Annotated in this window: 45 protein-coding genes and 5 tRNA genes (1 of these 50 running past the window's edge); 30 read left to right on the top strand and 20 right to left on the bottom strand. The window is 72.9% G+C overall.

Features of this window, described 5'->3' with window-relative positions:
- The 3 genes from ilvN to serA all read left to right on the top strand — a co-directional run.
- A protein-coding gene (ilvN, locus tag ACIBAI_RS25080) for an acetolactate synthase small subunit (RefSeq protein WP_344605993.1) crosses the window boundary here: on the top strand, positions 1-397 show its 3' portion. It extends 128 nt beyond the left edge of the window; only the last 397 of its 525 coding nucleotides appear in the window; its start codon lies off the left edge, out of view; its stop codon occupies positions 395-397.
- Between the two features lie 116 nt (positions 398-513).
- Complete coding sequence (gene ilvC, locus ACIBAI_RS25075) at positions 514-1,512, top strand: ketol-acid reductoisomerase (protein WP_344605991.1); 999 nt, start codon at positions 514-516, stop codon at positions 1,510-1,512.
- A gap of 265 nt (positions 1,513-1,777) precedes the next feature.
- Positions 1,778-3,379 carry a phosphoglycerate dehydrogenase gene (serA, locus tag ACIBAI_RS25070; protein WP_399037584.1) on the top strand — a complete coding sequence of 534 codons (1,602 nt, stop codon included), beginning with the start codon at positions 1,778-1,780 and terminating at the stop codon, positions 3,377-3,379.
- A gap of 13 nt (positions 3,380-3,392) precedes the next feature.
- Here the strand turns inward: serA and ACIBAI_RS25065 are convergent, their stop codons facing one another.
- Positions 3,393-4,940: an MFS transporter gene (locus ACIBAI_RS25065; RefSeq protein ID WP_399037582.1), complete on the bottom strand. Its 1,548-nt coding sequence runs from the start codon at positions 4,938-4,940 to the stop codon at positions 3,393-3,395.
- Positions 4,941-5,024: 84 nt separating this feature from the next.
- Between ACIBAI_RS25065 and ACIBAI_RS25060 the strand changes: the two genes are divergently transcribed.
- Positions 5,025-5,597 carry a TetR/AcrR family transcriptional regulator gene (locus tag ACIBAI_RS25060; protein WP_399037580.1) on the top strand — a complete coding sequence of 191 codons (573 nt, stop codon included), beginning with the start codon at positions 5,025-5,027 and terminating at the stop codon, positions 5,595-5,597.
- Here the strand turns inward: ACIBAI_RS25060 and ACIBAI_RS25055 are convergent.
- From ACIBAI_RS25055 to ACIBAI_RS25035, 5 genes are all read right to left on the bottom strand, one after another.
- Entirely contained in the window at positions 5,551-6,264 is a 714-nt protein-coding gene (locus ACIBAI_RS25055) for an ATP-binding cassette domain-containing protein (protein ID WP_399037579.1), read from the bottom strand. The two genes, ACIBAI_RS25060 and ACIBAI_RS25055, sit on opposite strands and share 47 nt — an antisense overlap.
- Positions 6,261-7,205 (bottom strand): ABC transporter ATP-binding protein, encoded by a 945-nt coding sequence (locus ACIBAI_RS25050; protein ID WP_399037679.1) that lies wholly within the window; start codon positions 7,203-7,205, stop codon positions 6,261-6,263. The genes ACIBAI_RS25055 and ACIBAI_RS25050 overlap by 4 nt, the downstream gene beginning before the upstream one ends.
- 67 nt (positions 7,206-7,272) lie before the next feature.
- A complete protein-coding gene (locus ACIBAI_RS25045) occupies positions 7,273-9,123 on the bottom strand; it encodes an ABC transporter permease subunit (protein WP_399037577.1) in 1,851 nt (616 codons plus the stop codon).
- The gene (locus tag ACIBAI_RS25040) at positions 9,120-10,607 is read right to left on the bottom strand and encodes an ABC transporter substrate-binding protein (RefSeq protein ID WP_399037575.1); all 1,488 of its coding nucleotides are present in this window, start codon (positions 10,605-10,607) and stop codon (positions 9,120-9,122) included. Before ACIBAI_RS25040 ends, ACIBAI_RS25045 begins: the two co-directional genes overlap by 4 nt.
- A gap of 109 nt (positions 10,608-10,716) precedes the next feature.
- Positions 10,717-12,009: a PucR family transcriptional regulator gene (locus ACIBAI_RS25035; RefSeq protein ID WP_399037573.1), complete on the bottom strand. Its 1,293-nt coding sequence runs from the start codon at positions 12,007-12,009 to the stop codon at positions 10,717-10,719.
- A 164-nt stretch (positions 12,010-12,173) separates the two neighbouring features.
- Between ACIBAI_RS25035 and ACIBAI_RS25030 the strand changes: the two genes are divergently transcribed.
- The 3 genes from ACIBAI_RS25030 to ACIBAI_RS25020 all read left to right on the top strand — a co-directional run bounded on the left by ACIBAI_RS25030 (position 12,174) and on the right by ACIBAI_RS25020 (position 15,227).
- Complete coding sequence (locus ACIBAI_RS25030) at positions 12,174-13,100, top strand: proline dehydrogenase family protein (protein WP_399037572.1); 927 nt, start codon at positions 12,174-12,176, stop codon at positions 13,098-13,100.
- Positions 13,101-13,133: 33 nt separating this feature from the next.
- Entirely contained in the window at positions 13,134-14,765 is a 1,632-nt protein-coding gene (gene pruA / locus ACIBAI_RS25025) for an L-glutamate gamma-semialdehyde dehydrogenase (protein ID WP_399037570.1), read from the top strand.
- Positions 14,766-15,068: 303 nt separating this feature from the next.
- Positions 15,069-15,227: a hypothetical protein gene (locus tag ACIBAI_RS25020; protein WP_399037569.1), complete on the top strand. Its 159-nt coding sequence runs from the start codon at positions 15,069-15,071 to the stop codon at positions 15,225-15,227.
- A 55-nt stretch (positions 15,228-15,282) separates the two neighbouring features.
- Here the strand turns inward: ACIBAI_RS25020 and ACIBAI_RS25015 are convergent, their stop codons facing one another.
- Positions 15,283-16,845 carry a purple acid phosphatase family protein gene (locus ACIBAI_RS25015; protein WP_399037567.1) on the bottom strand — a complete coding sequence of 521 codons (1,563 nt, stop codon included), beginning with the start codon at positions 16,843-16,845 and terminating at the stop codon, positions 15,283-15,285.
- A 142-nt stretch (positions 16,846-16,987) separates the two neighbouring features.
- Between ACIBAI_RS25015 and ACIBAI_RS25010 the strand changes: the two genes are divergently transcribed.
- The 7 genes from ACIBAI_RS25010 (at position 16,988) to cimA (ending at position 25,488) form a co-directional block, all read left to right on the top strand.
- On the top strand, positions 16,988-18,031 hold the full coding sequence (locus tag ACIBAI_RS25010) for a 3-isopropylmalate dehydrogenase (protein WP_399037566.1): 1,044 nt from the start codon (positions 16,988-16,990) through the stop codon (positions 18,029-18,031).
- 261 nt (positions 18,032-18,292) lie between these two features.
- On the top strand, positions 18,293-19,381 hold the full coding sequence (locus ACIBAI_RS25005) for a branched-chain amino acid aminotransferase (RefSeq protein WP_399037564.1): 1,089 nt from the start codon (positions 18,293-18,295) through the stop codon (positions 19,379-19,381).
- 189 nt (positions 19,382-19,570) lie between these two features.
- Positions 19,571-20,245, top strand: coding sequence for an urease subunit gamma (ureA, locus tag ACIBAI_RS25000; protein ID WP_399037562.1), 675 nt, complete (start codon positions 19,571-19,573; stop codon positions 20,243-20,245).
- Between the two features lies 1 nt (position 20,246).
- Positions 20,247-21,917 (top strand): urease subunit alpha, encoded by a 1,671-nt coding sequence (locus ACIBAI_RS24995; protein ID WP_399037560.1) that lies wholly within the window; start codon positions 20,247-20,249, stop codon positions 21,915-21,917.
- A gap of 19 nt (positions 21,918-21,936) precedes the next feature.
- A complete protein-coding gene (locus ACIBAI_RS24990; protein WP_399037558.1) occupies positions 21,937-22,974 on the top strand; it encodes an agmatine/peptidylarginine deiminase in 1,038 nt (345 codons plus the stop codon).
- Positions 22,975-22,982: 8 nt separating this feature from the next.
- On the top strand, positions 22,983-23,582 hold the full coding sequence (locus tag ACIBAI_RS24985; protein ID WP_399037557.1) for a TetR/AcrR family transcriptional regulator: 600 nt from the start codon (positions 22,983-22,985) through the stop codon (positions 23,580-23,582).
- 301 nt (positions 23,583-23,883) lie between these two features.
- Positions 23,884-25,488, top strand: a complete 1,605-nt coding sequence (gene cimA, locus ACIBAI_RS24980) for a citramalate synthase (protein WP_399037555.1) — start codon at positions 23,884-23,886, stop codon at positions 25,486-25,488.
- Between the two features lie 16 nt (positions 25,489-25,504).
- Here cimA and ACIBAI_RS24975 read toward each other — a convergent pair whose 3' ends face one another.
- Positions 25,505-27,373: a lectin gene (locus ACIBAI_RS24975; protein ID WP_399037554.1), complete on the bottom strand. Its 1,869-nt coding sequence runs from the start codon at positions 27,371-27,373 to the stop codon at positions 25,505-25,507.
- Between the two features lie 241 nt (positions 27,374-27,614).
- On the opposite strand from ACIBAI_RS24975, the gene ACIBAI_RS24970 reads away from it, so the two are divergent.
- Both ACIBAI_RS24970 and ACIBAI_RS24965 read left to right on the top strand, forming a co-directional pair.
- Positions 27,615-30,632, top strand: a complete 3,018-nt coding sequence (locus ACIBAI_RS24970) for a glycoside hydrolase family 3 N-terminal domain-containing protein (protein ID WP_399037552.1) — start codon at positions 27,615-27,617, stop codon at positions 30,630-30,632.
- A gap of 89 nt (positions 30,633-30,721) precedes the next feature.
- Positions 30,722-32,086, top strand: a complete 1,365-nt coding sequence (locus ACIBAI_RS24965) for a hypothetical protein (RefSeq protein ID WP_399037550.1) — start codon at positions 30,722-30,724, stop codon at positions 32,084-32,086.
- Positions 32,087-32,234: 148 nt separating this feature from the next.
- On the opposite strand, the gene ACIBAI_RS24960 is transcribed toward ACIBAI_RS24965, so the two are convergent.
- Together ACIBAI_RS24960 and ACIBAI_RS24955 are read right to left on the bottom strand one after the other, a co-directional pair.
- On the bottom strand, positions 32,235-33,077 hold the full coding sequence (locus tag ACIBAI_RS24960; protein ID WP_399037549.1) for a GNAT family N-acetyltransferase: 843 nt from the start codon (positions 33,075-33,077) through the stop codon (positions 32,235-32,237).
- 188 nt (positions 33,078-33,265) lie between these two features.
- The gene (locus ACIBAI_RS24955) at positions 33,266-33,868 is read right to left on the bottom strand and encodes a YceI family protein (protein ID WP_399037547.1); all 603 of its coding nucleotides are present in this window, start codon (positions 33,866-33,868) and stop codon (positions 33,266-33,268) included.
- A gap of 481 nt (positions 33,869-34,349) precedes the next feature.
- On the opposite strand from ACIBAI_RS24955, the gene ACIBAI_RS24950 reads away from it, so the two are divergent.
- Both ACIBAI_RS24950 and ACIBAI_RS24945 read left to right on the top strand, forming a co-directional pair.
- Positions 34,350-35,933: an acyl-CoA carboxylase subunit beta gene (locus ACIBAI_RS24950; RefSeq protein ID WP_399037546.1), complete on the top strand. Its 1,584-nt coding sequence runs from the start codon at positions 34,350-34,352 to the stop codon at positions 35,931-35,933.
- 57 nt (positions 35,934-35,990) lie between these two features.
- Positions 35,991-36,185, top strand: coding sequence for an acyl-CoA carboxylase epsilon subunit (locus tag ACIBAI_RS24945; RefSeq protein WP_399037544.1), 195 nt, complete (start codon positions 35,991-35,993; stop codon positions 36,183-36,185).
- Between the two features lie 169 nt (positions 36,186-36,354).
- On the opposite strand, the gene ACIBAI_RS24940 is transcribed toward ACIBAI_RS24945, so the two are convergent.
- The 8 genes from ACIBAI_RS24940 to ACIBAI_RS24905 all read right to left on the bottom strand — a co-directional run bounded on the left by ACIBAI_RS24940 (position 36,355) and on the right by ACIBAI_RS24905 (position 46,895).
- Positions 36,355-36,936, bottom strand: a complete 582-nt coding sequence (locus ACIBAI_RS24940; RefSeq protein WP_114255509.1) for an ATP/GTP-binding protein — start codon at positions 36,934-36,936, stop codon at positions 36,355-36,357.
- Complete coding sequence (locus ACIBAI_RS24935) at positions 36,917-37,489, bottom strand: DUF742 domain-containing protein (protein WP_399037541.1); 573 nt, start codon at positions 37,487-37,489, stop codon at positions 36,917-36,919. The genes ACIBAI_RS24940 and ACIBAI_RS24935 overlap by 20 nt, the downstream gene beginning before the upstream one ends.
- Before the next feature lie 94 nt (positions 37,490-37,583).
- On the bottom strand, positions 37,584-37,997 hold the full coding sequence (locus tag ACIBAI_RS24930; protein WP_004983065.1) for a roadblock/LC7 domain-containing protein: 414 nt from the start codon (positions 37,995-37,997) through the stop codon (positions 37,584-37,586).
- 10 nt (positions 37,998-38,007) lie between these two features.
- Complete coding sequence (locus tag ACIBAI_RS24925) at positions 38,008-41,322, bottom strand: nitrate- and nitrite sensing domain-containing protein (protein ID WP_399037540.1); 3,315 nt, start codon at positions 41,320-41,322, stop codon at positions 38,008-38,010.
- A 394-nt stretch (positions 41,323-41,716) separates the two neighbouring features.
- Positions 41,717-42,292, bottom strand: coding sequence for a GTP-binding protein (locus ACIBAI_RS24920; protein ID WP_399037537.1), 576 nt, complete (start codon positions 42,290-42,292; stop codon positions 41,717-41,719).
- A complete protein-coding gene (locus tag ACIBAI_RS24915; RefSeq protein WP_309062608.1) occupies positions 42,273-42,668 on the bottom strand; it encodes a DUF742 domain-containing protein in 396 nt (131 codons plus the stop codon). Before ACIBAI_RS24915 ends, ACIBAI_RS24920 begins: the two co-directional genes overlap by 20 nt.
- Before the next feature lie 111 nt (positions 42,669-42,779).
- A complete protein-coding gene (locus ACIBAI_RS24910; RefSeq protein ID WP_344609976.1) occupies positions 42,780-43,193 on the bottom strand; it encodes a roadblock/LC7 domain-containing protein in 414 nt (137 codons plus the stop codon).
- 9 nt (positions 43,194-43,202) lie between these two features.
- Positions 43,203-46,895 carry a nitrate- and nitrite sensing domain-containing protein gene (locus tag ACIBAI_RS24905; protein WP_399037536.1) on the bottom strand — a complete coding sequence of 1,231 codons (3,693 nt, stop codon included), beginning with the start codon at positions 46,893-46,895 and terminating at the stop codon, positions 43,203-43,205.
- Positions 46,896-47,494: 599 nt separating this feature from the next.
- Here ACIBAI_RS24905 and ACIBAI_RS24900 point away from each other — a divergent pair.
- The 10 genes from ACIBAI_RS24900 to ACIBAI_RS24855 all read left to right on the top strand — a co-directional run bounded on the left by ACIBAI_RS24900 (position 47,495) and on the right by ACIBAI_RS24855 (position 53,896).
- Positions 47,495-47,683 carry a hypothetical protein gene (locus ACIBAI_RS24900; protein ID WP_399037535.1) on the top strand — a complete coding sequence of 63 codons (189 nt, stop codon included), beginning with the start codon at positions 47,495-47,497 and terminating at the stop codon, positions 47,681-47,683.
- Between the two features lie 201 nt (positions 47,684-47,884).
- Positions 47,885-48,661 carry a fumarylacetoacetate hydrolase family protein gene (locus ACIBAI_RS24895; protein ID WP_399037533.1) on the top strand — a complete coding sequence of 259 codons (777 nt, stop codon included), beginning with the start codon at positions 47,885-47,887 and terminating at the stop codon, positions 48,659-48,661.
- Complete coding sequence (gene gltX / locus ACIBAI_RS24890; RefSeq protein WP_399037532.1) at positions 48,654-50,138, top strand: glutamate--tRNA ligase; 1,485 nt, start codon at positions 48,654-48,656, stop codon at positions 50,136-50,138. Before ACIBAI_RS24895 ends, gltX begins: the two co-directional genes overlap by 8 nt.
- Positions 50,139-50,315: 177 nt before the next feature.
- Positions 50,316-52,520, top strand: a complete 2,205-nt coding sequence (locus tag ACIBAI_RS24885) for a FlgD immunoglobulin-like domain containing protein (protein WP_399037531.1) — start codon at positions 50,316-50,318, stop codon at positions 52,518-52,520.
- Positions 52,521-52,555: 35 nt separating this feature from the next.
- Entirely contained in the window at positions 52,556-53,287 is a 732-nt protein-coding gene (locus tag ACIBAI_RS24880) for an HAD family hydrolase (protein WP_399037529.1), read from the top strand.
- A 95-nt stretch (positions 53,288-53,382) separates the two neighbouring features.
- Positions 53,383-53,454: transfer RNA gene (locus ACIBAI_RS24875), tRNA-Gln, on the top strand.
- Positions 53,455-53,493: 39 nt separating this feature from the next.
- Positions 53,494-53,566: transfer RNA gene (locus ACIBAI_RS24870), tRNA-Glu, on the top strand.
- Between the two features lie 29 nt (positions 53,567-53,595).
- Positions 53,596-53,668 (top strand) — tRNA-Glu (locus ACIBAI_RS24865).
- Between the two features lie 55 nt (positions 53,669-53,723).
- A tRNA-Gln gene (locus ACIBAI_RS24860) sits at positions 53,724-53,795 on the top strand.
- Positions 53,796-53,823: 28 nt separating this feature from the next.
- A tRNA-Glu gene (locus ACIBAI_RS24855) sits at positions 53,824-53,896 on the top strand.
- A 72-nt stretch (positions 53,897-53,968) separates the two neighbouring features.
- On the opposite strand, the gene ACIBAI_RS24850 is transcribed toward ACIBAI_RS24855, so the two are convergent.
- Positions 53,969-54,616 (bottom strand): MerR family transcriptional regulator, encoded by a 648-nt coding sequence (locus ACIBAI_RS24850; RefSeq protein ID WP_399037528.1) that lies wholly within the window; start codon positions 54,614-54,616, stop codon positions 53,969-53,971.
- Between the two features lie 111 nt (positions 54,617-54,727).
- Between ACIBAI_RS24850 and ACIBAI_RS24845 the strand changes: the two genes are divergently transcribed.
- Positions 54,728-55,210, top strand: coding sequence for a DUF4188 domain-containing protein (locus tag ACIBAI_RS24845; RefSeq protein ID WP_399037526.1), 483 nt, complete (start codon positions 54,728-54,730; stop codon positions 55,208-55,210).
- Positions 55,211-55,325: 115 nt separating this feature from the next.
- Here the strand turns inward: ACIBAI_RS24845 and ndgR are convergent, their stop codons facing one another.
- Positions 55,326-56,042 carry an IclR family transcriptional regulator NdgR gene (gene ndgR / locus ACIBAI_RS24840; RefSeq protein ID WP_023546516.1) on the bottom strand — a complete coding sequence of 239 codons (717 nt, stop codon included), beginning with the start codon at positions 56,040-56,042 and terminating at the stop codon, positions 55,326-55,328.
- Positions 56,043-56,238: 196 nt separating this feature from the next.
- Between ndgR and leuC the strand changes: the two genes are divergently transcribed.
- Entirely contained in the window at positions 56,239-57,669 is a 1,431-nt protein-coding gene (gene leuC / locus ACIBAI_RS24835; protein ID WP_399037524.1) for a 3-isopropylmalate dehydratase large subunit, read from the top strand.
- Positions 57,670-57,671: the final 2 nt, after the last annotated feature.

Below are 57,671 nucleotides of genomic sequence, written 5' to 3'. Positions count from 1 at the left end.
CATCTCCCGCATCACCATCGTGGTGAACGTCGAGGACCTGCCGCTGGAGCAGGTCACCAAGCAGCTCAACAAGCTCGTCAACGTGCTCAAGATCGTCGAGCTGGACCCGGCGCAGGCCGTGCAGCGCGAGCTCGTCCTGGTGAAGGTGCGCGCCGACAACGAGACGCGCTCGCAGATCGTCGAGATTGTCCAGCTGTTCCGCGCCAAGACCGTCGACGTTTCCCCGGAGGCCGTGACCATCGAGGCCACCGGATCCAGCGACAAGCTGTCCGCCATGCTCAAGATGCTGGAACCGTACGGCATCAAGGAGCTGGTCCAGTCCGGCACGATCGCGATCGGCCGTGGTGCCCGTTCGATCACGGACCGGTCGCTGCGCGCCCTGGACCGGTCGGCGTAGCACCCGGGACGGGCGGCCGGCGCACCGGCCGCCCGTATTCCGAGACCCGAAGACTTCCCTTCCGCCCACCGGCATACGGTGGGACGCGACACCTGCACACAAGGAGAGAACCCAAAGTGGCCGAGCTGTTCTACGACGCCGACGCCGACCTGTCCATCATCCAGGGCCGCAAGGTCGCGGTCATCGGGTACGGCAGCCAGGGCCACGCCCACGCCCTGTCGCTGCGCGACTCGGGCGTCGACGTGCGTGTCGGTCTGCACGAGGGCTCCAAGTCCAAGGCGAAGGCCGAGGAGCAGGGCCTGCGCGTGGTGACCCCGTCCGAGGCCGCCGCCGAGGCCGACGTCATCATGATCCTCGTCCCGGACCCGATCCAGGCCCAGGTCTACGAGGAGCACATCGCGCCGAACCTGAAGGACGGCGACGCCCTCTTCTTCGGCCACGGCTTCAACATCCGCTTCGGCTTCATCAAGCCCCCGGCCGGCGTGGACGTCTGCATGGTCGCCCCCAAGGGCCCGGGCCACCTGGTGCGCCGCCAGTACGAGGAGGGCCGCGGCGTCCCCTGCATCGCCGCCGTCGAGCAGGACGCGACGGGAGGCGCCTTCGCGCTGGCCCTGTCGTACGCCAAGGGCATCGGCGGCACCCGCGCCGGCGTCATCAAGACGACCTTCACCGAGGAGACCGAGACCGACCTGTTCGGTGAGCAGGCCGTCCTGTGCGGTGGCACGGCCGCGCTGGTCAAGGCGGGCTTCGAGACGCTGACCGAGGCCGGCTACCAGCCGGAGATCGCCTACTTCGAGTGCCTGCACGAGCTGAAGCTGATCGTGGACCTCATGTACGAGGGCGGCCTGGAGAAGATGCGCTGGTCGATCTCCGAGACCGCCGAGTGGGGCGACTACGTCACCGGCCCGCGGATCATCACCGACGCCACCAAGGCCGAGATGAAGAAGGTCCTCGCCGAGATCCAGGACGGCTCCTTCGCCCGGCAGTGGATGGACGAGTACCACGGCGGCCTGAAGAAGTACGGCGAGTACAAGCAGCAGGACTCCGAGCACCTGCTGGAGACCACCGGCAAGGAGCTGCGCAAGCTCATGAGCTGGGTCGACGAGGAGGCGTGAGCCGACCGCCCGAGGGGCCGGGACATTCCGCTCCGGCCCCTTCGGCGAACCCCGGGTAACGTCGGTGGTACGGCGTTGTCCAATCCGTCCGGCCACGGACGGGTGAACCTTCCGAAGCGGCGTAAGACGACGCCACCGGCGCCACTACACTGCTGCACACATACGCGTCAGGCCCACAGCGTCGTGCGTCTTCCACGCGGCTAGCACCCCTCCACCGCCTGCGGCCGTCGGGACGGCCGTCCGCACTGGACATGTGAGGACCCACGTGAGCTCGTACCCCAGTCGAAAAGCCACGGTACTCATCGCTGAAGAGCTGTCGCCCGCCACCGTCGACGCGCTCGGGCCGGACTTCGAGATCCGCCATTGCAACGGAGCAGACCGAGCCGACCTGCTCCAGGCCATCGCCGACGTGGACGCGATCCTGATCCGCTCGGCCACCAAGGTCGACGCCGAGGCGATCGCCGCGGCGAACAGGCTGAAGGTCGTCGCACGAGCCGGCGTCGGCCTCGACAACGTCGACGTCGCCGCCGCCACCAAGGCCGGCGTGATGGTCGTCAACGCCCCCACCTCCAACATCGTGACCGCCGCCGAGCTCGCCTGCGGCCTGATCATCGCCACCGCCCGCAACATCCCGCAGGCCAACGCCGCGCTGAAGAACGGCGAGTGGAAGCGCAGCAAGTACACGGGCGTCGAGCTGGCCGAGAAGACCCTGGGCGTCGTGGGTCTGGGCCGGATCGGCGCCCTCGTCGCACAGCGCATGTCGGCCTTCGGCATGAAGGTCGTCGCCTACGACCCCTACGTGCAGCCCGCGCGGGCCGCGCAGATGGGCGTCAAGGTGCTGTCGCTGGACGAGCTGCTGGAGGTCTCCGACTTCATCACCGTCCACCTGCCGAAGACCCCCGAGACGCTCGGTCTGATCGGCGAGGAGGCGCTGCGCAAGGTCAAGCCGAGCGTGCGCATCGTCAACGCCGCGCGCGGCGGGATCGTTGACGAGGAGGCGCTGTACTCGGCGCTGAAGGAGGGCCGGGTCGCCGGCGCGGGCCTCGACGTGTACGCCAAGGAGCCCTGCACCGACTCGCCGCTGTTCGAGTTCGACCAGGTCGTGTGCACCCCGCACCTCGGCGCCTCCACCGACGAGGCGCAGGAGAAGGCCGGTATCGCGGTCGCCAAGTCGGTGCGGCTCGCCCTCGCCGGGGAGCTGGTGCCGGACGCGGTCAACGTCCAGGGCGGGGTCATCGCCGAGGACGTCAAGCCGGGTCTGCCGCTCGCCGAGCGCCTGGGCCGGATCTTCACCGCGCTCGCCGGCGAGGTCGCGGTCCGTCTCGACGTCGAGGTGTACGGCGAGATCACCCAGCACGACGTGAAGGTGCTCGAACTGTCCGCGCTCAAGGGCGTGTTCGAGGACGTCGTCGACGAGACGGTGTCCTACGTCAACGCGCCGCTGTTCGCCCAGGAGCGCGGGGTCGAGGTGCGGCTGACCACCAGCTCGGAGTCGGCCGACCACCGCAACGTCGTCACCGTGCGCGGCACGCTCGCGGACGGCGAGGAGATCTCGGTCTCCGGCACGCTGACCGGTCCCAAGCACGTCCAGAAGATCGTCGCGGTCGGCGAGTACGACGTGGACCTGGCGCTCGCCGACCACATGGTGGTGCTGCGGTACGAGGACCGTCCCGGCGTCGTCGGCACGGTCGGCCGGATCCTCGGCGAGGCCGGCATCAACATCGCCGGCATGCAGGTGTCCCGCGCGGTCGCCGGCGGCGAGGCGCTGGCGGTGCTGACCGTCGACGACACGGTGCCGCAGGGCGTGCTGTCCGAGGTCGCGGCCGAGATCGGCGCGACGTCGGCTCGGTCGGTCAACCTGGTCTGACCCAACCTCGTCCTCACACGCCGGACGGGCTGACCGCATCAGCCCGTCCGGCGTTCCGCGTGTCCGGCTCCTCCCGGACCCTCACCCGGCGCAGCGTCACCGCCGCCAGGACCGCCGCCCCGGCGAGTACCGCCGCGCCCGCGATCGCCGCGCCCTGCATGCCCTGGGTGAACGCCTCCCGGGCCGCCGTCGCCAGGGCGTCCCCCGCCCGTCCCGGCAGCCGTTCGGCGGCGGCCAGCGCGCCGCCCAGCGTCTCGCGGGCCTCGGCGGGCGCGGAGTCCGGCATCCGGTGGCGGTAGACGGCCGTGCCGATGGAACCGAGGGCCGCCATGCCGAGCGCGCCGCCGAACTCCGCGCCGGTCTCCATCAGGGAGGACGCGGAGCCCGCCCGCTCCACCGGAGCGGCGCCCAGGGCGAGGTCCATGATCTGGGACACCACCATGGTGACTCCCGAGGCCAGCACCCCGCAGGCCGCCAGCACCAGCGCCGGCGAGTCCGGGCCGGCGAACGCCAGCAGCCCGAAGCCGCCCGCGGCCCAGACGAAACCCGCCGTCACCACATGGGCGCGGTGCACGCCCCTGTGCACCAGCGCGGTCGCGGCCGGCGCCGCGAAGCCGATCGGCACCGAGGGCACCAGCGCCCACAGGGCGGCTTCCATCGCGCTCATGCCCAGCACCGACTGCAGGTACTGGGTGGTGAAGAACGCCGACCCCATCATCGCGAACATGGTGACGAGGTTGAGGGCGACGGCCACGCCGAAGCCGCCGCCCCGGAACAGCGCGGGGGAGATCATCGGTGACGCGGCCGTGCGCTGCCGGCGCACGAACAGGGCCGCGAAGAGCAGACCCGCGATGACCGACACGACGTACCGGAGGTGCCAGCCGTCGGAGGAGATCTCCTTCAGGCCGTAGACGACCGGGAGCACCGCGGCCATCGACAGCGGGATGCCGATCCAGTCGAGGCGGCCCGGGGCGGGGTCCTTCGACTCGGGCAGCAGGACGGGGCCGAGGACCAGCAGCAAGGCCATCGCCGGCAGGTTGACCAGGAAGACCGAGCCCCACCAGAAGAACTCCACCAGCACGCCGCTGAGCACCGAGCCGAGCGCCACGCCCGCCGTCATCACGCCGGACCAGACGGCGATGGCCTGCGCCCGTTGGCGGGAGTCGGCGAACAGCGAGCGGACCAGGGCCAGGGTCGAGGGCATCAGGGTGGCGCCGCCGACGCCGAGCAGCGCGCGGGCCGCGATGAGCATCTCGGCGCTTCGCGCGTAGGCCGCCGCCAGGGACGCGGCGCCGAAGGCGGTGGCGCCGATCAGCAGCAGCCTGCGGCGGCCGATGCGGTCGCCCACCGAGCCCATCGTCATCAGCAGGCCGGCCACGGCGAAGGCGTAGATGTCGAAGATCCACAGCTGTTGGGTGCCGGTGGGTCCGAGGTCGGCGCTGATCGCGGGGACGGCGAAGTAGAGGACGGAGACGTCCATCGAGACCAGGAGCAGCGGAAGCATCAGCACGGCGAGCGCGGTCCATTCGCGGCGCCCGGCGCGGTGCGGGTTCGTCGTCATGCCGGTGACTGTACGCACGTCTTATACGGCTGTCTAGAACGGCTGTATAAGACGCTTGTATGTGCCGCGGGGTAGGGTGGCGCCATGGGACACCGCGAGGATCTGCTCGAAGGCGCCAAGCGCTGCCTGCTCGCCAAGGGGTTCGCGCGTACGACGGCCCGCGACATCGTCAAGGAGTCGGGGACCAACCTGGCGTCGATCGGCTACCACTACGGGTCGAAGGACGCGCTGCTGGCGCAGGCGTACGTGGAGCTGGTGGAGGAGCTGTCCGTCGCCTTCGACGGCGAGGTGCGGGGGGCGCCCGGTTCGCTGGAGCGGTTCGCCGGGATCTGGTCGAACATCATCGCCACCATGCGGGAGCCGGGCTCGCTGTGGCGGCTCAGCATGGAGATCGTGAGCATGGGCGACCAGCTGCCCGAGGTGCGCGACCACCTCGCGCGGGCCCAGCGGGAAGGGGCGCGCGGGTTCGTCGAACTGTTCACGGGCGTGCCCGAGGCCGAGGCGCCGGACGAGGTCGTCGACACCCTCGGCGCCTTCTACACCACCCTGATGATGGGCGTCATGGCCCAGTGGATCTTCGACCCGAGGACCGCGCCCGAGGCCGGTCAGCTCACCGAAGGGCTGCGTCAGGTGATCGAGGCCGCCACTCGGACGTGACGCGTCCCTCGCGCAGTTCGACCACGCGGTCCGCGAAGTGCCGCACGACCGCGCGGTCGTGGCAGATGAACAGGTAGCCGAGGCCCAGCTCGTCCTGGAGGTCGGCGAGCAGGTTCAGCACGCCGGCCCGGACCGACGCGTCCAGCGCCGACACCGGTTCGTCCAGGACCAGCAGCCGCGGCTCACAGGCCAGGGCGCGGGCGATGCCGGCCCGCTGGCACTGGCCGCCGGACAGCTCGTGCGGGCGCCGGTCGCCGTACGCCGGGTCCAGGCCGACGCGTTCGAGGAGTTCCGCGACGCGGGCGGGGCCGTCGTCGGCGTTCCAGCGGCCCCGCACCTTCAGCGGTTCCGCCACGGCGTCCCGGATGCGGTGGCGGGGGCTCAGGGAGCCGTAGGGGTCCTGGAGGACGGGCTGCATACGGGGGCGCAGGGGGCGCAGTTCGCGTTCCGTCAGGCCGGTCAGCTCGCGCCCCTCGAAGCGGACCTCGCCGCCGTCGGGGCGGCGCAGCAGGAGCACCGCCAGCGCGGTGGAGGACTTCCCGCAGCCGGAGGGGCCGTCGAGGGCGAGGGTCTCGCCGGCCTCCAGCGCGAAGGAGACGTGGTCGACGGCCGTCACCGGGCCGTAGCGGACCACCAGGTCACGGACGTCCAGCAGCGGCTCGGTCACAGGAACTCCCGGATCGGGTCGGGGACGTCGGCCGCCCGGTGGCAGGCGACCAGCCGTCCGTCCAGCGGCTGCGGCTCCGGTTCACGCGTCCGGCAGGGATCCGCGGCCAGCGGGCAGCGCGGGGCGAAGGCGCAGCCGGCGCCGAGGGCGCCCGGTGCGGGCGGGGAACCCGGGAGCGCCGGGAGGCGGCGGCGGGGCGGGCCGTCCGGCCGGGGGAGCGAGGCCAGCAGGCCCGCGGTGTAGGGGGCGCGGGGGCGGGCCAGCACCTGGCCGGCGGGGCCGGCCTCGGCCGCCCGGCCGGCGTACACGACCAGCACGCGGTCGGCGTGGCGCCGGACGGCGTCCAGGTCGTGCGTGACGAGGACCAGCGCGGCGCCGACCGCCTCCCGCTGCTCGGCGAGCACCCGCAGCACCTGCTCGCGGCGCTCCTCGTCCAGGGCGGTGGTCGGTTCGTCGGCGACGACGACGTCCGGCTCGTTGACCGTCGCCATGGCGATCACCGCGCGCTGCCGCATGCCGCCGGAGTACTCGTGCGGGTACGCCCGCGCCCGGCGGGCGGCGTCCGGGATGCCGACGCGCTCCAGCGCCGCCACCGCCCGCGCCGCCGCCTCGCGCCGGGACACGCGGCGCACCGACCGCACCGCGGCGGCGATCTGGTCGCCGACCGGGTGGACGGGGGAGAGGGCGGACAGGGCGTCCTGCGGCACCAGGCTGATCCGGCGCCCGCGCCCGGCCGCGAGATCGGCGGAACCGTGCAGCAGGACCGTGCCGCCGACCGCCGCGCCGCGCGGCACCATCCCGAGCAGCGCCCGCGCGGTGAGCGACTTGCCGGCGCCGGACTCCCCGACGATGCCGAACGCTTCGCCGGGGCGGACGTCGAAGGAGAGCCCGCGGACGACTTCGACGCCGTCGAAGGAGACGCGGAGGTCCCGCACGGACAGGAGGGGGGCGGGCGCCTCGGGATCCTCGCCGGGAAAGGGCGCGGGACGCGGCTCGTGGGCCGGGGCGTCAGGCTTCACCGGCGGGCTCCTTCCGGGCCGGGGCGGGTACGGGGCCGGCGCCCGGCCGGGCGCCGGGCGCGGCCGGGGACGGCGGCGGGCAGGGTCCGCCGGCCGCAGCGGGGCGTGCCGGGGAGCGCACCGGGCGTCGGCCGGCCGCTCCCGAGGTGCGGCCGGGGCGGGTGAGCGACGACGCCGAGACCGCGAGGCCAGCCAGGAGGGCCAGGGCGACGGCGGGGGCGAGGGCGGCCCAGGGGGCGCGTTCCACGTAGGCGCGGGACTCGTCGAGGAGCAGGCCCCACTCGGGCGCGGGCGGCTGCGCGCCCAGGCCCAGGAAGCCGAGGGAGGCCAGGGCGAGGGCGATGCCGGGCAGCCGCAGCAGGGCGTGCCGGGCGACCGGCGCGGCCACCGACGGCAGGACGTGCCGGGTCAGGATCCAGGCCGGCGACGCGCCGATGGCCCGCTGCGCGGTGAGGAACGCCGACGCCCGCACCTCCTGCACCAGCGCCGCCGCGTGCGCGGCCAGGGGCGGCCAGGAGATCAGAGCGACGGCGAGGGCGGCCCCGCCGGTGCCGGGCCCGGCCGCCGCGGCGACCAGAATGCCGACGATCACCGGCGGCAGGGCGTTGGCGATGTCCGCCGCGCCCGCCGCGAACCCCGGCAGGAAACCCAGGGCCAGTCCGGCCAGCAGGCTCAGCAGGCAGACCGCCGCCGCCGTGCCGACCGTCGAGGCGGCCCCGTGTCCGAGCCGCGCCAGCACGTCCCGCCCGAGTCCGTCGGTGCCCAGCGGGTACGCCCAGGAGGGCGCCGCCAGCCGGGCGGTGGTGTCGACGGCGTACGGGTCGCGCAGCAGACCCCAGCCGACCGCGGCCAGCAGCACGGCGGCGAGGACCACCGGCACCGCCGGGTGCGCGCGCACCGGCCGGGCCGGGGGCAGCGCGAGCCCGGCGTCGCGCAGGGCCGGCCCCAGCAGCCGGCGCCGTACCAGCGCGGCCAGCGCGCCGGTGACCAGACCGAGGACGAGCAGGGCCAGGACGGCGCCCTGGAGCAGCGGCAGGTCCTGCGACTTGGCCGCCCCCAGCGCCGTCCGCCCGATGCCGGGCACCGCGAACACCGTCTCCACCGCGACCGCGCCGCCCGCCAGCCCCACGGCGACCATGCCGGACTGCGGGACCAGCGGCGGCAGTACGCGGCGCAGCGCGGCGGCCGCGATCCGGGCCCGGCTCACCCCCGCGCCCCGCCACAGCTCCACCCACCGCTCGCCGAGCACGGCGGGCAGCGCGTCCGCGACCAGGCGGCCGAGCAGCCCGCCCGCGGGGACGCCGAGGGCGACGGCGGGCAGCACCATGTGCTCCGGCCCCCGCCAGCCGGACGTCGGCAGCCACCCCAGCCACACCCCGCACACCAGCAGCGCGACCGTGGCCAGCAGGAACTCCGGCACGGCGGCCAGCATGGCGGCGAACGCCCCGCCCGAGGCGCGCCCCCGCACCAGGACGGGCGCCACCAGCGCGCAGGCCAGCAGCACCGCCACGGCGAGCGAGGCGCCCATCAGGGCCAGCGAGACCTGCAGCCCGGACACCACCGACGGCAGCACCTCGGCCCCCGACACCCAGGACGTGCCGAGATCGCCGCGCGCCGTACCGCCGGCCCACCTCCCCAGCAGGGCGAGGGGCCCGGCGTCCAGCCCGAGGTCCCGCCGTACGGCGTCCAGGGCCTCCCGCGTCGGCTCCTGCTCGGCGGAGCGGGCCCGCAGCACGGTCAGCGCCGGGTCCCGGCCGGAGAGCCAGGGCAGCAGGCCGACGGCGGCCAGGACGGCGGCGAGTGCGAGGGCGCGGGTCGACCCCGCCGCGGTGGGCCTCACCTGAGGTGGGTGGCCGCCGTGACGAGCTCCCGCTCGCGCGGGTCGTGGGCGGCGCCGACCACGTCGGCGGCGTCGCCCTGGATCACCCGCTCGTGGAGCATCGGCACCGCCGCGTCGGTGGCCAGCACGGCGGCTTCGGCGGCGACGACCGCCGCGCGGCGGTCGTCGCCGGTCGGCGTCTCACCGGCCTTGCGCAGCGCCTTGTCCACCGACGCGTCGGCGAGCTGGGAGATGTTGAAGGAGCCGTCGGAGGCGAAGTCGCTGTAGAGGTAGGCGGCCGGGTCGCCGGAGTCCAGGACGGTGGCCCGGGACAGGAGGAACGCGTCGAACTCGCCGGCCAGCGCGTCGGACTCGATGGCGGCGTACTCGCGGACGTCCAGCTTCACCCGGAACCCGGCCTTCTGGAGCTGCTGTTGCAGTGCGGCGGCCACCTCGGGCAGCTCGGCCCGGTCGGTGAAGGTGCCGAGGGTGATGGTCCGGCCGGCGGGGCGGCCCGCCTTCGCGCGGGACACCGGCTCGCGCAGCTCGGCCGCCCAGGGGAGCGCCGGGCCGAGCAGCCCCTCGGCCACGTCGGCGCGTCCCTCGTACACCCCCTTCACGATCGACTCCGCGTCGATCGCCTCCCGGGCCGCCGCCCGCAGCGCGGGATCCCGGAAGGCGCCCTTCGCGGTGTTCAGGTAGAGGGTGTTGGTGCGCGGCATCGGCACCTCGGTGATCAGGTCCTCGTCGAGCAGCGCCGCCTGCGACACCGGCACCGCCTCGACGATGTCGGCCTCGCCGCTGCGCAGGGCGGCGGCGCGGGCGGTGCCGTCCGGCACGAACGTCACGTCGATGCCGGGGGCCTCGGCCCGGCCGCCCCAGTAGTCGTCGTAGCGGTCGAGGGAGGCGGAGGAGGTGCCGTCGACCTCGGTCAGCTCGAAGGGGCCGGTGCCCGCGCCGACCGGGTCCACCGTCTTCCCCCGGTACGCCTTCGCCGCGAGGATCGACAGCTGGGGGGAGCTGAGCCGCTGCGGGACGAGGGGGTCCTCGACGGCGGTGGTGACGACGACCCGGTTCCCGTCGGCCCGCGCGGTCAGCTCCACGCCGTCGAGGATGCGGGGCTTGGGGGAGGCGGTGGCGGCCCTGGTGAGGGAGCGCACCACGGCCTCGGCGGTGAGCTTCGAGCCGTCGTGGAAGGTGACGCCGTCGCGGATCGTGAACGTCCAGCTGCGGCCGGACCGGGTCCACCCGGTGGCGAGGGCGGGCCGGGCGTCGCCCTGCGCGTCCAGCTTCACCAGCGTCTCCGCCGTCGACCAGCGGGAGAGTTTGAAGGCGTCGTCGGAGAGCGGGGACAGGCCCGAGCGCGGGGGCTGCATCATCGCGACGCGGATCCGCCCGCCCTCGGCGCCGGCGTCACCGGAACCCGTCGCGGAGAAGCATCCGGTGAGCAGCGCGAGAGCCGCGGCGGACGCGGGCAGGCGGAGGAAGCGGACGGGGACGCGCACGGGACACTCCGGGTAAAGGGCTGGTCAATGGTTGAGCGCGCGATGACCGTAGCACGATGACAATCGTTTTCAGAAGTTGGTGTCGATCACGCGGGGCGGGGGCCGCCCGTCACAGCCGCGCCGCCTTGAGCGCCATGTGCAGCAGCAGCCGGTCCTCGCCGTCGTCCAGGTCCAGGCCGGTGAGCTGCTCGACGCGGGAGAGGCGGTAGTAGAGGGTCTGGCGGTGGATGCCGAGCGCGGCGGCCGTACGGGCGGCCTGGCCCGCGCAGTCGAGGTAGGCCTCGGCGGTGCGGGCCAGCTCGCGGTGGGCGGGGGTCAGCAGGGCCCCCGCGGCCGGATCGCGGGCGGCGCCCGGCGGCAGCGCGGTGAGCAGGCGGTACGGACCGATCGACGCCCACTCGGCGACCGGGCCGAGCCGGGGCTCGGCCAGGGCCGCGCGCGCCGCCGCCGACGCCTCCCGCCAGGCCGCGCCCAGCTCCGCGAGCCCGGCGCGCGGGGCGGCGATCCCGGCGGCCGGGCCGGCGGTGCGGGGGGCGAGGGGGCCGGCGCCCGCCGCGCGGGGCTCGGCGCCCGCGCCCGCTTGCGCCCTCCCGCCGCGCGCCCGCTCCAGCAGCCGCGCGGCCGCCGTCGTGGCCGGGGTCAGGACGTCCGCCGAACGCAGCCGCAGCAGCAGGGCCAGACACCGGCCGGTCCCCCCCGCCGCTCCCGAGGCGTGGGACGGACCCCCGTCCCACGGCACCGTGCACAGCACCGTCGCCCCCGGCACGGTCCGCGCCGAAGGCACGTCGTCGGGGTCGGCCGACGGCCACGGGGCCACGCACACCACCGTGTGCAGGGCGTCCGCGCGCGGGCCGAGGGCGGTGCGCAGCTCGGCGACCGCCATGTCGCGCTGCCAGTCGTGCTCGGCGCTCAGCGCCGTCCGCAGCTCCCGGCCCAGATCCGCGTCGTGCTGCGCCTCGTCCGCGAGCAGCGCGCCGATCCGGGCCGTCACCGACATGGCCGCCGTCAGCTGCCGCTCGTCCGGGCCCGGATCGCCGTCCAGCAGCCAGACGTACCCGAGGACGACTCCCCGGTGGCGCACCGGCAGACAGATGCGGCCCCGGTACACCCCCGCCTGGGGGGACGGCGGGATCCGGACCGGGCCCGTCGCGCGGGTGATGCCGAACCCCTCGAACCAGGCGCGGACCGCGGCCGTCGAGCGGCGGGTCAGGATCGAGCGGGTGCGGACCGGGTCCAGGGCGGACGGGTCGAGGTCGCCCTCGTCGTCGTACGTGCCGAAGGCGATCAGCTCGAAGTCGCGGTTCTCCAGGGTCGCCGGGGCCCCGAGGAGTTCCGAGAGCTCGTCGACCAGATCCTGGTAATCGCGCCTGTGATCCGCCGCCACCCGGGCATTCTGCCGCATTCCAGCGCGGTCTTCATACATCTGTCTGAGATCTGCGGCACGGATGCGTGACAGCTGTCGATGGCCCGCGAACCGAGGGATCCTTAGGTTTCACGGTGGTTCCCCGTGCCGTACCCGGATCGTCGGGTTCCGGCCTTCTACCGCCTGTGCTCTGGAGGTGCCCCGTGCTGGGTCCCGTGATTCTCGCCGCGTCGCGCAGCGACCGGATGCGACGCCTGATCTCGGCGGCCCCGGTGACCAAGCAGGTCGTCGACCGGTTCATCCCCGGCGAGGACGTCGACGAGATCGTCCCGGTCGTCCGGGAACTCGCCGGCCGGGGCCTGGAGCTGACCATGGACGTCGTCGGCGAGGACATCACCACCCCCGAGCAGGCCGCCGCCGCCCGGGACGCCTACCTGGAGCTGATCGACCGGCTGAAGCCGCTGGAGCTGGGCACCCGGGCGGAGATGTCCGTCAAGCTGTCGATGTTCGGGCAGGCGCTGGCGGGCGGGCACGAGCTGGCGCTGGCCAACGTCCGCCCCGTCGTCGAGGCCGCCGCCGGGATCGGCACCACGGTCACGCTGGACGCGGAGGACCACACCACCCTCGACTCGATGTTCGCCATCCACGAGGAGCTGCGGAAGGACTTCCCGCAGACCGGCTGCGTCATCCAGGCCTACCTCTTCCGCACCGAGGCCGACGCCCGCCGCCTCGCCGCGAGCGGCAGCCGCGTGCGGCTGGTGAAGGGCGCGTACAAGGAGCCCGCGTCCGTCGCCCTCCAGGACAAGCACGAGATCGACAAGGCCTACGTCCGCATCCTGAAGGTCCTGATGGAGGGCGAGGGCTACCCGATGATCGGGTCCCACGACCCGCGCCTGATCGCCATCGCCCAGGAGCTGGCCCGGCGCGCCGGGCGCAAGACGGACGAGTACGAGTTCCAGATGCTGTACGGGATCAGGAGCGACGAGCAGCTGCGGCTCGCCGCCGAAGGCCACCGCGTGCGCGTCTACACCGCCTACGGCACCGACTGGTACGGCTACTTCATGCGGCGCCTCGCGGAGAAGCCGGCCAACCTGCGCTTCTTCGCCCGCAGCATGATCACCAAGGGCTGAGACCACCACCGCTCAGTAAGGAGTACGGAACACATGGACGCTGTGACCCAGGTCCCCACCCCCGTCAACGAGCCGGTGCACGGCTACGCCCCCGGCTCACCCGAGCGCGCCCGGCTGGAGGCCAGGCTCAAGGAACTGGCCGACAACCCGGTCGACCTGCCCTGCACCATCGGCGGCGTCAAGCGCATGGGCGGCGGCGAGCGCTTCGACGTGGTCCAGCCGCACAACCACAAGGCCGTGCTCGGCACCTACGCCAACGCCACCCGGCAGGACGCCCAGGACGCCATCGACGCGGCCCTGGCCGCCGCGCCGGCCTGGCGCGCGCTGTCCTTCGACGACCGCGCGGCGATCTTCCTGCGCGCCGCCGAGCTGCTGTCCGGCCCGTGGCGCGAGACGCTGGCCGCCTCCACCATGCTCGGCCAGTCCAAGACCGCCCAGCAGGCCGAGATCGACACGCCCTGCGAGCTGGTCGACTTCTGGCGGTTCAACGTCCACTACGCCCGGCAGATCCTCGCCGAGCAGCCCCCGGCCAACTCCCCGGGCGTGTGGAACCGCCTCGACCACCGCCCGCTGGAGGGCTTCGTCTACGCGATCACGCCCTTCAACTTCACGGCGATCGCGGGCAACCTGCCCACCGCGCCCGCGCTGATGGGCAACGTGGTCGTGTGGAAGCCGTCCCCGACCCAGACCCACGCCGCCGTGCTGCTCATGCGGCTGCTGGAGGAGGCGGGCCTGCCCAAGGGCGTCATCAACCTCCTCACCGGCGACGGCATCGAGGTCTCCGAGGTCGCCCTGAACCACCGCGACCTGGCCGGCATCCACTTCACCGGCTCCACCAAGACCTTCCAGTACCTGTGGAAGACGGTCGGCGCCAACATCGAGAAGTACCGCTCCTACCCGCGCCTGGTCGGCGAGACCGGCGGCAAGGACTTCGTCGTCGCCCACCCGTCGGCCGACCGCGCGGTGCTGAAGACGGCGCTGACCCGCGGCGCCTTCGAGTACCAGGGCCAGAAGTGCTCCGCCACCTCGCGGGCGTACATCCCGGCGTCCATCTGGAACGACGGCTTCAAGGAGGAGTTCGCCGCCGAGGTCGACGGCATCAGGATGGGTGACGTCACCGACCTGTCCAACTTCATCGGCGCCGTCATCGACGAGCGCGCCTTCGCCAAGAACAAGGCCGCCATCGACCGCGCCGAGCAGGACCCGGCCTGCACGATCGTCGCGGGCGGCACCTGTGACGACTCGGTCGGCTGGTTCGTCCGCCCGACCGTCATCGAGTGCACCGACCCGGAGAACGAGGTGTTCCGCACCGAGTACTTCGGCCCGATCCTCGCGGTGTACGTCTACGAGGACGACCGGTACGACGAGATGCTGACGCAGATGGAGTCGGTCTCCGACTACGCCCTGACCGGTTCGGTCATCGCGCGCGACCGCGCGGCCGCCGCCCGCACGGCGGAGAAGCTGCGCTACGCGGCCGGCAACTTCTACATCAACGACAAGTCGACCGGCGCCGTGGTCGGCCAGCAGCCCTTCGGCGGCGGCCGCGCCTCCGGCACCAACGACAAGGCCGGCGCCCCGCAGAACCTGATGCGCTGGACCCTGACCCGGGCCATCAAGGAGACCCTGGTCCCGCCGACCGACTACACCTACCCGCACATGGGCTGATCCCCGCGCGGCGCACGACGGGCCAGGTCGCCGACCTGGCCCGTCGGCGTGTCCGCCGCCCGGCCCGCGGGGGGCCGGGGACCGCGCCGTCTCAGATAGTAGGAAGCCCTAGTAATTGTGGAGACACGGGCGCCGCCGTCGCTTAGCTTTGTAGGAGCCGAACGTCTCGCTCGACCCAGCGAAGGGCGATCGTGAGCCGGGCCCCGTGCAGGCAACCCCTGCGGCACCGCTGCTCCCGCCCCATCCGGCGTCTCGAAACATCCCCGTTCCGCACGTCCCGTGCGCCGAAGGAGCCGATGTCCCATGGCCGAGACGACCGTCCGTCGCCGAGTCCGCCACGTCTCCCGGACGAGCGAGTCCGACCGCAAGAACGCCGCCGCCGCCCTGCAGCGCGCCCTCGACCGCCGCGACAACGGCGGCGACGCCTCCCACGCCTGCTGGGCCGTGGGGGACGGCCGCTGAGCCGTCACCGGACCGCACCGACCGGGAGCCGCACCCGATGAGGTGCGGCGCGGTCTCACCGGCCGCGCCGCACCTCGAAACGGTCGATCCGCTCGCCGCTCGGTGTCAGCGCCGACACCGTCAGCCGCGGCGCCGCACCGGCCCGGGCCTCCACCGAGAGGAACGAGAAGCCCCGGTAGCGCACCCGCGACCACTCCACCGTCTCCGCCCTGGCCAGCCGCGACCTGGTCCAGTGGAAGGTCGCGACGGACTCGCGCTCCCTCTCGTGCCCCTCGTAGCTCTCCGGCACGCCCGCCGGGAAGCCGTACAGGTCCTTGCCGCCCCCGCCCGCGGTGACGTACACGATCCCGTCCCGCGTCGGGTCCGTCGACGCGCCGACCGGCACCGGGCGGCCGACCTCGCCGTCCTTGATCGCGTCGGTCCGCTCGTACACGTGGTTGTGCCCGTTGATCACCAGGTCCACCTGGTGCCGGGCGAACAGCGGCAGCCACTCGGCGCGCACCCCGCCGTCGGAGGCGTGCGAGGAGGTCGAGTAGGCGCAGTGGTGGAAGAAGACGACGACGAAGTCGACCCCCTCGGCCGCCCGCAGCTCACCGAGCCTGGCGTCCAGCCACTTCGTCTGCCGGCCGTCGCTGTAGCCGAGGTTGGCGGGGATCTCGTACGACACGTCGTTCGCGTCCAGCGCCACGATGCCGACGTTGCCGTAGGTGAACGTGTACACGCCCGGCGCCCGGCGCGGGTCGAAGCCGTTGTCCGGCAGGGAGAAGCGGGCGAGCTGGCCGCCGTAGCCGTCCGGCGAGTACCAGGCCTCCATGTCGTGGTTGCCGGTGGTCACCATCCACGGCACCGACCTCGCCACCGGCTCGGTCTGCTTCAGGAAGCGGTCCCAGTGCGTGGCGTCGAACACGTCCGACTCCTTGCCCCGCCCGGTCGGGTTCGCGTAGCAGATGTCGCCCGCGTGCAGATGGAACGCGGGGTCCTGCCGCAGCAGCACGGAGTTGTTGGCGGCCGCGTCCTCGCCGACGCCCTGGTCGCCGAAGGCGGTGAAGACGAACCGCTCCGGGCGCGCCGGCGCGGTGCGGAAGGAGGCGATCGCCGACCGGTGCTCCGGGGCGGCCGGGTCGAAGCCCTCGTGGCCGACGCCGTAGTAGTACGTCGTGCCGGGGCGCAGGCCGTCCAGCGCCGCGTGCACGTAGAACTGCTCGACCGCCGGGCGCACCCCCCGCAGCCCCGGTGTGTGCAGGTCGCGCAGTTCCGCCCCGACCCTGTGCCCGAGGTCGTCGGGCCGCAGTCCCACCCGCACGTAGGGCCCGCGCACCGCGAGCGGCACCTGCCAGGAGATCCGCATCTGCGTCCGCGGGTCGGCGCCGAAGGCCAGGTGGCGGCCGAACGGCGGCACGTACGAGCCGGGGACCTTCGCGGCGGACGGCGACGGACCCGTGGCCGCCGCCCCCGGCCGCCCCGGCCCGGAGCAGCCGGTCAGCAGTCCGCCCGCCGCCGCGCCCGCCGTCACCAGCGCGCGGCGCCGGGACAGCCGGGCCCGCAGGTACGCGTACTGCTCCGCCATGCTCATCCGGCGCGCGAGCTCGGGCGGGATGCCGAAGTCGGGGATCTCCATAGGGGGGAACTTCCCAGCGAAGGCCGACGCCCGCCCCACGCACAGGTGAACGGCGGTCGACGCGCGGACGCCGTCCCCCGCCCGGGTGTCCGTATCGCGGACGGTCCGTGTCATCCCCTGGGACGAGGAGTAGGGTGCCCGCATGTCTCGCAGCATCAATCTCGCAGTGATCCCCGGTGACGGCATCGGCCAGGAGGTCGTGACCGAAGGCCTGAAGGTCCTCTCCGCCGTCCTCGCGCAGGATGTGAAGCTGGAGACGAAGGAGTACGACTTCGGCGCCCGGCGCTACCACGCCACCGGCGAGACCCTCACCGACGCCGACCTCGACGCCCTCAAGCAGCACGACGCCATCCTGCTCGGCGCGATCGGCGACCCGTCCGTGCCGTCCGGCGTCCTGGAGCGCGGCTTCCTGCTCAAGCTCCGCTTCGCCTTCGACCACCACGTCAACCTGCGGCCGAGCAAGCTGCTCCCGGGCGTGGCCACCCCGCTGGCGGGACAGCCCGAGATCGACTTCGTCGTGGTCCGCGAGGGCACCGAGGGCCCGTACACCGGCAACGGCGGCACCATCCGCAAGGGCACGCCGCACGAGGTCGCCACCGAGGTCTCCGTCAACACGGCCTACGGCGTCGAGCGCGTGGTCCGCGACGCCTTCGCCCGCGCCCAGGCACGCCCCCGCAAGAAGCTCACGCTGGTCCACAAGAACAACGTGCTGACCTTCGCGGGCCACCTGTGGACGAGCGTCTTCGACAAGGTGGCCCAGGAGTACCCCGAGGTCACCACCGAGTACATCCACGTCGACGCGGCCACCATCTACCTGGTCACCCAGCCCGAGCGGTTCGACGTGATCGTCACCGACAACCTCTTCGGCGACATCATCACCGACCTCGCCGCGGCCGTCTCCGGCGGCATCGGCGTCGCGGCCTCCGGCAACATCAACCCGAGCCGCGAGTTCCCGTCCATGTTCGAGCCGGTCCACGGCTCGGCCCCGGACATCGCCGGCCAGGGCAAGGCCGACCCCACCGCCACGGTCCTGTCCGTCGCCCTGCTGCTGCGCCACCTCGGCCACGAGGCCGAGGCGGCCCGGATCGAGGAGGCGGTCGCCGCCGACCTCGGGGAGCGGGCCGGGAAGCCCGCCCGCAGCACCTCGGAGATCGGCGACGCGCTCGCCGTACGAGTAGCCGGCTGACCCGCCGCGCTTCTCGAAGTCTGCCGAAGGGCTTTCGAAGCCGCCGGGTCCGCACGACGCCCGGCGGCTTCCCCATGCCTGCGCCGGGTGCCACCATCGATCCCTGGGCCGCCCGCACGCCGATGTGTTCCGTGGACGCCGCTTGCGATAATCGGACACGGAGCCGCGGAATGAGGGAATGCTCGGACGTCCTAACACTGGCCACTGGCAGTACAGGCGTGAGCGCGGCCCGTCACTACAACCGGTGAAGGACAGCTACCCATGACGACGCCCACGATCGAGCTCAAGCCCTCCGCCAGCCCGCTCTCCGCCGCCGAGCGCGAGGCGATCCTGGCCGACCCCGGCTTCGGCCGCCACTTCACCGACCACATGGTGACGATCAAGTGGACGGAGGGGCGCGGCTGGCACGACGGCCAGCTCGTCCCGTACGCGCCGCTCTCCCTGGATCCCGCCACCATGGTCCTGCACTACGCGCAGGAGATCTTCGAGGGGCTGAAGGCCTACCGCCGGCCCGACGGCTCCGTCGCCACCTTCCGCCCGGAGATGAACGCCAGGCGCTTCCAGGCCTCCGCGCGCCGCCTGGCCATGCCCGAGCTGCCGGTCGAGACGTTCGTCGAGGCGTGCCACGCGCTGGTCAAGCAGGACAGCGCGTGGGTGCCGGCGCACGGCGGGGAGGAGTCCCTGTACCTGCGCCCGTTCATGATCGCGACCGAGGTGGGCCTCGGCGTCCGGCCCGCGAGCGAGTACCTGTTCCTGGTCATCGCCTCCCCGGCCGGCGCCTACTTCCCGGGCGGCGTCAAGCCGGTCTCCATCTGGGTCTCCGAGGACCGCGTCCGCGCGGTGCCGGGCGGCATGGGCGACGCCAAGACCGGCGGCAACTACGCCGCGTCCCTCCTCGCCCAGGCCGAGGCCGCCGCCAAGGGCTGCGACCAGGTCTGCTACCTCGACGCCGTCGAGCACAAGTGGGTCGAGGAACTCGGCGGCATGAACCTGTACTTCGTCTACGGCGACAGGATCGTCACGCCGTCGCTGACCGGCTCGATCCTGGAGGGCGTCACCCGCGACTCCCTGCTCACCGTCGCCCGCGACCTCGGCTACCAGGCGGAGGAGGGCCGCGTCTCCGTCGACCAGTGGCAGCGCGACTCCGAGAACGGCACCCTGACCGAGGTCTTCGCCTGCGGTACGGCCGCCGTGATCACCCCGGTCGGCACGGTCAAGCGGGCCGGCGCCGAGTGGCGGCAGTCGGGCGGCGAGCCGGGCGAGGTCACCCTCCGGCTCCGCCGGGCTCTCCTGGACATCCAGCGCGGCACGGCCGAGGACACGCACGGCTGGATGCACACGCTCGCCTGACGCCCGAGCGCACCCGCCGGGGCCGCCGCGGACTCGCCTCCGCGGCGGCCCCGACGCTTTCCCGGACTCCGACGCTTTTCGAGCGCCGCTCAAACAACTGTCGAATCGATCCCTCGCAGGCCTTCCACCGCAAGCATCGTGCATTTAGAGTGGCGATCTAAATCTGGAAGGTGAGGAGGTGCCCGCGCCATGAGGCTGACCCCCACGGAACGGGACCGGCTGCTGCTCTTCGGGGCCGCCGAACTGGCCCGCGCCCGCCGGGCCCGGGGCCTGCGGCTGAACGTGCCGGAGGCGACCGCGCTCGTCGCGGACACGGTCTGCGAGGCGGCCCGGGACGGCGCCCGGCTCGCCGAGGCGATCGAGCGCGCCCGCTCGGTGCTCGGCCCGGACGACGTGCTGCCGGGTGTCGCGGACGTGGTCACCGAGGTGCAGGTCGAGGCCGTCTTCGACGACGGCTCGCGGCTCGCGGTCGTCCCCGACCCGATCGGCGGCGGACTGCGGGACCGGGCGCCGGGCGCCCTGCTGCCGGGACCCGGGCACCGCGAACCGGAGGCGGCGGTGCGGCTGACGGTCACCAACACCGCGGCCGTGCCGGTCTCGGTCACCTCGCACTTCCACTTCTTCGAGGCCAACCCGCGGCTCGACTTCGACCGCGGGGCGGCCTACGGGACGCGGCTCGCGGTGCCCGCCGGATCGTCGGTGCGCTTCGGGCCGGGCGAGCGCGTCGAGGTCGGGCTGGTGCCGATCGGGGGCGACCGGGTCGCCATCGGGTTCGCCGGGCTCGTCGACGGGCCGCTGGACGCGCCGGGGGCGCGGGAGGAGGCCCTGCGCAGGGCCGCGGCGTGCGGATATCTGGGAGCGTGAGATGGACCCGTACGAGTACGCCTCGGTGCACGGCCCGCGGGCCGGCGACCGCCTCCGGCTCGGCGACTCCGGGCTGGTGATCCGGGTCGAGTCCGACTCCCAGCGGTACGGCGACGAGTTCCTGGCCGGCTTCGGCAAGACCGCGCGCGACGGGCTGCACCTGAAGGCGGCGGCCGTCCGGGAGACCTGCGACGTCGTGATCAGCAACGTCGTCGTGATCGACGCCGTGCAGGGCGTCCGGAAGGCGTCCGTCGGCATCCGGGAGGGCCGCATCCACGCGATCGGGCGGGCCGGGAACCCCGACACCCTCGACGGGGTCGACGTCGTGGTCGGCACCGGCACCTCGATCGTGTCCGGCGAGGGCCTCATCGCCACCGCCGGGGCCGTCGACACGCACGTCCACCTGCTGTCGCCGCGCGTCATGGAGGCCTCGCTGGCGTCCGGCGTGACCACGATCATCGGGCAGGAGTTCGGGCCGGTGTGGGGCGTCGGCGTCAACTCGCCCTGGGCGCTGCGGCACGCCTTCGGCGCGTTCGACGCCTGGCCGGTCAACATCGGCTTCCTGGCCCGGGGTTCGTCCTCGGACGAGGCTCCGCTGGTCGAGGCGCTGGCCGAGGGCGGCGCGTCCGGCTTCAAGGTGCACGAGGACATGGGCGCCCACGCCCGCGCCCTGGACACGGCGTTGCGGGTGGCCGAGGAGCACGACGTCCAGGTCGCCCTGCACAGCGACGGGCTGAACGAGTGCCTGTCCGTCGAGGACACCCTGCGCGTGCTGGAGGGCCGCACCGTCCACGCCTTCCACATCGAGGGCTGCGGCGGCGGACACGTGCCCGACGTGCTGAAGATGGCCGGCGTGCCGAACGTCATCGGCTCCTCGACCAACCCCACCCTGCCCTTCGGCCGGGACGCCGTCGCCGAGCACCACGGCATGATCGTCTCCGTCCACGGCCTCAAGCCCCACCTGCCGGGCGACGCCGCCCTGGCCCGCGACCGCATCCGCGCCGGCACCATGGGCGCCGAGGACGTGCTGCACGACCTGGGCGCCATCGGCATCACCTCCTCCGACGCGCAGGGCATGGGCCGCGCGGGCGAGACGGTCCGCCGCACCTTCGCGATGGCCGGGAAGATGAAGGCCGAGTTCGGCGCCCCCGAGGACCACGACAACGAGCGCGTCCTGCGCTACATCGCCAAGCTGACGATCAACCCCGCCCTCGCGCACGGCCTCGCGCACGAGGTCGGCTCCATCGAGGTCGGCAAGCTGGCCGACATCGTGCTGTGGCGGCCGGAGTTCTTCGGCGCCAAGCCGCAGCTCGTGCTCAAGTCCGGCTTCCCGGCGTACGGCGTGACCGGCGACCCGAACGCGGCCACCGACACCTGCCAGCCCCTGGTGCTCGGGCCGCAGTTCGGCGCGCACGGGGCCACCCCGGCCGACCTCTCGGTGGCCTTCGTCGCCCGCGCCGCCCTCGACCGGGGCGGCGACCGGCTGCCGACCCGCCGCCGCCGGGTCGCGGTGCGCGGCACGCGCGGCATCGGGCCGGCCGACCTGTGCCGGAACACCCGTACCGGCAGCGTCGACGTCGACCGGCGCACCGGCCTGGTCACCCTCGACGGCGACCCGGTCCGCTCCGGGCCCGCCGACTCGGTCTCCCTCAACCGCCTGTACTTCCTCTGACCCGCCAAGGACCCGCGACATGACCACACCCGCCGCCGACGGCTTCCGCATGCCCGCCGAGTGGGCCCCGCACGAGCGCACCTGGATGGCGTGGCCGGGACCCAACCCCACCTTCGGCGACGGCGAGGACCTGGCCGCCGCGCGCCGCGCCTGGGCGTCCGTCGCCCGCGCGGTCCGCCGCTTCGAACCGGTCACGGTGGTGTGCGGCCCCGGGCAGTCGGCGCAGGCCCGCGCCCTGCTGGGCGCGGGCGTCGAGACCGTCGAACGGGAGCTGGACGACGCCTGGATGCGCGACATCGGCCCCACGTTCCTCACCGACGGGCGGGAACTGGCCGCCGTGGACTGGACGTTCAACGGCTGGGGCGCCCAGGGATGGGCCCGCTGGGAGCGCGACGCGAGGGCCGCCGCGTGCGTCGCGGACCTCGCGGGAGCGCGCACCTACACCTCGGCGCTGGTCAACGAGGGCGGCGGGTTCCACGTCGACGGCGAGGGGACCGTCCTGCTGACCGAGACCGTGCAGCTCGGCCCCGAACGCAACCCCGGCTGGACGAAGGAGCGGGTGGAGGCGGAGATCCACGCCCACCTCGGCACCCGCAAGGCCGTCTGGCTGCCGCGCGGCCTGACCGCCGACTACCCCCCGCACGGGTACGGCACCCTCGGCCACGTCGACATCGTCGCCGCCTTCGCCCGCCCCGGCGTCGTCGTCGCCCACCACCAGCCCGACCCGGCCCACCCCGACCACGAGGTGACCCGGGAGGCCATCGGGATCCTGCGGGCGCAGACGGACGCGCGGGGCCGCCGCCTGGAGGTCGTCGAGGTGCCCGCCCCGACCGTCCTGGAGGCCGGCGGCCACTGGGCCGACTACTCGTACGTCAACCACTACCTCTGCAACGGCGGCGTCGTCCTGTGCGGCTTCGACGACCCGCGCGACGAGGTCGCGGCGGACCTCTTCCGCCGCCTCTTCCCCGGCCGGACGGTCACCCTGGTGGACGCCCGTACGATCTTTGCCGGTGGCGGAGGCATCCACTGCGTCACCCAGCAGCAGCCCAAGATCTAGGAGTCCGGATGGCCGGTGCGCGCCGCAACGCGCCGCCGCGCGAGCACGTCCTCGCCGCCGCCATGGAGATGATCGCCGAGCGCGGTCTGGAGCGGCTCACCATGGCGGCGCTCGGCCGCGAGGTCGGCATGAGCAGCGGCCACCTGCTGTACTACTTCCACTCCAAGGACGAACTGCTGCTGCAGACCCTGGAGTGGAGCGAGGGCCGCCTCGGCGCCGAGCGCGGTCGGCTGCTCACCCGGCCCGGGACCGCCCGCGAACGCCTCGACGCCTACGTCGGCCTGTACGTCCCCGACGGCCACCGCGACCCGCACTGGACGCTGTGGCTGGAGGTGTGGAACCGTTCGCAGAACGCCGGCGACGACGCCCGCGACCGGCAGGCCGCCATCGAGGGCGCCTGGCACCGCGACCTGGCCGCCCTGCTGGCGGAGGGCGTCTCGCGCGGCGAGTTCCGCCCCGTCGACCCCGACCGCTTCGCCGCCCGGCTGCGGGCCCTCCTGGACGGCTTCTCCCTCCACGTGGCGATCGGCCTGCGCGGCACGGACCGGGCGCGCGTCCTCGGCCACGTACGCGAGTTCCTGGCGGACGCCCTGTACGCGGACACCTGACCCGGAGTTCGCATACTGAGACGCACGGTGAGCACCGGGGCGGGTTGTGCCAGACTGCCACCGTGCTCTCGTTCGCCATCATTATTGGCAGCAGGCGCGCCGGTCCGCAGTGACCGCCACGTACGACCAGGTACGGGCGGCCACCGTCGTCCTCGACCCGCGCGCAGACCTCTCGCACCCGCGAGAGGTTTTTCGTTTTCCTGGCCCACCTGCAGCCGGGAGGAGAGCGCACGGGAGGATGGGGGGACGGTGGAACCGGTCATTCCGGTAGACCGAGATCCAGTACAGGAGCCTTCAGACCATGACGGAAACCAGCGAGCTCGACGACTCGTTCCACGTCTTCGACACCACCCTGCGCGACGGCGCCCAGCGTGAGGGCATCAACCTCACCGTGGCGGACAAGCTGGCCATCGCGCGGCACCTGGACGACTTCGGCGTGGGCTTCATCGAGGGCGGCTGGCCCGGCGCGAACCCGCGGGACACCGAGTTCTTCGCCCGCGCCCGGCAGGAGATCGACTTCCGGCACGCCCGGCTCGTGGCCTTCGGCTCCACCCGCCGCGCCGGCACCACCGCCGCCGAGGACCCGCAGGTCAAGGCGCTCCTGGAATCGGGCGCCCCGGTGATCACCCTGGTCGCCAAGGCGCACGACCGGCACGTCGAACTCGCCCTGCGCACCACTTTGGACGAGAACCTGGAGATGGTCCGCGACACGGTGTCCCACCTGCGCTCCCAGGGCCGCCGGGTGTTCGTCGACTGCGAGCACTTCTTCGACGGCTACCGCGCGAACCCCGAGTACGCCAAGGCCGTCGTACGGACCGCCGCCGAGGCCGGCGCGGACGTGGTCGTGCTGTGCGACACCAACGGCGGCATGCTCCCCGCGCAGATCCAGGCGGTCGTCGCCACCGTCCTCGCGGACACCGGCGCCCGGCTCGGCATCCACGCCCAGGACGACACCGGCTGCGCGGTCGCCAACACCCTCGCCGCCGTCGACGCGGGCGCGACCCATGTGCAGTGCACGGCCAACGGCTACGGCGAGCGCGTCGGCAACGCCAACCTCTTCCCGGTCGTCGCGGCCCTGGAGCTGAAGTACGGCAAGAAGGTCCTCCCGGAGGGCCGGCTGCGCGAGACGACCCGCATCTCGCACGCCATCGCCGAGGTGGTCAACCTCACCCCCTCCACCCACCAGCCCTACGTCGGCGTCTCCGCCTTCGCGCACAAGGCGGGCCTGCACGCCTCCGCGATCAAGGTCGACCCGGACCTGTACCAGCACATCGACCCCGAGCTGGTCGGCAACACCATGCGGATGCTGGTCTCCGACATGGCGGGCCGCGCCTCCGTCGAGCTCAAGGGCAAGGAGCTCGGCATCGACCTCGGCGGCGACCGCGAGCTGGTCGGCCGGGTCGTGGAGCGGGTCAAGGAGCGCGAGCTCAAGGGCTACACCTACGAGGCCGCCGACGCCTCCTTCGAGCTCCTGCTGCGCGCGGAGGTCGCGGGCGGGCCGCTGACGTACTTCCGGGTGGAGTCCTGGCGCGCGATCGTCGAGGACCGCCCCGACGGCACCCACGCCAACGAGGCCACCGTCAAACTGTGGGCCAAGGGCGAGCGCATCGTCGCGACGGCGGAGGGCAACGGCCCGGTCAACGCCCTGGACCGCGCCCTGCGCGTCGCGCTGGAGAAGATCTACCCGCAGCTCGCCAAGCTGGAGCTGGTCGACTACAAGGTCCGCATCCTGGAGGGCAAGCACGGCACCCAGTCCACGACCCGCGTCCTGATCTCCACCTCCGACGGGGCGGGGGAGTGGTCCACGGTGGGCGTCGCGGACAACGTGATCGCGGCCTCCTGGCAGGCCCTGGAGGACGCCTACACCTACGGGCTGCTGCGGGCGGGGGTGGAGCCGGCCGAGTAGGCCGGGCCCGTCGGGCTCACTGCAGCCTCCACTTCTGGTTGGCGGCGCCCGTGCAGCTCCAGATCTGCGCGCGGGCGCCGTTCGCCGCGGAGTTGTCCGTCACGTCCAGGCACTTGTCCGCGGCCGGGTTCACCACGTCGTTCGTCGCCGCGTCGTACGCCCAGGCCTGCGCGCCCGTGCCGTTGCATTCGTACAGCTGGACCTTCGCCCCGTCGGCCGTCGACCCGGAGGTGACGTCCAGGCACTTGCCGAGGGCGCGGATCGAGCCGTCCGCCTGCACGGTCCAGCGCTGGGCGGCCGAGCCGTTGCAGTCGTACAGCTGGACCGGGGTGCCGTCGGCGGCCGAGCCGCCCGCCACGTCCAGGCACTTGCCGGCGAGGCCGACGAAGGAGCCCGACCGGGCGCCGCCGCCCGACTGCGTGCCCGACCAGGTGAAGGTCGCCGACGTCCTGCCCGGCAGCGAGTAGGTGGCGTGCTGGTCGCCCCAGCCGATCGTCACCGTGCGCGCCGCGGCGGAGCCGTTGTACGCGATCAGCGCCTTGGAGCCGTCCGGGTTGCGCCAGGCCACGTTGGGCACCGTCGCCGAGGCCGTGGACGCGATCCGCTGGGCGCCCGGCCGGACGAACTTCGTCAGGTGGCCCATCGTGTAGTACTCGACGGTGTAGTCGACCTGCCCGTGCCGCGCGTCCCCGTTGTGCACGGTGATCAGCCCGCTGCAGGTGCCGCAGCCGCCGTTGTGCGGCCCCCGGTCCTGGTCCACCGCGAGGGACCACTTCGTCACCGACTTCGCCCAGTTGCGGGTGTAGTCGATGATGTTCATCATGTCCTCGCGCTGCTGGTCGGCGATCCAGGTGCCGCCGGAGTGCTCGGTGCCGAAGGCGTCCAGCTGCGGGTACCGGTCGTGCACGGCCGTCTGCTCGGTCACGTCGCCGCCGTAGCCGTGCCAGGCGATCCCCCCGAAGTTCGGGTGCGAGCGGATCGCCGCGTCGTCCACCGTCTGCGCCGCGTAGGCGTCGTAGGTGTCCCAGTTCCAGTCGTGCGCCAGCACCTTGGTGGAAAGGCCCGCCGCCCGCAGTCTGGGCAGCAGCTCGTTCTTGGTGAAGTAGGCGAGCCCGGAGGCGTTCCAGCTCATCGACGGGTAGCCCGCGCAGCACGTCGGCTCGTTCTGCGCGGTGACGTACGCGACGGGGATGCCCTGGTCCCGGTAGCCCTGCAGGTACTTGACGAAGTACGCGGCGTACGTGCCGTAGTGCTCCGCCTTCAGCCAGCCCCCGTTGAGCTGCCCGCTGTCCTTCATCCAGGCCGGCGCGGTCCACGGCGAGGCCATCACGGTCAGCGCCGGGTTGAGCTGCCGGGCCTGCCGGGTCAGCGGCACCACGTCCGCCAGGTCGTGCGCGAGGGAGAACTCCGACAGGTCGGGGTCGGTCTGCCCGGCCGGCACGTCGTCGTACGTGTAGCCGAAGCGGGCGAGGTCGGAGGCGCCCATCGGGTTGCGCAGGAACGACAGGCCGATGCCGTCCGCCGGCGAGAACAGCTTGCGCATGGTCTCGTCCCGGGTGGCCGGGGACAGCGCGCCGCTGCTGTTCATCAGCCAGGCCGCGGTGTCCGTGAAGGACGCGCCGCCGCCGGTGAAGGTCTGGTAGCGGGTGTTCTCGTCGACGGTGATGTTCTCGCCGCCGCCGGCGGCGCCGGCCTGGAAGGCGAACGGCGCCTGCCGCTGCAGGCCGCGCACGACATGGCGGCCGGCGGCGTCGTCGGTGGTGGTCAGCCAGGCGGTCACCGGTTCGCCGGCCGCGTGCGCCGGCGCCGTGCCCAGCGCGCTCAGCCCGGCGGTGGTCAGCAGCCCGGCGAGCAGCAGCCGTACCGCGTGCAGGGGTCTCCTCATGGAGCGCCGCCCTTCGGAGGGGGGTGGGGGGAAGGCGTGCGAGCCGTGAGTAAATGACGACTTCGCACACCCGTCAAGGGTCCGCGCGTTCATTGCTTGAACGAGCAACACCCCACGTCCGAACGGTTGTTGCTGCCGCACCGGTCCTGATGCGGACTCTTGACGACACACCGGAGGCCCAGTTGACTCACGCCGTGAGCTAAGTCGTGAGCGAATTACGAGAGTCAGCGAAGGACGTTCCATGCGAAGAACCGCCCTGCTCGCCTGCGCCACCCTCCTCGCCGGACTGCTCCCGCTGGCCTCGGCCCGCGCGGCCGTGGCCGACGACCCCGCCCCCGTCCCGGTCGACCGCTTCGAGGGCGAGGTGCCCTTCGCCGGCCCGCCCGCCGAGGGCCTGTTCACCTGGGGCTCCGACACCGACGACCCGCCCGCTCTCGCGCTGGCCGCCCGCGACGACGCCCCGGAGGGGGACAAGGTCCTCTCCGGCACCTACGACATCAGCGGCTACGGCGGCTTCAGCCACGAGTTCGCCTCCGCCGAGCCGCCCCGCGACTGGTCCGCCCACCGGGGCGTCCGCTTCTGGTGGCACGGCGAGAACAACGGCAGGAAGATCGCCTTCGAGATCAAGGACGGCGGCGCCGACGGCGGGTCGTCCGAGCTGTGGACCACCTCCTTCACCGACGACTTCACCGGCTGGAAGCGGATCGAGCTCCCCTTCACCGACTTCGCCTACCGCACGGACCACCAGCCCGTCGGCGGCATCGACCACGTCCTCGGCCTGACCGCGATGTGGGGCTACGCGGTCACGCTGCCGGCCGGCGCCGAGGGCGCCTTCGCCATGGACGGCGTGGAGCTGTACGGCCGCGCCGACCCGTCCCTGCGGGCCTTCGTCACCACCGGCTCCGCCGTGTACCCGGTCGACGAGGGCGGCACGGCGTCCGTCGAGGTCACCGTCGGCACCACCGGCTCCGCCCCCCTCGCCGACCCGGTCACCGTCGCCTACGAGACCGCGGGCGGCACCGCCGACGCGGGCCGGGACTACACCCCGGTCCGCGGCGAGGTCGCCTTCCCCGCGGGCACCGCCTCCGGCACCAGCCGCACCCTGCGCGTCCCCACCCTGAAGGACCGCTCCGCCGAGACGGCCGAGACGATCCCGCTGAGGCTCACGGTCACCGGCGCCAGGGCACCGGCCGAGACCCCCCAGGTGGTCGTCGACGCGCACGGCCTGCCGTACCTGGACGGCAGGCTCCCCGTGAAGCGGCGTGTCGCCGACCTCCTGGCCCGGATGTCCCTGGAGGAGAAGGCCGGCCAGATGACCCAGGCCGAGCGGGGCGCGCTCACCGCCCCCGGTGACATCGCGGCCTACGACCTCGGCTCGCTGCTGTCCGGCGGCGGCTCCGCCCCGACGCCCAACACGCCCGAGGCGTGGGCGAGGATGATCGACTCCTTCCAGCTCCGGACCCGGGCGACCCGCCTGCAGATCCCGCTGATCTACGGCGTGGACGCGGTGCACGGCCACAACAACGTGGCCGGCGCGACGATCATGCCGCACAACATCGGCCTCGGAGCCACCCGCGATCCCCGGCTCGCGCAGGAGACGGCGGCGGTGACCGCCGCCGAGGTCCGCGCCACCGGCATCCCCTGGGACTTCGCGCCCTGCCTGTGCGTGGCCCGCGACGACCGCTGGGGCCGCACCTACGAGTCGTTCGGCGAGGACCCGGCCCTCGTCGACGCCATGGCGACCGTCGTCCAGGGCCTCCAGGGCCGGGCCGACGGACGGGACCTGGACCGCGCCGACAAGGTCCTCGCCACCGCCAAGCACTTCGTCGGCGACGGCGGCACCGCGTACGGCTCCTCCACCACCGGCACCTACACCATCGACCAGGGCGTCACCAGGGTCACCCGGCAGGAGCTGGAGGCCGTGCACCTGGCCCCGTACCGGACGGCGGTCGACCGCGGCGTCGGCACGGTCATGCCCTCCTTCTCCTCCCTCGACCTGATCGGCGACGGCCGGGGCCCGGTGAAGATGCACGCCCGCGCCGACATGCTCGACGGCGTGCTCAAGGACCGCATGGGCTTCGACGGCTTCGTCATCAGCGACTGGCAGGCCATCGACCAGCTCCCCGGCGACTACGCCTCCGACGTCCGCACCTCCGTCAACGCGGGCCTCGACATGATCATGGTCCCGTACGCCTACCGGGACTTCCGCACCACGCTCGTCGACGAGGTGCGGGCGGGCCGGATCGACGAGCGGCGGATCGACGACGCCGTCTCCCGCATCCTCACCCAGAAGTTCAGACTGGGCCTCTTCGAGCGGCCGTACGCCGACACCGCCGGCGCCGCGAGGATCGGCTCCGCCGCGCACCGGGCGGTGGCCCGCGAGGCGGCGGCCGAGTCGCAGGTGCTGCTGAAGAACGCCGGCGGGGCGCTGCCGCTGAAGAAGCACCAGAAGGTGTACGTCGCCGGGTCCAACGCCGACGACATCGGCAACCAGAGCGGCGGCTGGACCATCACCTGGCAGGGCTCGTCCGGCGACGTCACCCCGGGCACGACCGTCCTGGAGGCGATGCGCGAGCACTCCCCGGACCTGACGTACTCCGAGGACGCCTCGGCCCCGACCCGGGGCCACGACGTCGGCGTGGTCGTCGTCGGCGAGACCCCGTACGCCGAGGGCGCCGGCGACGTCGGCAACGGCCACGACCTGGAGCTGTCCGCCGCCGACCGGGCGGCCGTGGACAAGGTGTGCGCCGCGATGACGTGCGCGGTGCTGGTCGTCTCCGGACGCCCGCAGCTGATCGGCGACCGGCTCGGCGCGATCGACGCGCTGGTGGCGTCCTGGCTGCCGGGCACCGAGGGCGACGGCGTCGCCGACGTGCTCTACGGGCGGCGGCCGTTCACCGGGCAGCTCCCGGTGACCTGGCCGAAGTCGGAGGCGCAGCTGCCGATCAACGTGGGCGACTCCTCCTACGACCCGCAGTTCCCCTACGGCTGGGGCCTGACCACCTTGACGAAGGTCCCGCGGGGCGGCGCGGCGACCCTGAAGGCGCTCGGCGTCGCGGCGTCGGCCGCCGAACGGGCGGGCGCGGAGGAGACCGGCCGGGCCCTGGTCACCAAGGCGCGGCTGATCGTCCAGCACAAGGCGGCGGACCGGATCACCGAGGCGGTGGCCAAGCCCTTCGCCGACGCGGACCGCCTGCTGCTGACCGGCCGCTACGGCGCGGCGGTGCAGAAGCTGACGCAGGCCTACCGGGCCGCCTGAGCCGCCCGGTACGGACGTCGGCCCCGGCCGGGAAAGTCCCTGCCGGGGCCGATGTCCGTTTCTGTTCCGGTTCAGGTAGCTTCGAACGTATGAAGGTCGCATGGACGCGTACCTGGGTACGCCTGCTGATCGTGCCGGTCGCCGCCGTCCTGGCGGCGCTGACGGCCGGTGTGCCGGGAGCACACGCGGCCACCGACCTCTCCGTGATCGCTCAGGAACTGCGCGAGGATCCCGTCTACGTCGACCCGGCCGCGACCGACATCCTGTCGGAGGCCGACGCCGACGCGCTCTCCGACAAGATCAGGGACGCGGACAAACCCGTCTTCGTGGCCGTCCTGCCGGCCGACTACCCCACGCAGAACCTCTTCCAGAACCTGCGCACCGAAACCGGCGTCACCGGCCTGTACGGCGTCCGCCTGGGCGACGAGTTCGACGCCCGCGCCGACAGCAGCGTGCTCAGCCGCCAGGGCGTGGACAACCTGGTCACGGCCGTCCAGGGCGCGGGCGACCCCAAGGCCCAGCTGAACGACTTCGTCGACGACGCGCTGCGCAGCGTGGGCGGCTCCGCGCCGAACGGCTGGAGCGACGGCGCGGGCGGCGACGTGTCGACCACCGCGCTGATCACCACCGGCGCGGTCCTGGCGGCGGGCGGCGCCGGCGCGTACGCCCTGGTGCGGCGCAACCGGCGCCGGCACGAGCAGGAGCAGCGGGCCGCCCTGGAGAAGCTGCGGGTGGTGGTCGACGAGGACATCACCGCCTTCGGCGAGGAACTGGACCGCCTGGACTTCCACCCGGCGGAACCGGGCGCCGACGACGCGATGCGCGCCGACTACGAACGGGCCCTGGACGCCTACGAGCAGGCCAAGGAGCTGATGGCGGCGACGGCGAAACCGGAGGACGTCCGGGCCGTCACCGAGACCGTGGAGGACGGCCGCTTCGCGCTCGCCCGGCTCGCCGCCCGCCGCGCCGGCGGGCCGCTGCCCGAACGCCGCCCGCCCTGCTTCTTCGACCCGCGCCACGGTCCGTCGGTCGCCGACGCCCTGTGGACGCCGCCGGGCGGCGCGGCGCGGGAGGTCCCGGTCTGCGCCGCCGACCGGACCCGGCTGGCCGAGGGCCGCGACCCGGCGGTCCGCGAGGTGGACACCGAGTACGGCCGCCGTCCGTACTGGGAGGCCGGACCCGCCTACGGCCCCTGGGCCGGCGGCTACTTCGGCGGCGGCCTCCTGCCCGGCCTGCTCGTCGGCACGATGCTCGGCAGCATGATGGCCACCCCCGCCTACGCGGCCGACTACGGCGCCGGTTACGGCGACTTCGGCGGCTCCGAGGGCGGCGACGTCTCCGGTGCCGACTTCAACACCGACGACTTCACGGGCGGCTTCGGCGGCGGTGACTTCGGCGGCGGCGGTGACTTCGGCGGGGGCGGAGGCGGGGGCGACTTCGGCGGCGGGTTCTGACTCCGCTCCCGCGGCCCTCCCCGGCGGGGCGACACGGCCGGGGAGGGCCGCGGGCGGGGACCCCGGCAGGACCGCCTGGTGCGCGTCCGCCCGCCGGGGCCCGGTTCCTCCCCCGCCCTCGGCGGGCGGACGGGGACGGCGTCAGCCGTTACCCGGAGGGCTCGGCGATCAGCGCCGTGGCCACGGAGCGGAAGCCGAGCCGGGCGTAGACCCGGGCGACGTCGTCGTCGCCCGCGGACAGGAAAACCGTCTCGACCCCCCGTGACCGCGCGTCGGCCACCAGCGCGGCGGTCACCGCCCGCGCCAGACCGCGACGGCGCGCGGCCGGCAGGGTTCCCACACCGACGATCTCGCTGACCGCGCCGACCGGCTGGTGCTGGCCGGCGCACAGCGCCGTGCCGTCGGCCACCGCGGCGGCGACCCGCGTCAGGCCGGCCGCCATGCGCGCCGTCACCTGTTCCACCGATCCGTCACCGGCACGGTCGCGCACCGCCTGGTCCAGTTCCGCGGGTCCGGCGGCGCCGATCCCGGTGCCCGGCTCGGCGAAAGCCAGGTGGGGGACGGTCAGCGCGCTCGGCAGCACGGGATCGTCCGGCGCCACGATGCGCACCACCGCGCCCCCGGCCGCCTCGGGCACGGCGGGAGTCGGGGTGTCCGGTCCGAGCACCATCAAGGGGTGCTCGTGCACGGTGAGCCCGGCCTGCTCGGCCGCGGCCCGCAGGGCGGGCGCGGTCTCGGCCACCCACTCGAAGCTCTCCGGAACGCCCAGTTCGCGCTGCCGGGAACGGACCCGGTCCACGTCGTCCGCACGCACGGCGCCGGACCGTCCCGGGGTCGGACGGGCGTAGAGGGGCCAGCCCTCCCCCTCCCGTACGAACAGGGTCAGCGGCCCGAAGTCCTCGGCCCGGGCACCGGAGCGGGGGACCGTGTCGTAGTACCGCTCAAGTCGGTCCAGCAGCTCACGGCGATCGTCAAGGTCCACAGGCGTCACGCCGGGCATCCAACCAGAGGCAGGGGAACCGCAGCCACGGCATTACGCGGGTCCGGAGGGGGCGGACGCCTTCCGCGGGAGCCGTGCGGGACGTGGTGTCCACGGCGGGACACGCCGAGCGCCCGCCTTCCCGGACGGGGGGAGCCGGAAGGCGGGCGCGCTCGTGGGGCGGCGTCGGGGCGGGGCCGTCAGGCCTTCCTGACCGCCGAGACGTCGAAGGTCAGCCTGATCCTGTCGGACACCAGGACGCCGCCGGTCTCCAGGGCCGCGTTCCAGGTCAGGCCCCAGTCCGAGCGCAGGATCTCCGCCTTGCCCTCGAAGCCGACGCGCTCGTTGCCGAAGGGGTCCTTGGCGGCGCCGTTGAACTCCAGGTCGATGGTGACCGGCCGGGTGGTGCCGAGGATGGTCAGGTCGCCGGTGATGCGGTAGTCGTCGCCGCCCAGGGCCTGTGCCGCGGTGGAGCGGAAGGTCATGGTCGGGAACTCGTCCGTCCGGAAGAAGTCTGCGCTCCTGAGGTGGCCGTCGCGGTCGGCGGACCCCGTGTCGATGCTGTCCATCGCGATGTCGAGGGAGGCCGTGGACCGGGACGGGTCGCTGCCGTCGAGGTGCAGCTCGCCGCTGAAGTCGAGGAACTTGCCCTTGACGTTGGTGACCATGGCGTGGCGGGCGGTGAAGCCCAGCGTGGAGTGGGCCGGGTCGATGGTGTAGTCGCCGCTCAGCGCGGCCAGGTCCGGGGCGACCGGGGCGGGGACGGTGGCGGTGGCGGTGTCCTTGCGGCCGAAGATGCCCATGGCGTGCTCCTCTGATCGAAGAAGTTGAACGTTCAATCAGTCCAACGGGCTCGACTGTAGCCCTATTCCGTTCAATGTTCAACCTCTTTGGCCGGGGCGTGGTGCGGCGCGGCCCGCCGGTCCGCCGCCGGGGCCGTACGGCTACGCTCTGCGGGGGCGGACCGCTCCGGGCGGGCGAACCGCCGAAGGGGCGTCCGGGGCCGTCCGGTGCGCGCGGCCGGACGGGAACGGCTCGGCCGGGATCCCCGCGACGGGGCGCCGGCCCGGGATCCGCGTCACTCCGGGGGCGGAACGCACCGGCCGCCGTTGTGAGGCGGCTCTCGTAGCACGGCTTTGTCCGGCCCCTACAAGCCGCATACCTCCGATCAGTCGAAACGACTGCATGTCGTTGTGGTTATGTTCAGGGGTACCAGGAAAACGCGCCGGAGACTGTACGGAGTCGACGGCTCGCTTTCCGCGCGTGACTTCGTAAGGTCGCTACATGACCGTTTTGGATGAGGCGCCGGGTGAGCCGACGGACGCGCGCGGGCGGGTGGCCGAACTGCACGAGATTCGTGCCCAGGCACTCGCGGGTCCCAGCGAGAGGGCGACCGAGGCGCAGCACGCCAAGGGCAAGCTGACCGCGCGGGAGCGTATCGAGCTGCTGCTGGACCCCGGTTCCTTCCGGGAGGTCGAGCAGCTGCGCCGGCACCGGGCCACGGGCTTCGGCCTGGAGGCCAGGAAGCCGTACACCGACGGTGTGATCACCGGCTGGGGCACGGTGGAGGGCCGGACGGTCTTCGTCTACGCCCACGACTTCCGGATCTTCGGCGGCGCGCTGGGCGAGGCCCACGCCGCCAAGATCCACAAGATCATGGACATGGCCATCGCGGCCGGAGCCCCGCTGGTGTCGCTGAACGACGGCGCCGGCGCCCGCATCCAGGAGGGCGTCTCCGCCCTCGCGGGCTACGGCGGCATCTTCCAGCGCAACACCAAGGCCTCCGGCGTCATCCCGCAGATCTCGGTGATGCTGGGCCCGTGCGCGGGCGGCGCGGCCTACAGCCCCGCCCTGACCGACTTCGTGTTCATGGTCCGCGAGACCTCGCAGATGTTCATCACCGGCCCGGACGTCGTCAAGGCGGTCACCGGCGAGGAGATCACCCAGAACGGCCTGGGCGGCGCCGACGTGCACGCCGAGACCTCCGGCGTGTGCCACTTCGCCTACGACGACGAGGAGACGTGCCTGGCGGAGGTGCGCTACCTGCTGTCGCTGCTGCCGCAGAACAACCGGGAGAACCCGCCGCGGGTGGAGTGCGCCGACCCGGCCGGCCGCCGCTCGGACGTCCTGCTGGACCTGGTGCCGGCGGACGGCAACCGGCCGTACGACATGACCAAGGTCATCGAGGAGATCGTCGACGACGGCGAGTACCTGGAGGTCCACGAGCGCTGGGCGCGCAACATCATCTGCGCGCTGGCCCGTCTCGACGGCCAGGTGGTCGGCATCATCGCCAACCAGCCGCAGGTGCTGGCGGGCGTGCTGGACATCGAGGCGTCGGAGAAGGCCGCGCGCTTCGTCCAGATGTGCGACGCCTTCAACATCCCGATCGTCACGTTCCTCGACGTCCCGGGCTTCCTCCCGGGCGTCGACCAGGAACACGGCGGGATCATCCGGCACGGCGCGAAGCTGCTGTACGCGTACTGCAACGCGACCGTGCCGAGGATCTCGCTGATCCTGCGCAAGGCGTACGGCGGCGCGTACATCGTCATGGACAGCCAGTCCATCGGCGCCGACCTGACCTACGCGTGGCCGACCAACGAGATCGCGGTGATGGGCGCCGAGGGCGCGGCCAACGTCATCTTCCGCCGCCAGATCGCCGAGGCCGAGGACCCCGAGGCGATGCGGCAGAAGATGGTCAAGGAGTACAAGGCCGAGCTGATGCACCCGTACTACGCGGCCGAACGCGGCCTGGTCGACGACGTCATCGACCCGGCGGAGACCCGCGAGGTACTGATCAAGTCCCTGGCGATGCTGCAGACCAAGCACGCCGACCTGCCCTCCCGCAAGCACGGCAACCCGCCCCAGTGATCCGGCGGATCCCTCGCGGCAACCCCGCGGACCCCTCAGCCACGGAGACTGACACCCATGGACACTCCTGACATCCGCGTCGAGAAGGGCCACGCCGAGCCCGAGGAGGTCGCCGCCCTCACGGCGCTCCTCCTGGCCCGCGCGGCCGCCCGCCCGGCCGCCACGGCCCCGGCCCACCGCGGCCACCGGCGCGCCGGCTGGCGCCGCCTGGAACGCGAGGGCGGCTTCCGCGCCCCGCACAGCTGGCGCTGAGCCGAGGGAGCTTCCCAGGGGCCCATCCCGGACGGGGTGGGCCCCTTTCCCGTGCCCGGCGGCAGGCCGGGGCGTGCAGGGGCCGCGCGCGGGCGTGAGGAGGCGCGAAAGGGGGCGCCCTCTCCAGACCGGAGAGGGCGCCCCCTGCTGTTCGTTCCGACCGGCCGCGCTAGCGCAGGCGTGCCATCAGGGCGTGCTCCACGAGCGTGATCAGGGTCGACTTGGCGTCCGCGCGGTGGCGGGCGTCGGTGGTGATGATCGGGGTGTCGGGGCCGATCTGGAGGGCTTCGCGCACCTCGTCCGGGGTGTAGGGCTGCTGGCCGTCGAAGCCGTTGAGGGCGATGACGAAGGGCAGGCCGCTGTTCTCGAAGTAGTCGACGGCGGGGAAGCAGTCGGCGAGCCGGCGGGTGTCGACCAGGACCACCGCGCCGATGGCGCCGCGCACCAGGTCGTCCCACATGAACCAGAAGCGGTCCTGGCCCGGTGTGCCGAACAGGTACAGGATCAGGTCCTGGTCGAGGGTGATGCGGCCGAAGTCCATGGCCACCGTGGTGGTGGTCTTGTCCCCGGTGTGGGTGAGGTCGTCGATGCCCGCCGAAGCAGACGTCATGACGGCCTCCGTGCGCAGCGGGTTGATCTCCGAGACGGCGCCGACGAACGTGGTCTTGCCCACGCCGAAGCCGCCCGCCACCACGATCTTCGCGGAGGTGGTGGAGCGGGAAGGACCGCCGCTAGAGCTTGCGAAGTCCACTGAGCACCCTTTCGAGCAGTGTCACGTCTGGCTGGCCGCCGGCGTTCTCGTCGCCGCCGGGCTGATGAATGGCGACCAGTCCCGCCTCCGCCAAATCGGCGACGAGGATCCTGGCCACGCCGAGGGGAATGGTCAGGAGCGCCGAGATTTCGGCGACCGACTTGATCTCTCGGCAGAGGTTGCAGATCCGCTGATGCTCGGGCAGCTGGCCCTGCATCTGGTGCGGCTGCGCGGTGGTGTGCACCAGCGCCTCGATGGCGAGCTGGTACCGCGGCCTGGTACGACCGCCCGTCATGGCGTACGGGCGCACCAGGGGGTTGTTCGACGCCCCTGCGGGCGCCGGCTCGGGGGTACGGCGCTGAGGCTGCACGGGCTGGATGTGCGGCGCCTGCGGCTGGTCGTACGGCAGAGGACCGGGGTCCTGCGGCGCGTACGGCTGCCGGTGGTTCGGTGCGGAGGGGAAGTCGTACCGGTTCTGGGAACCGTCGTTCTGGCCCTGGGCAGGGCCGTACGACCAGTTGCCCGAAGGCGAACCGCCTGGGGGTGTTGCCACTTTCTCCTCCTCCGACTGTGCCTGGCACCCATCACTGTGAGGCCGCGTCCCAAGACCTTACGGCCCCGGGACGCCGATACGCACCGTTCGCCCGTCAGTTGAGAAGGCTCCCTTGGAGTTCCGCGCGAAGGTCCGGTGTCAGGACCGTACCGGCGCGGTCGACCAGAAGGGCCATCTCGTACCCGATGAGGCCGATGTCCGCCTCCGGGTGTGCGAGAACCGCGAGCGACGAACCGTCGGAGATGGACATGATGAAGAGGAATCCTCGCTCCATCTCCACAACCGTCTGGTTCACGCTGCCGCCCTCGAAGATCCGGGAGGCGCCTGCCGTCAGAGACGTCAGACCGGAGGCGACGGCCGCGAGCTGGTCGGCGCGGTCGCGGGGGAAGCCTTCGGACATCGCCAGAAGGAGTCCGTCGGCGGAGACCACCACCGTGTGGGACACCCCCGGGGTGTTGTCCACGAAGTTGGTGATCAACCAGTTCAGGTTCTGTGCCGCCTGGCTCATCGGGCTCACACTAACGCTCCTGGTCGTAGGTGCTGTCAGGACCGAAGCCCTGGCCGTTCGTTTCACTGCCTGCGTTGCGGCCTCGCTGGACGCCGCGCCGCAGGTTGCTCAGCCTGCCCCGGACGTCCTCCGGGGCGCGGGAGACCTGTGGGCCCCCCTGAGGGGTGCTCTCGGCGGAACCCTCGATCAGGTTGGCCTTGGGCACCCGCAGCGGCAGGCCGGAGGAGGTCACCCCGCCCGCCTTGGGTTTCCGGAGCTGCGCGGCCTGCTGCCAGCGCTCGTCGTTCGCCGAGCGCCAGCTGCTGTCGCTGTTGCTCTCCGGCGCGGAGGCCGGCGGCTCCTGGTGCGCGTGCCGCGCGCCGTCCGTGCCGTGCGCGCCGCCCGCGGGGGAACCGCGGCGGGGGAGCCCGGCGTCGGTCAGCTCGTGGCCGGCGGAGGGGGCCGGTCCCGGACGGTCGAAGCCTACGCGGTCCGCCTCGCCCACGTCAGCGGCCTGCGCGGATTCCGCTTCGGGGGCATCCGAAGCGTACTGGGACGCGTAGCCGTTCCGGTAGCCGCCCTGCTGCGGCCAGTCGTCCTGGTGCCGCCGCTGCTCGAAGGCGGGGAACGTCCCCTGCCCGGCCGTGCCCGCCGCCGGGTGCTGCTCCTGGGCCGGCTCCGCGTAGGAGGGCTCGGGGTAGCCGCCGCTGGCCGGGAAGCCCTCGCCCTGCGGCGGTGCGCCGTTCGGCGCGTAGTACTGCTCGTCGTACGCGGCCTGCTGCTGGTTCCCGTACGACGGCTGCTGCTCCTCGTACGCCTGCTGCTGCTCGTACGCCGTCTGCGGGTCGTACGCGGCGGGCTGCTCCGGGTAGGGGGTCTGGCCGGTGTCGTAGCCCTGGGCCCCGTGCTGCGCGGCGAACTGGCCGGTGAACTGGTCGGTGAACTGGTCGGTGAACGCGGACGCCTCCGCGGCCTCCTGGACGTCCTGCGACGCCTGGGCCGCCTGCTGGCCCTGCGCCTGGGCCTCCAGGGCCGCACGGCGCTCCTCGCGCATCAGGGAGCGGCCGACCGGGTCCAGCTCGCGTATGTCGTCGGGGACGTCGGCGTAGCGGCTGTCGTCGAAGCCGAGCTCCGCGGCCGTGCGCAGGGGCTGCTGCTGGTTGAAGTTCTCGCCCGGGAAGTTCTGCTCCGGGATGATCTGCGAGACGGTGAACTCGTCGCGCTCCTGGAGCTGTTCGCCGCCACCGCCGTGCGTGATCGCGTCCGGCAGCATGACCAGCGAGGTGGTGCCGGCCTGCTCGCCCGAGGGGCGCAGCTGGACGCGGATGCCGTGCCGGTCGGCCAGCCGGCCGACCACGAACAGGCCCATGCGCTGCGAGATCGCGGCGTCCACGGTCGGTGGGTTGGCCAGCCTGTGGTTGATGTCCGCGAAGTCCTCGGCGGTCAGGCCGATGCCCTTGTCGTGGATCTCGATCATCACGCGGCCGTCGGGCAGCCGGGTCGCGGTGACGCGGACCTTGGTCTGCGGGGAGGAGAACGTGGTGGCGTTCTCCAGCAGCTCGGCCAGCAGGTGCACGAGGTCGGTCACGGCCCGGCCGTGGATCTCGGCCTCCGGGACGCCCTGCAGCTCGATGCGCTCGTACTGCTCCACCTCGGAGGAGGCGGCGCGCAGCACGTCGATCAGCGGCACCGGCTGGTCCCAGCGGCGGCCGGGCTCCTCGCCGGCGAGGACCAGCAGGTTCTCGCCGTTGCGGCGCATACGGGTCGCCAGGTGGTCCAGCTTGAAGAGGTTCTCCAGCTGGTCCGGGTCGGCCTCGTTGTTCTCCAGGTCGGTGATGAGGGTCAGCTGGCCCTCGATCAGGGACTGGTTGCGGCGCGAGAGGTTGGTGAAGATCGCGTTGATGTTGCCCCGCAGCAGCGCCTGCTCGGCGGCGAGCCGGACGGCCTCGCGGTGGACCTGGTCGAAGGCGCGGGCGACCTCGCCGATCTCGTCGGTGGTGCTGATCGGGATCGGCGCGACCCGGGTGTCGACCCGGCCGGGGTCGGTGCGGGAGAGCTGGTCGACCAGCATCGGCAGGCGCTGCTCGGCGATGCCGAAGGCGGCGTTGCGCAGCTGGCGCATCGAGCGGCTCATCTGGCGGGCCACCATGCCGGCCAGGATGAACGCGGCGAGCAGGGCGATCACGACGGCCGCGCCGGTGACGAGGGCGTCGCGCTGGGCGTCGTCGGCGATCCGGGCGGCCTCGTCCACCGCCGCGCCGGTCATGTCCGACTCGATCTCGCGGTACGCGTCGAACTTGAGGGTGTTGACCGCCCACCAGTTCTCCGGGGTGATGCCCTGCCGGGCCAGCGCGGCGCGGGCGCTGCGGTCCGTGGTGGGCAGCTGGGCCAGCTCGGAGACCATCGTGGTCGGGTTGGCGGGCGGCGCCACGTAGTCCGGGTTCTCGGACCTGGCCTTCTTGGCCATCTCCGCGCCGTCGGCCTTGATCTGCTTCTCGGCCTGCTCCAGCTTGGCCGCGTCCTCCTCGGTGCCGCCGCCGAGGTACTCCTCGCGGGCGATGCCCTCCAGGTAGGCGTAGGAGGACAGGGCGACGCGCTGGCTGGCGAGGTGGGCGGGGTCGGGACCCGGCTTGACCAGCATGTGCATGCCGATGGAACGCTGCAGCGACAGCGCCGACTTGGTCAGGGAGATGGCGTAGACGGTCCGGCCGTAGCTGGTGATGTTGCCGGTGCCCAGACCGAGCTCGTTGGCGAACTCCATCAGGGGGTGGGCGACCTGGACGTAGCCCTCCTCGGTCTTCACGCCGGTCAGCTTGTTGGTGTAGGCGCCGGCGCGCAGCGTCTGGAGCTTGGGCTCCTGCTCGCGGAACTGCTTCAGGCGGCGCTCCAGACCGGCCTTCGCCGGCATGCCCTGCGCCGCCGTGTCGAAGGCGTCGGCGGCCTGGTCGGTGGCCTTGCGGGCCTCGGCGACGGTCTCGTCGTCCTGGCCCGCGCCCCGCAGCAGGGGGGCGGCGGTGACGTCGCGCTCGTTGTAGAGGGCGTTGGCGTAGGCCAGCGAGGCCCGCACCAGGTGGGCGGTGCTCTCCGCGTCCTCGGCCTCCTGCCAGGTGTCGATCGAGCTCTTCACCTGGAAGCCGCCCATGACGAGACCGACCAGCACGGGTATGAGCAGGATCGCGTTGAGCCGGGTGGTCACCCGCCAGTTGCGCGGGGAGAGACGGCCGCCGCTGCGGGCGGGCGCGACCGTCGGCTCCGGACCGGGCACGGGGGCGGGCGCCGCTGTGCGCGGCGGCGGGGTGAAGTTGCCCCGGGCCGACGGCTCGGGACTGTTCTTGCTTCGCCTCACTCGACCAACAACCTCTCGGCGGTCGGCACCTACGTTGTGCCGCAGTGTCTCAGAGCCCGGTACGCCATCGAGTACGCAGTACTGCTGAGTACGTCTTTGACTATGGGGCAGTTCAGGCATTCCAGCACGACGGCCTGCGCTCTTCCAAACATGGGAACGCGGGGATGGCAAGTGACGTGAGCCCTAGATAAAACGGTCATAAAGAGCGAGCTCCGTCAAAAGGCGGGGCTTTTGTGCGCGCAGCGGCATCGGATGATCGCGACGCGTGGCCGCGTCGGCCGATTCTCTGCCGAAACGTTATGAACACCGGAGCCGACCGTGTCAAAGGACACAGCCGGCTCCGCGCCGCCGCGGCAGGCCCCGGCAACTGCCGTGTCGCGCTGTCGACTTGCCGCTAGCGCAGGCGTGCCATCAGGGCGTGCTCCACGAGCGTGATCAGGGTCGACTTGGCGTCCGCGCGGTGGCGGGCGTCGGTGGTGATGATCGGGGTGTCGGGGCCGATCTGGAGGGCTTCGCGCACCTCGTCCGGGGTGTAGGGCTGCTGGCCGTCGAAGCCGTTGAGGGCGATGACGAAGGGCAGGCCGCTGTTCTCGAAGTAGTCGACGGCGGGGAAGCAGTCGGCGAGCCGGCGGGTGTCGACCAGGACCACCGCGCCGATGGCGCCGCGCACCAGGTCGTCCCACATGAACCAGAAGCGGTCCTGGCCCGGTGTGCCGAACAGGTACAGGATCAGGTCCTGGTCGAGGGTGATGCGGCCGAAGTCCATGGCCACCGTGGTGGTGGTCTTGTCCCCGGTGTGGGTGAGGTCGTCGATGCCCGCCGAAGCAGACGTCATGACGGCCTCCGTGCGCAGCGGGTTGATCTCCGAGACGGCGCCGACGAACGTGGTCTTGCCCACGCCGAAGCCGCCCGCCACCACGATCTTCGCGGAGGTGGTCGCCCGGCCTCCGTCAGAGCTTGCGAAGTCCACTGAGCACCCTTTCGAGCAGTGTCACGTCCGGCGCGCCGGTCGTCTCGTCGCCGCCCGGCTGGTGGATCGCGACGAGACCGGCCTCCGCCAGGTCCGCGACGAGGATCCGGGCCACGCCCAGCGGCATGTTCAGGAGCGCGGACACCTCGGCGACCGACTTGACCTCGCGGCACAGGTGGCAGATGCGCTGGTGCTCCGGAAGGAGTCCCATGAGCACGGCCGGGTCGGCCGTCGTGCTGATCAGTGCCTCGATGGCCAGCTGGTACCGGGGCCGCGTCCGGCCGCCGGTCATCGCGTACGGCCGTACCAGCGGCTGGTCGCCCTCGTCCTCGTACGGCTCCGCGTACGGATCATGAGAGGCGGTGGGCGGGGTCATGGATCCTCCGGGCGGGACAGCAAGTCGGTCAGTCAAGCCGTCTGACGGGGCCGGTGGGGGGATTGTGGCGGCCGGACGGTGATTTGGTGAGACGGGTGGTGCCGGAACCGGTCAGTGAAGCAGACTTCCCTGGAGCTCGGCGCGCAGGTCGGGGGTGAGCACCGCGCCCGCGCGGTCCACCAGGAGCGCCATCTCGTAGCCGACCAGACCGATGTCGCACTCGGGGTGCGCGAGCACGGCCAGGGACGAGCCGTCGGAGATGGACATGAGGAAGAGGAAGCCGCGTTCCATCTCGACGACCGTCTGCGCCACGGTGCCGCCCTCGAAGATCCGGGACGCCCCGGCGGTCAGCGAGGTCAGCCCCGAGGCGACGGCCGCGAGCTGGTCGGCGCGGTCGCGCGGAAAGCCCTCGGACATCGCCAGGAGGAGTCCGTCCGCGGACACGACGACGGTGTGGGACACCCCCGGGGTGTTGTCCACGAAGCTGGTGATCAACCAGTTCAGGTTCTGTGCCGCCTGGCTCATCGGGCTCAACTAACGCTCCTGCTGGTGAGTGGGCCGCGGGAAGCCGCCGGTCTGGCCGGATCCCGCCTGACGGCCCTGTGCGATACCCCGACGAAGATTGGTCAGCCGGCCGCGCACGTCGTCGGGCGCGCGGGAGACCTGCGGACCGCTCTGATGCGGTTGCTGCTGAGCCGTGCCCGGGACGAGGTTGGCCCGGGGCACCCGGCGCGGCAGGCCGGAGGTGGTGATTCCGCCCGCGGCCGGCTGCCGGACGCGTTCTGCCTGCCGGACGAGTTCGTCGTTCGGCGAGCTGCGCCAGGCGGTGGCGGCGGGACGCTGCGGGCTGGAGGGGGCCGCCTGCGGCCGCTGCGGGGCGGGAGCGGAGGCGGCGTCCTCCTGCTGCTCCTGCCGGTCGCCGCGGAACCAGTTGGTCTCCAGCGTGTCGTACAGCGGCGTACCCCCGTCGCCGGGACCGGTCGCCGGAGGCAGAGCCTCCGGTTCCTGGCGGACGGGGCGCTGCCGCGGGGCCGGCGGACGCGGGGCGCCGAAGTCGCCGTCGGCCCGGGCGGGGCCCGGCCGGTCCGGCAGGGCGTGCCGGCCCGTGGAACCGTTGTCGTACGCCTGCGGGGCGGCGAACTGGTCCGCGGCCGGCGTGGCCGACGGCGTGGCCGGACCACCCGGCCCGGCCGACGTGCCGAAGACGTCGGGGCGCACGAACTGGCCGGTGCCCTGCGCGGAGTTCGCGCCGGGACGGTCGAACCGGTCCGCGGACGGGCGGCCGTCCGCGCCGGGCTGGGCGTACTGGCCCGTGCCGTGCGGATCGGCGTCCGGGCGGGGGGACTCGGAGGCGGCGCCGGGACCCCGGCGCTCGTCGCCGCGCGCGATCGCCGGTATCTCCGCGGTGGACCCGGGGCCCTGCCGGTCGTCGACACGCGGCATCCGGGCGGTCTGCGCGACGTCCGGCTCCTCGTGGCCGCGCGGGACGTCCAGTTCGGCGCGCTCCACCGCCGGCCGCGCGTCGCCGTCGCTCCAGCCGGGCGTGCGGGGCTGCGGCCGGCCGCCCGGCAGCTCGGCCCGCGCACCGCCGCGCGGCGGCAGCTGCGGCTGCTCGGAACGCTGCGCACGACGGCCCCGCCCGGCGGCGTTGCGGCCGGGGCCGAAGGCGTCCTGGTCCTGCGGCCCGCCGGGGTGCGCGGCCTGCAGCCCCTGCGGGGCGCCCGGCGCCTGGCCGAAGCCGGCGCCCGCGCCCGCCGGGGCCGGGCGGCCGCCCCGCGGGGGCGTGGCGGGCGCACCCTGCTCGAAGGACCTGGACGGCCCCGCGGACGGGCCCTGCGGACCGCGCGCCCCGCCCGGCGCACCGGGACGGCCGTTCGCGTCCTGCCCGGGCAGCGCGGTCCGCGGTCCCTGGCCGGCACCGAGCCGGCCACCGCCTGCCGGGGCGCCGGCGCCGCGGGCGCCGCCGTTCTGGCCGCCGGCGGCACGCCGGGCCGCGGCGGCGCCGGCGGCGGCCTGCGCGGCGGCCGGACCGCCGCCCGCGATCGGCTGGCCCGGCTTGGGCTGGGGCTTCTTGCCGCCCTGGGCGACGTCGACGGGCAGCATGACCAGCGCGGTCGTACCACCGGAGTCCGACGGGCGCAGCTGGATGCGGATGCCGTGGCGCTGCGACAGCCGGCCGACCACGAACAGACCCATGCGGCGGGAGACGGAGACGTCCACCGTCGGGGGAGAGGCGAGCCGCTCGTTGATCGCGGCGAGGTCCTCCGGCGACAGGCCGATACCGGTGTCGTGGATCTCGATCAGCACCCGGCCGTCGGGCAGCGCATGGCCGGTGACCTTGACCTTGGTCTGCGGCGAGGAGAACGAGGTGGCGTTCTCCAGCAGCTCGGCCAGCAGGTGCACGAGGTCGTTGACGACCCGGCCGGCCACCTCGGTGGTCGGCACGGACGCCAGCTCGATGCGCTCGTACTGCTCCACCTCGGAGGCGGCGGCACGCAGCACGTCGACCAGCGGGACCGGACGGGTCCACCGGCGGCCGGGCTCCTCGCCCGCGAGGACCAGCAGGTTCTCGCCGTTACGGCGCATACGGGTGGCGAGGTGGTCCAGCTTGAACAGCGAGGACAGCTGGTCCGGGTCGGCCTCGCGGGACTCCAGCTCGGAGATCAGCGACAGCTGGCGCTGGATCAGACCCTGGGAACGGCGCGAGAGGTTGGTGAACATCGCGTTGACGTTGCCCCGCAGCAGCGCCTGCTCGGCGGCGAGGCGGACCGCCTCGCGGTGCACGTCGTCGAAGGCCGCGGCCACCCGGCCGATCTCGTCCCGGGAGTGCACGCCGACCGACTCCACGGAGGTGTCGACGTCCTGCGGGTCGGCCTCGGAGAGCTGCTTGACCAGCTCGGGCAGACGCTCGGAGGCGACCTTGGTCGCGGTCTCCTCCAGGCGGCGCAGCGAGCGGATCATGCCGCGGGCGACGACGAAGGCGCCGACCAGCGACACACCGAGCACGAGCAGGATCAGCGCACCGGAGATGATCGCCTCGCGCTCGGAGGCGTTGCGCAGCTCGCGGGCCTGCTGCTCCATGTCCTCCAGCAGCCGGTGCTCGATGTTCTTCATCTGCTGGATCTTGGTGGAGCTGTCGTCCAGCCAGTCCTGGTAGGAGCGCCTGTCCAGGCCCTCCAGGCCGTCCTCGCTGGCCAGGGCGCGGCTCGCGTAGGTGTCGGTGGCCTCGATGATCGGGTTGCCCTGGTCGATGGGCTTGAGCAGCTCCTCGGCGCCGTCGCCGTAGATGCTGGCGAAGCTGCGCAGCTCGGAGGTCTGGCTCTGCAGCGCGGACTCGGCGTACAGCCGGTCGTTCTCGGAGATGTCGCCGTACGTGGTGTTGCTGGCCGGCAGCGCCGCCGCGAGGACCGCGCGCTGGATGGAGGCGTACTCCTTGGCGGAGGAGAAGGCCGCCAGGGCGCGCGTCCGCTGGATCATCTCGGGGTTGCTGGTGGCCTCCGCCATGTCCTGCGAGAGGTCCAGCAGGTGGGTGATCAGCCGGTGGTAGGCCTCGACCGTCTGCGTCGAGTTCTTCTTGGACTGGTACGCCGTGTTGCGGATCTTGTTGAGGTCGTTCAGGTCGCTCGCGAGGCCGACGAGGCTGTCGCGGACGCCCTGGAGGTTGCCGTCCTTGCTGGCGCTGTCGATCTCCTCGGAGCTGGCGAGGAAGTTGGCCAGGGCCCGGTCGGTCTTCTCCCGGTCGCCCTTGACGGTGATCGCGCTGGCCTTCGAGCCGTGCGCCAGCGGGCCGGCCGACTGGTCGCGCTCCTCCTGGAGCGCGGCGGCCAGTTCGGTGGCCTGCTTGGTCATGTCCGTCAGCAGCTTCATGTTGTCGAGCTGCTGGATGTCGTCCATGGACTGGCTGATGCGCATCGCGCCCAGCGAGGTGGCCGCGACCACGGGCAGCGCGAGCAGCGACACCAGACGGGTGGAGATCCGCCAGTTGCGCAGCGCCATGCGGGAGCCGGGGCCGACGGGGGCCTTCGGCGGCTTCACCGCCGGGGGCGTGCCCGGCGCACCGGGAGCGGCCGCGCCGGGGCGTCCGGGGCGCTCACCGCCGTCGCCGGTCGGGGCCGGGCCCGGGTTCTGGGCGTGCTGGGGCGAGGAGCTGACGGCCATGGGGCCAGTCCCGCCGTGCGGCTCCGGCTCCGCCGAAGCGCTGCCATCCCTCTTGAAACGTCCCTGCACTAGCGTCGCAACCTCTGGACCAGGCGCCTCTCCGGGTGAGCGGAGAGGCGGTGTCGGCGTCGTGGGGGCGTCCTGAACACGTCCCCGTGGTGGTCGTGAGTGACCGGCGCTGGTTCCCCCTTCTCGCCGCCACTCGGCGCTTCTGTGCGCCCCCTGCGCGCCGGCTCGATCCTGCGGCGGTCCGTGGAATTCCAGCACAGTGCCGGATCTCCAACAAGGGCCGTGGGTCATGCCGTGACATACATGACACGACGTGAGGGGCGGACTACCGGACGTAGAAACTGATCTCCCGCAAAGCGGTCATACCGCTGCAAGCCGTCGCGGCGGGGAGGGTGTCCCAGTCGGCATGATCAGGAGCGGAATGGCGGCTTCAGGGGGTTTATATCCGTTTTGCGATGTGGGGGTGTGAGCCTGAATTGCCCTGTTTACCCCTGGATAAGTGAGCAAACTCACATACGAATCGCAGGTCCTGGTGCCCTTCGGCAGGGAATCGCATGTTTAGCCTGACGATTTACAGAGATGGCAAAACAGACAACCCGCGCTCGTGCGGGGGTCCCAGGACCCTCCCGGCGCCCGCACAGGACAGGGTCTCCGTCACCGTGAAGACGACGATGATGTTCCGCAGGATCGCCAACCCGCGACGCACGACACTGGCGCATCTGAAGGACGCCGGCGAACTGCAGACGCCGGAGCAGCCGGAGCACCGCGTCGAGCTCCCCGCCCGGACCGCCAACCCCAGGCGCACCATCCTCAAGGAGATCCCCGCCCAGGCCTCCCCCGCGGAGTAGCGCGGATCGGGGCCGCCGGCGGCGGCCGAAGAGCCCATGAGGGCCGGATCAGGGGCGTCCCCGCAGGCCGCGGGGGCGCCCCTGAGGCGTGTCCGCGGCCGGGACGGGCCGTGACGAGCAAGGCGCGGACCCTTCGTCGCGTTAGCCTGGAGCGTCAGACTCCAGCCGGACCGTTTCTCAGTTAAGGGGCGCAAGGATCCCGTGCGCATCGCCAGATTCTCCATCGACGGGAACGTCGCCTTCGGCGCGATCGAGGGCGACAAGCCGGACGAACTCGTCCTCGACATCATCAAGGGGATCCCCTTCACGGACTTCGAGCTCTCCGGCACGAAGGTCCCGCTGAGCAAGGTCAGGCTGCTGCCGCCGGTGCTCCCCAACAAGGTCGTGGCCTTCGGCCGCAACTACGCCGAACACGCCCGGGAGCTGGGCAACGAGGTGCCGGACGCCCCGTTCGCCTTCTTCAAGCCGTCCACCTCGGTCATCGGCCCGGGCGACGAGATCCAGTACCCGCCCTTCTCCCAGGAGCTGCACCACGAGGCGGAACTGGCCGTCGTCATCGGACGCATGTGCCGCGAGGTCCCGCGCGAACGCGTCAAGGACGTGATCTTCGGCTACACCTGCGCCAACGACATCACCGCCCGGGACGTGCAGAAGCGCGAGAAGCAGTGGGCGCGGGCCAAGGGCTTCGACACCTCCTGCCCGCTGGGCCCCTGGGTGGAGACGGACCTCGACCCCTCGGACCTCATCGTCCAGCTCACGGTCAACGGGCAGCAGCGCCAGCTCGGCCGCACCAGCGAGATGATCCACTCCATCGAGGACCTGATCGTCAACATCACCGAGGCCATGACGCTGCTCCCCGGCGACGTGATCCTCACCGGCACCCCGGCAGGGGTCGGCCCCCTCAACGTCGGCGACGAGGTCGCCGTCACCATCGAAGGCATCGGCACTCTCACCAACAAGGTTGTCAAGCGTGGCTAGCGCACCCGGCACTCCCGTACGCGTCCGTTTCTGCCCCTCGCCCACCGGTAACCCCCACGTGGGCCTGGTCCGCACCGCCCTGTTCAACTGGGCGTTCGCCCGGCACCACGGCGGCACCCTGGTCTTCCGCATCGAGGACACCGACGCGGCCCGCGACTCGGAGGAGTCCTACCGGCAGCTGCTCGACTCCATGCGCTGGCTGGGCTTCGACTGGGACGAGGGCCCCGAGGTCGGCGGCCCGCACGCGCCGTACCGCCAGTCCGAGCGCATGGACATCTACCGGGACGTCGCGCGCAAGCTGCTGGACGGCGGCTACGCCTACCACTGCTACTGCTCCCAGGAGGAGCTGGACGCCCGCCGCGAGGCCGCCCGCGCCGCCGGCCGGCCCTCCGGCTACGACGGCCACTGCCGCGAGCTGACCGCCGAGCAGACCGAGCGGTTCAAGGCCGAGGGCCGCGAGCCCATCGTCCGCTTCCGGATGCCCGACGAGACGATCACCTTCACCGACCTGGTCCGCGGCGAGCTGACCTTCACGCCCGAGAACGTCCCGGACTACGGCATCGTGCGCGCCAACGGCGCCCCGCTGTACACGCTGGTGAACCCGGTCGACGACGCCCTGATGGAGATCACCCACGTCCTGCGCGGCGAGGACCTGCTCTCCTCCACCCCGCGGCAGATCGCCCTCTACAAGGCCCTGATCGAACTGGGCGTCGCCAAGGGCATCCCCGAGTTCGGCCACCTGCCGTACGTCATGGGCGAGGGCAACAAGAAGCTCTCCAAGCGCGATCCGCAGTCGTCGCTGAACCTCTACCGCGAGCGCGGCTTCCTCCCCGAGGGCCTGCTCAACTACCTCTCCCTGCTCGGCTGGTCGCTCTCCGCCGACCGGGACGTCTTCACGACCGAGGAGATGGTCGCGGCCTTCGACGTCGCGGACGTCAACCCCAACCCGGCCCGCTTCGACCTCAAGAAGTGCGAGGCGATCAACGGCGACCACATCCGCATGCTGGAGGTGAAGGACTTCGCCGAGCGCTGCCGCCCGTGGCTGAAGGCCCCCTTCGCCCCCTGGGCCCCGGAGGCCTTCGACGAGGCCAAGTGGCAGGCCGTCGCCCCGCACGCGCAGACCCGCCTGAAGGTGCTCTCCGAGATCACCGACAACGTCGACTTCCTGTTCCTGCCGGAGCCGGTCTTCGACGAGGCGTCCTGGAACAAGGCCATGAAGGAGGGCAGCGACGCGCTGCTGCGCACGGCCCGGGAGAAGCTGGAGTCGGCCGACTGGACCTCGGCGGAGTCCCTGAAGGAGGCCGTCCTGGCCGCCGGCGAGGCCCACGGCCTCAAGCTCGGCAAGGCCCAGGCCCCCGTCCGCGTGGCCGTCACCGGCCGCACGGTCGGCCTGCCCCTGTTCGAGTCCCTGGAGGTCCTGGGCAGGGAGAAGACCCTGGCCCGCATCGACGCGGCGCTGGCGAAGCTGGCGGCCTAGCGCGTTCCCGGCGGGGGCGGCGTCCGGACCGGGCGCCGCCCCCGCCGCGCATCCCGGGCTGTACGCCCGGCCGTCGCCCGGAATTCACCGTTCCTCCCGACGTCCGCTTCCGCGGCGGGCCTTGGATGACCGTGCACGCCTGATACGCGTGTTCACCGTGTTCCAGGGGAGGGGATCGTGATCCGTTCGAGAAGGCTGGCGGCCGTGGCTCTCGGCGGGGCGCTGGCCCTGTCGTACGCCGGGCCGGCCACGCCGGCGCACGCCGTGGACGCCCCCGTGGCGGTCACGCAGCTGAGCATGACCCGGCCGCCCGAGGTGCAGTACCTGTGGGCGGGCGCCTCCGGCTTCCGGTACTGGCTGCCGGGAGCCGGCTCGCCCCAGGCCGTCTGGGTCGACTACGCGGACGACGTCCCGCCCGGGCACGCCGGCCCCGACGACCTGGCCACCGGCGCCGACGTGGTCGGCACCAGGACCGCCGGCACGGTCGCCCAGAAGCACCGCTCCACCGGCGCCACGGCCACGGTCACCCTCCCCGAGGGCCACACCTACAGGACCGCGGTGGGCTGGAGCGTGGTCACCCAGGACGCGACGGGCGCCCTGCACGTCCTGCGCGCCGCCGCCGACGGCACCACCCGCGACCTGCCCGTCACCGGCCTGCCCGCCGGCGCCGAGCCCACCGGCACGGTCGTCACCGGCGGCTCGGTCCGCCGCGTCGCCGTCGGGTACCGCCTGGACGGGACGGTCTCGACCGGCCTGGTCGACCTCGCCGACGGCACGGCCGGGGTGTCGGTCCCCGGCGCGACCGAGGTGACGTTCAACGACCGCTGGCTGTCGGCCGGCGGCAGGGCGATCCGCGTCGACGCGGCGCCCGGCACCGCGCCCGCCCCCGTGTCGTACCCCGGCAAGGCCCTGGCGATCGTCGGCGACCAGCTGCTGAGCGGCAACCGCGCCTTCCTGGGCGCCGGCGAGAAGCCCGAGCTGACGGCCACCGACCTCGGCACCGGCGCCCGGCGCACGGCTCTGGCCGACTCCCACGGCGCCATCGCCCCCACCCTCGACGGCGGCGCGCTCGCCACGGCCGGACCGGCCAGCACCGACTGGCACATCCACCGGGTCACCGCCACCGGGGACGGCGGCGTCACGACCGCCCGGGTGCGGACCGTCCCCGCCCTCCGGGCGACCGTCGACGGGCTGATGCTGGCCGGCGGCGAGCTGCTGATGGGCGGCAACACCACCAACGCCGCCGGCTACGACGCGGTCCACGCCATGCCGCTCGACACCGCGGGCAGGCCCGCCGGTCCCCACACCCCGCGCGCCCGGCTGCTCGACGTCTCGCCCTGCCTGGGCGGGGACGCGGCCTGCCCCCAGCTGGAGGCGCTCGGCGACGGCCGGTACGCCTACCTGTCGACCGGCTCGGCAGGCACCGAGTCCGTGCACGTCGGCATCGGCCCGAACGCCCACGGCTCCGCCCCCACCGGCGACACCCGCGGCCGCCTGGGCACCGGCACCGGCCGCTACGTGCTCTACAACGGCGGCACCTCCGGCACGCAGAAGGTCGCCGACTTCGCGCGCGGGGCCGGCGGCGAGATCGTCCTGAGCCGGACCCGCACCGCCGCCGCGATCTGGGGCCAGCGGCTGTGGATCCCGGGCAGCGCGCCGGGCCAGGTCGTCGCCTACGACCTGAAGGCGAAGAGGAACGTCGCCACCGTCGACACCGGCGCCCCCTGCACCCCCAGCGAGATCCAGGCGGTCAACACCTGGCTGTACTGGACGTGCGGCGCGAGCGGCCCGGCCGGCGTCCACGACCGCGCCACCGGCCGCGCCATCGGCGTCCCGGCCGGCCAGGCCCGCCTCGCCGACGGCTACCTGGTCCGGGAGAACCGCACCACCCACGAACTGCTGCTCACCGACTTCCACACCGGTACGGCGGTCACCCGCGCCGTGGCCGTGCTGCCCGCCACCGACCGGAACACCGGCGGTCACACCGGCCGTTGGGCCGTGGACCGGTTCGGCGGCCAGGTCGCCCACCTCACGGAGGACGGCCGGGTGGCGCTCGTCGCGTCGGGCGTGCCCACCTCGCCGCTGGCCCAGACGGAGGCGCAGACGCAGGCCGCGCCCGGTCCGACCACCGCCGAGCCGTGGCAGCCGGTGTGGCAGCTCAACAAGCCCTCCACCTGGACCCTGACCCTGAGCGACGCCGCCGGGACGGTCGTGCGCACCCTGGACGGCGTCTCCACGGCCGCCGCCGTCCGCGCCTCCTGGGACGGCCTGTGGGACAACGGCCGCCGGGTCGCCGGCACCTACACCTGGCGGCTGACCGCCCAGCCCCGCGACGGCCACGGCCCCGGCCTGACCCTGACCGGCACGACCACCGTGAACTGACCCCGCGCCGCGCGCCGCCGGGTTACCGTCGGGCCATGAGCATCCGAGCCGTGGTCTGGGACGTGGACGACACCCTCTTCGACTACACCACCGCGGACCGCGAGGGCATGCGCGCCCACCTGGCGGCCGAGGGCCTGCTCGACGCGCACGGCGGCGCCGAGCGGGCCCTCGCGCGCTGGAAGGAGATCACCCACCGGCACTGGGCGCGGTTCTCGGCGGGGGAGACGACCTTCGAGGGGCAGCGCCGCGACCGCGTCCGCGCCTTCCTGGACGCGCGGCTGAGCGACGACGAGGCCGACGCCTGGTTCCGGCGGTACGTCGTCCACTACGAGGCCGCCTGGGCGCTGTTCCCGGACGTGCTGCCCGTCCTCGACGCCCTCGCCGCCGGCCACCGGCACGCCGTGCTGTCCAACTCCAGCCTCGCCGTCCAGGACCACAAGCTGCGCGTCCTGGGCGTCCACGACCGTTTCGAGGCCATCCTGTGCGCCGCCGAGCTCGGCGTCTCCAAGCCCGCGGCCGGCGCCTTCCTGGCAGCCTGCGAGGCGCTGTCCCTGCCTCCGCACGAGGTGGCGTACGTCGGCGACCACCCGGAGATCGACGGCCGGGGCGCCGCCGAGGCCGGGCTGCTGTCGGTGTGGATCGACCGCCTGGACGGCCACGCCACCGTGGACCCCCCGGCCGGCCCGCACCGGATCGTCACCCTCGCCGAACTCCCCGCGGTCCTCGGCGCCCGTACTCGTTTTGGAGCGTCGTCCACCTTCAGGTAATGTTCTTCCTGCGCCGCCGGGGAGCGGGCCGGAAGGCCAGAGCCCCAAAGCGCAAGACTAGAACAAGATCCCCAGCTCAGGGGCTTGCGTTCCAGTGGCCTATGGTGTAATTGGCAGCACGACGGATTCTGGTTCCGTTAGTCTTGGTTCGAGTCCAGGTAGGCCAGCTCGCAGAGCTCATCTGCACTCGCGGATCCCATCCGCAAGCCCCCGTTGTGTAGCGGCCTAGCACGCTGCCCTCTCAAGGCAGTAGCGCCGGTTCGAATCCGGTCGGGGGTACTGGTTCCGACCAGTTCGGAATCGCTAGGGCCCCCGTTGTGTAGCGGCCTAGCACGCCGCCCTCTCAAGGCGGTAGCGCCGGTTCGAATCCGGTCGGGGGTACTGACGGTGAAGGTCTCACCGGGCCTCCCAGGAGGTTCGGTGGTCTAAACCACCTTGGTCTATGGTGTAATTGGCAGCACGACGGATTCTGGTTCCGTTAGTCTTGGTTCGAGTCCAGGTAGACCAGCTCGGACCTGCGAAAACGCAGAGTCCACGCCCCCGTTGTGTAGCGGCCTAGCACGCCGCCCTCTCAAGGCGGTAGCGCCGGTTCGAATCCGGTCGGGGGTACATCGAGAAGGTCCCTCCCCTCGGGGAGGGACCTTCGGCGTTCCCGGGGGCTTCTCCGGGACGCGCCGAACCTCACCTCTCCTCGAACCTGCGCCTGGACTCCTCGGCCTCGGCCAGCCGCCGCAGGCTCAGCAGCACCGGCTCGTACAGCACGGTCAGCGCCACCGCAGCCTCCACCTGCTCGTCGGGCGAACCGCCGTACCGCTCCACCAGGTCCAGGTCGGTGACCGCCAGCCGGCCCATCGCGCGGGCGTAGGGCTCCAAGTCGTCGACGGTGCACGGGTATCCGAGCCGGGCGAGCGCCGCGATCGCGGCCACCAGCATCCCGTACGCGGGTGACGGCGCCGGCGCGGCACCGCCGTAGCTCCAGCCCACCCGCCGCAGCAGCTCGTCGGCGCTGCGCCGGGCCGCCTCGGCCGCCGGGTCGTCCGCGGCGGGCGCCGGGCCGTGCGGCAGGGCCCACACGGCGGTGCCCAGGCGGTCGTGCCGGTCGAGGCCGTCGTCCTCCAGGGCCTTGAGCACCTCGCGGGCCGAGGCCACCGTGACCCCGCCCACCTGGATCAGCGCCCGCACCAGGCGCAGCCGCCGCAGATGCTCCTCGCCGTACTCGGCCTGGGTGGCCGTGACCCGGCGCCCGGGCGGGAGCAGCCCCTCGCGCAGGTAGTACTTGATCGTGGCCGTGGAGACCCCGCTGCGCTCACTCAGCTCCGCCAGCCGCACGTCCGCCCCGCATCCTCGGTTTCCGCTTGCACCCCTCGCTGGAGAGTGCCACTATCCAAGCATGGATAGTGCCGCTATCCAATAAGGTTCCCAGGAGGAGTGGGGGAGATCATGGGCAAGCCGATCGAAGGGCGCACGACCGCCGCGAGCGAGGACGGGATCGTCGTCTTCCTCATCGGGATGCGCATCAACAGCTTCACCGCGCTGCGGAGTTGGGTGCCCGTGGCCAGGGCCATGGGGCCGATGCTCAGGGAGCTCTCGCGGGAGAAGGGCAGCGGGCTGCTGGGCCACCGGTTCCTGCTGGGCTTCCCGCGGGTGTTCCACGTGGTGCAGTACTGGGACTCGAAGGACAAGCTCCTCGCCTACGCCTCGGCGCCGGACCGGGCGCACCGTCCGGCCTGGGCCGCCTTCAACCGCAGGCTGCGGGAGGGGAAGGGCGAGGTGGGCTTCTGGCACGAGACGTACGTCGTGCCGGCCGGGTCGTACGAGTCGGTCTACGTGAACATGCCCGAGTTCGGGCTGGGCGCGGCCACCGGTGTCGTTCCGGTGGGGCGCCGCGGCGACCGGGCGGCGGAGCGGCTCGGGGTGAAGTGAGGGGCTCCGTCCGGGAGCGAGCGGCGTCCCGGGACGCCGGCGCGAGGACTTCCGGGGGGCGGGCCGCCGCGGCGTCGAGGCGGCCCGCCCCCCGGCGCGTGCCGGTGGGGGCGGATCAGCCGGAGCGGCGCAGCGCCTCGGACAGGCGGGCGGCGGCGTCGATGACCGCCTGGGCGTGCATGCGGCCCGGATGGCGCGTCAGGCGCTCGATGGGGCCGGAGACGGAGACGGCGGCCACCACGCGGTTGGAGGGGCCGCGCACGGGAGCGGAGACGGACGCCACGCCCGGCTCCCGCTCGCCGATGGACTGGGCCCAGCCGCGGCGCCGGACGCCCGACAGGGCCGTCGCCGTGAAGCGGGCGCCCTGCAGGCCGCGGTGCAGCCGCTCGGGCTCCTCCCAGGCCAGCAGGATCTGCGCGGAGGAGCCGGCCTTCATCGTGAGCGTGGAACCGACCGGGACGGTGTCCCGAAGACCCGACAGGCGCTCCGCCGCGGCGACGCAGATGCGCATGTCACCCTGGCGCCGGTAGAGCTGCGCGCTCTCGCCCGTGACGTCCCGCAGGTGGGTGAGGACCGGGCCGGCGGTGGCGAGCAGGCGGTCCTCGCCCGCCGCGGCGGCCAGTTCCGCGAGCCGCGGGCCGAGGATGAAACGGCCCTGCATGTCGCGCGCCACCATGCGGTGGTGTTCCAGTGCCACGGCCAGGCGGTGGGCCGTGGGTCGTGCCAGTCCGGTGGCGCCGACCAGGCCCGCGAGGGTGGCCGGACCGGACTCCAGAGCGCTCAGGACGAGTGCCGCCTTGTCCAGAACGCCGACGCCGCTACTGTTGTCCATGCAACGATACTCGCGTCTCACTCTGTGAAACGCAAGTTCAATTTTCCGTGGAACGCGCCACCCTGGAGGACACGAAGTCACAGCGGCCCGTGACGAAAGGGCCTGGCGGCGGATGCCTGGGATCACCGGCACGGGCGGCCGCTTCCTCAAGATCTCTAGTTGGGTCGGCGTCTCGCCGTCGGCCGGAGGGAAAGCGATGGGTAGGACACTCGCGGAGAAGGTCTGGGACGACCACGTCGTCCGGCGCGCCGAGGGCGAGCCCGACCTCCTCTACATCGATCTGCACCTGCTGCACGAGGTGACCAGCCCGCAGGCCTTCGACGGACTGCGCAAGAGCGGCCGTCGGGTGCGCCGGCTCGACCTGACCATCGCGACCGAGGACCACAACACCCCCACCCTCGACATCGACAAGCCCATCGCGGACCCGGTCTCCCGGGCCCAGCTGGAGACGCTGCGCAGGAACTGCGCCGAGTTCGGCGTCCGGCTGCACCCGCTGGGCGACGTCGAGCAGGGCGTCGTGCACGTCGTCGGCCCGCAGCTGGGGCTGACCCAGCCCGGCACCACCGTCGTCTGCGGCGACTCCCACACCTCCACGCACGGCGCCTTCGGCGCGCTGGCGTTCGGCATCGGCACCTCCCAGGTGGAGCACGTGCTGGCCACCCAGACGCTGCCGATGGCCCGCCCCAAGACCATGGCGATCACGGTCGACGGCGAACTGCCCGAGGGCGTCACCGCCAAGGACCTGATCCTGGCGATCATCGCGCGGATCGGCACCGGCGGCGGCCAGGGCTACGTCCTGGAGTACCGCGGCGAGGCCATCGAGAAGCTCTCGATGGAGGCCCGGATGACCATCTGCAACATGTCGATCGAGGCCGGCGCCCGCGCGGGCATGATCGCCCCCGACGAGACCACCTTCGCCTACCTCAAGGGCCGCCCGCACGCCCCGCAGGGCGCGGACTGGGACGCGGCCGTCGCGTACTGGAAGACGCTCAGGACCGACGACGACGCCGAGTTCGACGCCGAGGTGGTCATCGACGCCGCCGAGCTGTCGCCGTTCGTCACCTGGGGCACCAACCCCGGACAGGGCGCGCCGCTCTCGGCGTCCGTCCCCGACCCGGCTTCGTACGAGGACGCCTCGGAGCGCCTCGCCGCCGAAAAGGCCCTGGAGTACATGGGGTTGGAGGCCGGGCAGCCGCTGCGCTCCATCGAGGTGGACACCGTCTTCGTAGGTTCCTGCACCAACGGCCGCATCGAGGACCTGCGGGCCGCCGCCGAGATCCTCAAGGGCCGCAAAGTCGCCGACGGCGTGCGGATGCTGGTCGTGCCGGGCTCCGCGCGGGTGGGTCTGCAGGCCGTCTCCGAGGGCCTGGACGTGGTCTTCAAGGAGGCCGGCGCCGAGTGGCGGCACGCCGGCTGCTCGATGTGCCTGGGCATGAACCCCGACCAGCTGGCCCCGGGCGAGCGCTCCGCCTCCACCTCCAACCGCAACTTCGAGGGCCGGCAGGGCAAGGGCGGCCGCACCCACCTGGTGTCGCCGCAGGTCGCGGCGGCCACCGCGGTCCTCGGGCACCTCGCCTCCCCGGCCGATCTGGCCGACGCCGACACCCGTACGCCCGCTGGAGTCTGATC

This window comes from Streptomyces sp. NPDC051041, from assembly GCF_044456065.1.
Taxonomy (GTDB): Bacteria; Actinomycetota; Actinomycetes; order Streptomycetales; family Streptomycetaceae; genus Streptomyces; species Streptomyces glaucus.
This window is presented reverse-complemented; position numbering and strand designations above follow the sequence as displayed.

Bases quoted from the DNA above. Each gene is read 5' to 3' on its own strand.
- ACIBAI_RS25010 (WP_399037566.1), top strand. From the start codon at position 16,988: ATGTCTCGCAGCATCAATCTCGCAGTGATCCCCGGTGACGGCATCGGC.
- ACIBAI_RS25015 (WP_399037567.1), bottom strand. From the start codon at position 16,845: ATGGAGATCCCCGACTTCGGCATCCCGCCCGAGCTCGCGCGCCGGATG.
- ACIBAI_RS25005 (WP_399037564.1), top strand. From the start codon at position 18,293: ATGACGACGCCCACGATCGAGCTCAAGCCCTCCGCCAGCCCGCTCTCC.
- ACIBAI_RS25065 (WP_399037582.1), bottom strand. From the start codon at position 4,940: ATGACGACGAACCCGCACCGCGCCGGGCGCCGCGAATGGACCGCGCTC.
- pruA (WP_399037570.1), top strand. From the start codon at position 13,134: ATGGACGCTGTGACCCAGGTCCCCACCCCCGTCAACGAGCCGGTGCAC.
- ACIBAI_RS24945 (WP_399037544.1), top strand. From the start codon at position 35,991: ATGGACACTCCTGACATCCGCGTCGAGAAGGGCCACGCCGAGCCCGAG.
- ndgR (WP_023546516.1), bottom strand. From the start codon at position 56,042: ATGGACAACAGTAGCGGCGTCGGCGTTCTGGACAAGGCGGCACTCGTC.
- ACIBAI_RS24915 (WP_309062608.1), bottom strand. From the start codon at position 42,668: ATGACCCCGCCCACCGCCTCTCATGATCCGTACGCGGAGCCGTACGAG.
- ACIBAI_RS24955 (WP_399037547.1), bottom strand. From the start codon at position 33,868: ATGGGCATCTTCGGCCGCAAGGACACCGCCACCGCCACCGTCCCCGCC.
- ureA (WP_399037562.1), top strand. From the start codon at position 19,571: ATGAGGCTGACCCCCACGGAACGGGACCGGCTGCTGCTCTTCGGGGCC.
- ACIBAI_RS24950 (WP_399037546.1), top strand. From the start codon at position 34,350: ATGACCGTTTTGGATGAGGCGCCGGGTGAGCCGACGGACGCGCGCGGG.
- ACIBAI_RS24995 (WP_399037560.1), top strand. From the start codon at position 20,247: ATGGACCCGTACGAGTACGCCTCGGTGCACGGCCCGCGGGCCGGCGAC.
- ACIBAI_RS24975 (WP_399037554.1), bottom strand. From the start codon at position 27,373: ATGAGGAGACCCCTGCACGCGGTACGGCTGCTGCTCGCCGGGCTGCTG.
- ACIBAI_RS24970 (WP_399037552.1), top strand. From the start codon at position 27,615: ATGCGAAGAACCGCCCTGCTCGCCTGCGCCACCCTCCTCGCCGGACTG.
- leuC (WP_399037524.1), top strand. From the start codon at position 56,239: ATGGGTAGGACACTCGCGGAGAAGGTCTGGGACGACCACGTCGTCCGG.
- ACIBAI_RS24910 (WP_344609976.1), bottom strand. From the start codon at position 43,193: ATGAGCCAGGCGGCACAGAACCTGAACTGGTTGATCACCAGCTTCGTG.
- ACIBAI_RS24985 (WP_399037557.1), top strand. From the start codon at position 22,983: ATGGCCGGTGCGCGCCGCAACGCGCCGCCGCGCGAGCACGTCCTCGCC.
- ACIBAI_RS25035 (WP_399037573.1), bottom strand. From the start codon at position 12,009: ATGCGGCAGAATGCCCGGGTGGCGGCGGATCACAGGCGCGATTACCAG.
- ACIBAI_RS24930 (WP_004983065.1), bottom strand. From the start codon at position 37,997: ATGAGCCAGGCGGCACAGAACCTGAACTGGTTGATCACCAACTTCGTG.
- ACIBAI_RS24880 (WP_399037529.1), top strand. From the start codon at position 52,556: ATGAGCATCCGAGCCGTGGTCTGGGACGTGGACGACACCCTCTTCGAC.
- ACIBAI_RS24965 (WP_399037550.1), top strand. From the start codon at position 30,722: ATGAAGGTCGCATGGACGCGTACCTGGGTACGCCTGCTGATCGTGCCG.
- ACIBAI_RS24845 (WP_399037526.1), top strand. From the start codon at position 54,728: ATGGGCAAGCCGATCGAAGGGCGCACGACCGCCGCGAGCGAGGACGGG.
- ACIBAI_RS25060 (WP_399037580.1), top strand. From the start codon at position 5,025: ATGGGACACCGCGAGGATCTGCTCGAAGGCGCCAAGCGCTGCCTGCTC.
- cimA (WP_399037555.1), top strand. From the start codon at position 23,884: ATGACGGAAACCAGCGAGCTCGACGACTCGTTCCACGTCTTCGACACC.
- ACIBAI_RS24990 (WP_399037558.1), top strand. From the start codon at position 21,937: ATGACCACACCCGCCGCCGACGGCTTCCGCATGCCCGCCGAGTGGGCC.
- ACIBAI_RS25020 (WP_399037569.1), top strand. From the start codon at position 15,069: ATGGCCGAGACGACCGTCCGTCGCCGAGTCCGCCACGTCTCCCGGACG.